The organism is Pseudomonas sp. 3296 (assembly GCF_031456615.1).
GTDB lineage: Bacteria > Pseudomonadota > Gammaproteobacteria > Pseudomonadales > Pseudomonadaceae > Aquipseudomonas > Aquipseudomonas mucoides.
In genome coordinates, this window is sequence record NZ_JAVDUY010000008.1 from 1 (window position 1) to 57,671 (window position 57,671).

Genomic DNA, 57,671 nt, shown 5'->3' on the forward strand with positions numbered 1-57,671 from the left:
AAAAATATCGCGAGCGAGTCGTCAAAGGCCTACACCGACGCGCGGCTGAGTTTGGTTTTACACTGCAACCAGTGGAGGGTGTTTCTTAGGAAGGCCGCCGCGTACTTTGCCAAGGAGTGCGGCTGAAGTACGCCTTTATCAAGCAGCGCGCGGGCGACTATTCCATTCGACGGCTTTGCCTGACGCTGAAAGTCCATCCCAGTGGTTATTACGCCTGGTTGTCTGAGCCGCAATCTGCACGCGCTAAAAGATGATCAGCGATTGCTGGGTTTGATTAAGCATTCATGGCTGGAGAGTGGCGGAGTGTATGGCTATCGCAAAATCCATGATGATCTTCGCGAGGTCGGTGAAGATTGTGGTCGGCATCGTGTGGCGAGGCTGATGCGTCTTGAGGGGCTGCGCTCTCAGACAGGGTATCGACGACGCCCCGGAAAGTACGGAGGTAAGCCAGCAGTCGCCTCACCCAATTTACTGAAGCGCCAGTTCGATGTCGTAGAACCCAACAAAGTGTGGGTCACCGACATCACCTACATTCGCACGTACGAAGGCTGGCTGTATTTGGCTGTGGTGCTGGATCTGTTTTCTCGTCAGGTCGTTGGCTGGTCAATGAAGTCGCAGATGACCAGTGATCTGGCCATTGATGCGTTATTGATGGCGGTTTGGAGGCGTAAGCCGAAACAGGAGGTGATGGTTCACTCCGACCAAGGCAGCCAGTACAGCAGCACCGATTGGCGCAGTTTTTTGAAGGCGAATAATTTGGTTGCCAGCATGAGTCGCCGAGGCAACTGTCATGACAACGCCGTAGCCGAGAGCTTTTTCCAGCTTCTAAAGCGGGAGCGTATCAAGCGGAGAATCTACACCACGCGGCAAGATGCTCGTAGCGATGTGTTCGACTACATCGAGATGTTCTACAACGCAAAACGCCGTCATGGTTTCAACAATCAGCTGTCACCGGTAGAGTTTGAAAAACGTTACGCAATGAGCTTGCAAGGTGTCTAGAGAATCCGGGGCGATTCATTTGACGATCCACTGCTGGCCATCGCTCATTGATCGAACCTCGGTCATTAGAGGTGCCCTTGAAATAGGGTGGGCTGCATGTCGGAAGGCTACCATCCAGCATATGCGCTCCCATTCAACGGTTGCGTTAAAACCGCTTATGCAAAAAAGCCACCTTGGCACTTGGGCTTAGGTGGCTTTTCGCACTTTTTTGCACTGACTTGGTGCTGTCTGTCCAGCTTTTTTGAAGTAAGTCCAAGTATGGCTGAAAAATAAGGGCTCGGAAATCAATCCCAGCTAAGCGCCCCACCAGTCTGATACTCAATAACCCGAGTCTCAAAGAAGTTCTTCTCTTTCTTCAAGTCCATAATCTCGCTCATCCAAGGGAACGGGTTAGTCGTCCCTGGATACTCTTCCTTCAACCCAATCTGCGACAGACGACGGTTAGCGATGAACTTCAGGTAGTCCTCCATCATCGCCGCATTCATACCCAACACGCCGCGAGGCATGGTGTCACGCGCGTATTCGATCTCCAGCTGAGTGCCCTGCAGAATCATCTGCGAAGCTTCTTCCTTCATTTCAGCATCCCACAGGTGTGGGTTTTCGATTTTGATCTGGTTGATCACGTCGATGCCGAAGTTCAGGTGCATGGATTCGTCGCGCAGGATGTATTGGAACTGCTCGGCGACGCCGGTCATTTTGTTGCGGCGGCCCATGGAGAGGATTTGGGTGAAGCCGCAGTAGAAGAAGATGCCTTCCAGAACGCAGTAGTAGGCGATCAGGTTGCGCAGCAGCTCTTTGTCGGTTTCGACGGTGCCGGTTTCGAACTTCGGATCGGAGATCGAGCGGGTGTATTTGAGGCCCCAGGTGGCTTTTTTCGCGACCGATGGGATCTCGTGGTACATGTTGAAGATCTCGCCTTCATCCATGGCCAACGATTCGATGCAGTACTGGTAGGCGTGGGTGTGGATCGCCTCTTCGAAGGCCTGGCGCAGGATGTACTGGCGGCATTCCGGGTTGGTGATCAGGCGGTACACGGCCAGGACCAGGTTGTTGGCAACCAGGGAGTCGGCGGTGGAGAAGAAGCCGAGGTTGCGCATGACGATGCGGCGTTCGTCGTCGGTCAGGCCTTCCGCGTCTTTCCAGAGGGCGATGTCGGCGGTCATGTTGACTTCTTGCGGCATCCAGTGGTTTGCGCAACCGTCCAGGTACTTCTGCCAGGCCCAGTCGTACTTGAAGGGTACGAGTTGGTTGAGGTCGGCGCGGCAGTTGATCATGCGCTTCTCGTCGACGGCGACACGGGCGGAGGCGCCTTCGAGTTCGGCGAGGCCTTCGGCGATGTCGAGGTTGTCCAGGGCAGCTTTTGCACGGGCGATGGCGGCAGAGTCGTTCGCGGTAACGGCGCGAGCTTCTTGAGCGGCGACACCACCAGCGGTGTCGAGTCGGTCCATGTTGGCTTCAGTCGCGTGGCCGGCGTTGGCGCCTTTTACCACGGTCTCGCCGCTGTCTTCTTTGTCGAATTCGTCCCAGCTCAGCATGACGTGTCGTCTCCTGCGTGAGGGCCAGATGCCCGTGTGAAAACTGATTGGTTGGTTTTTCACACGACCGGTATGGCCGCGTTGGATAGCGTTTTTTGCAGCGGTACACGCAGGCAAATAAACATAATTTTGTACGGAGTTCCGAGAGCCGCTGACGGCGCTGCAGTCGGTGAAGACGTCGGCCTGGGCTTCGGACTGGCTGTCATCCCTGTAAGGGAATATTGCAGGCCCGTTAAGCCGGCATTATAGGGAAATTTTTGCGGCCGTGGTGGGGCGAATCCGCGCATGGAGCGGTCGAGAAGGCGGGTTTTTCGGTCGGAGCGAGGGTTTACAGGGCTTTGGCTGGAGATCGCGGGTGCAGATTTTTTTTCTTAAATTTTGACGTGCTACTTTTTTGTTCAAAAAATAGGCAAAAATCCGGGTTTTTTACTACATGTTGTGTTTTGAGTCGGTTTTCGGTGGGTCAAGACACAACTAAGCCCGACCGAAGTCGGGCTGTAAAGTCACGCTCGATGATCAGCTCAGGCGTGCCGCACCGACGTGATAGGCGCCATCGGCAGCGAGTTTGGCCGCACCGGTGTGATCGAAGCCGTCAGCAGCGACTTTGGCGGCGCCGGTGTGATCAAAGCCATCCGCAGCCAGTTTGCCTGCACCGACGTGATCAGCACCATCGGCGGCAAAGGAAGCCGAACCGGTGTGGTCGTATCCATCAGAAGCGACAGCCGCTTGTGCGGTGTGGGCAGCCGAGCCAGTGCGGTCGAAACCGTCGGCAGCGAAAGTGTTGGCAGCCAGGACAGAAAGGGTCAGGGCGAGGATCAGTCTGGTTTTCATGGTAGTGCTCCAGGTTCGTTGGCGTTTTGTGCCTTGGGTATGGAATGAATGCTACGCCAACTAATTTGATTGAAAGGCGCAAATAAATGCTTAAAGCAATCGTATAAATAGATGTATTGGGTTCGGCGCTGCATCTGCCTTGAAAGGGCGGGGCGGATGGGTCGAACCATAAAGAGACGGGCGATTGATCAGCCGTTAGAGCAGCCGTTACCCATCATGGTGTAGCTAAGAATATGGAGTTGTCCCTTGGAGTCTTCGTATTCCATTTTCATCGGGACAACTTCACACACGTTCGGTACTTCGCTCATGGAAACAACTTTGGCGATGTCCAGGTGGGTGGAGTAAGTGTATTCCTCAACTACCGGTTGTTGCTGTGCGACATCAGTCGGGACCTCGTCTGCCATGGCGGTTGCGCACAGGCTGCTGAGGGCCAGAACTAATAAAGCTTTCATTTCAAATTTACCTTTTAGAGGTCGAGTAGGGTCACGCAACCTTTGTGGGGTTGCGTGTGGAGCTGGGTACCGGAGTGTTTGATTAACTGCCTTCGTGGGGGCTGCAACTTGGTTAATCAGATTGCCTTGTTGGCGTGGCAGATTTTAGGCTTGGGGGTTTCAATCATATAGCCGTGGATTTGATAAACACCTTTGACAGATTTCGTAACAATCCACTGAAGCCGGGGTTTCTACTCCATTTGCAGTAGGGCGGGGCATCCCTGAAATGACACCGTAAGCCTTGCTGGCTGAGCCTCGCAGGCTTTTCAGGACATTTTGTAGGGGCTTGTTACTACCATCGTCGAATGGTTCTATAGGCCCGGCCCGGCTACAACTGGGGCCATACAAAAACAACTATTCCACCGAGGTAAGAAAGATGAGTGCGGCTTCCCTGTATCCCGTTCGTCCCGAGGTCCTGGCTAACACGCTGACTGACGAGGCGACCTACAAGGCCATGTACCAGCAGTCGGTCGTCAACCCGGACGGCTTCTGGCGCGAGCAAGCCAAGCGCCTCGACTGGATCAAGCCTTTCACCACGGTGAAGCAGACGTCTTTCGACGATCACCATGTCGACATCAAATGGTTCGCCGACGGCACCCTGAACGTTTCCTACAACTGCCTCGACCGTCATCTGGCCGAGCGCGGCGATCAAATCGCGATCATCTGGGAAGGGGATGACCCGTCCGAGAGCCGCAACATCACCTACCGCGAGTTGCACGAACAAGTCTGCAAGTTCGCCAACGCCTTGCGCGGCCAGGATGTGCACCGCGGCGACGTGGTGACTATCTATATGCCGATGATCCCCGAAGCCGTGGTCGCCATGCTGGCCTGCACCCGGATCGGCGCGATTCACTCGGTGGTGTTCGGTGGTTTCTCGCCGGAAGCCCTGGCCGGTCGCATCATCGACTGCAAATCCAAAGTGGTGATCACCGCTGACGAAGGTATTCGTGCCGGCAAGAAGATCCCGCTCAAAACCAACGTCGACGACGCGCTGACCAACCCGGAAACCAGCAGCATCCAGAAAGTCATCGTGTGCAAGCGCACCGGTGGCGACATCAAGTGGAACCAGCATCGCGACATCTGGTTTGAAGACCTGATGAAAGTGGCGGGCAGCGTCTGCGCGCCGAAAGAGATGGGCGCCGAAGAAGCGCTGTTCATCCTTTACACCTCCGGTTCGACCGGCAAGCCTAAGGGCGTGCAGCACACCACCGGCGGTTATCTGCTGTATGCGGCGATGACCCACGAGCGCGTGTTCGACTACCGTCCGGGCGAAATCTACTGGTGCACCGCTGACGTTGGCTGGGTCACCGGTCACAGCTACATCGTCTACGGCCCGCTGGCCAATGGCGCGACCACGCTGCTGTTCGAAGGCGTGCCGAACTATCCTGACATCACTCGGGTGGCGAAGATCGTCGACAAGCACAAGGTCAACATCCTCTACACCGCACCGACGGCGATCCGCGCGATGATGGCGTCGGGCACTGCGGCGGTTGAGGGCGCTGACGGCAGCAGTCTGCGCCTGCTCGGTTCGGTCGGCGAGCCGATCAACCCGGAAGCCTGGGATTGGTACTACAAGAATGTCGGCAAGTCCCGTTGCCCGATCGTCGACACCTGGTGGCAGACCGAAACCGGCGGCAACATGATGAGCCCACTGCCGGGCGCTCACGCGCTGAAGCCGGGTTCGGCGGCACGTCCGTTCTTCGGCGTGGTGCCGGCGCTGGTGGACAACCTCGGTAACATCATCGAGGGCGTTGCCGAGGGCAACCTGGTGATTCTCGATTCGTGGCCGGGTCAGGCCCGTACGCTGTACGGCGACCATGACCGTTTCGTCGATACCTACTTCAAGACCTTCCGCGGCATGTATTTCACCGGTGACGGTGCGCGTCGTGATGCGGATGGCTACTACTGGATCACGGGTCGCGTGGATGACGTGCTCAACGTGTCTGGCCACCGCATGGGCACCGCCGAGATCGAAAGCGCGATGGTTGCGCACCCGAAAGTCGCCGAAGCGGCAGTGGTCGGTGTGCCGCACGACATCAAGGGGCAGGGCATTTATGTCTACGTCACCCTGAAAAATGGCGAAGAGCCGAGCGAGCAGCTGCGTCTGGAACTGAAAAACTGGGTGCGCAAGGAGATTGGTCCGATCGCCTCGCCGGATGTGATCCAGTGGGCGCCGGGGTTGCCGAAGACGCGTTCGGGCAAGATCATGCGCCGGATTCTGCGCAAGATCGCCACGGCTGAATACGACGGGTTGGGGGATATCTCGACCCTGGCGGATCCGGGTGTGGTGCAGCATTTGATTGATACGCACAAGACCATGAACGTTGCTTAAGTAGCGGGTCTTGAGACATGAAACCCTGCCGGGTGGTGAGCCTGGTGGGGTTTTTTATTGCCGTGGGTTTTGTGGGGGGGAAGTTCGGGCCCCTTCGCGAGCAGGCGTGTCAGGCACTCCATAATCAACAGCCAATAATTATCGGACTCAGTTGTAGGCCAATTCCCACTGTTACCCATCCCCCTTCAAGTAACTGAATGTGTAACCGCCCGTGCCAATCCGGGGCATTGGGAAACGCAAAACCCCATTCCCGAGTCTCCTAAGGCCTCAAGAAAAATAAGACATAACGCCAAGCTTGCCGGATTAGAAGGGTTTGCCAATAATAGGCCCGCAATTTGCAATGTAGATCGGTTCACTGTCTTTTGCTCTTGCATGATTTTGCAGGGCTGTCAACGCGCTCAAACGGGTTTCTCGGTGCATCTGTAATTTGTTGTCGCATTGAAGAAATATCGGCTTCGGGCCTGTCGTTAGAATGCCGATCACTCGCTCGTCGGTGGCCGTGTTGAAAACAACACGTGATTCCTACGACGCAGCAACCGCTTTGTCGTTCTACTCACTCGCATATTGGGCTGTCGCTCACTCTGCCGTTTTTGCCCTTTACCGATGGAGTCCCAAGATGAAGAAACTCGTGCTGCTTGGCGCCCTGGCACTGTCCGTGCTGTCGCTGCCAACCTTCGCCGATGAAAAGCCTCTGAAAATCGGCATCGAAGCGGCTTACCCTCCGTTCGCTTCCAAAGCGCCGGACGGCAGCATCGTTGGTTTCGACTACGACATCGGCAACGCTCTGTGCGAGCAGATGAAGGTCAAGTGCGTATGGGTCGAGCAAGAATTCGACGGTCTGATCCCGGCACTGAAAGTGCGCAAGATCGACGCGATCCTGTCGTCCATGTCGATCACTGAAGACCGCAAGAAGTCTGTCGACTTCACCAACAAGTACTACAACACCCCGGCTCGCCTGGTCATGAAGGCTGGCACTCAAGTCAGCGAAGGCCTAACTGAACTCAAGGGCAAGAACATCGGCGTGCAACGTGGTTCGATCCACGAGCGTTTCGCCCGCGAAGTCCTGGCCCCGCTGGGTGCCGAGATCAAGCCTTACGGTTCGCAGAACGAAATTTACCTCGACGTGGCCGCCGGCCGCCTCGACGGCACCGTGGCAGACGCTACGCTGCTGGATGACGGTTTCCTGAAAACCGACGCTGGCAAAGGCTTCGCCTTCGTTGGCCCGGCGTTCACCGACGTCAAATACTTCGGCGACGGCGTGGGTATCGCTGTTCGCAAGGGCGATGCGCTGAAAGACCAGATCAACACTGCGATCGCTGCCATTCGTGAGAACGGCAAGTACAAGCAAATCCAGGACAAGTACTTCGCCTTCGATATCTACGGCAAGTAATACGCTGCGGCGACAAGTCCGAAATGGCGCAAGCAACAGGATCTCTGAGGTTTGCGCCATTTTTTCATCCCAACTTTCGAGGACCTGAATCATGTTGAAAGGCTACGGGGCTGTCATCCTCGATGGCGCATGGCTGACGCTTCAGCTCGCCTTGTCGTCCATGGTCCTGGCCATTGTCCTGGGGCTGATCGGCGTTGCGCTGCGTCTGTCACCGATTCGCTGGCTGGCCTGGCTGGGCGATCTGTATTCCACGGTGATCCGCGGTATTCCCGATCTGGTGCTGATCCTGCTGATTTTCTACGGCGGCCAAGACTTGCTCAACCGCGTCGCACCGCTGCTGGGCTTTAACGACTACATCGACCTGAACCCGTTGGCCGCCGGTATCGGTACCCTCGGTTTCATCTTCGGTGCGTACCTGTCGGAAACCTTCCGCGGTGCCTTCATGGCGATCCCGAAGGGGCAGGCAGAAGCCGGCATGGCGTACGGCATGAGCAGTTTTCAGGTGTTCTTCCGGGTATTGGTGCCGCAGATGATTCGCCTGGCGATTCCGGGCTTCACCAATAACTGGCTGGTCTTGACCAAGGCTACTGCGCTGATTTCGGTGGTAGGTCTGCAAGACATGATGTTCAAGGCCAAGCAGGCGGCAGATGCCACCCGCGAGCCTTTCACCTTCTTCCTCGCAGTGGCGGCAATGTACCTGGTCATCACCAGTGTCTCGTTGCTGGCATTGCGTCACCTTGAGAAGCGCTACTCGGTAGGCGTAAGGGCGGCTGATCTATGATCTTCGACTACAACGTCATTTGGGAGGCCTTGCCGCTGTACCTCGGCGGCTTGGTGACTACCCTCAAATTGCTCGCGCTGTCGCTGTTTTTCGGCCTGCTCTGCGCCTTGCCGCTGGGCTTGATGCGCGTGTCGAAAAACACTGCCGTCAACATGAGCGCCTGGCTCTACACCTACGTGATCCGCGGCACGCCGATGCTGGTGCAGCTGTTTTTGATCTACTACGGGTTGGCGCAATTCGAAGCGGTACGTGAAAGCTTCCTCTGGCCGTGGCTGTCCAGCGCAACGTTCTGTGCGTGCCTGGCCTTCGCGATCAACACCAGTGCCTACACCGCCGAAATCATTGCCGGCAGTCTGCGGGCCACCCCCAATGGCGAGATCGAAGCCGCCAAGGCGATGGGCATGTCGCGCTACAAGATGTACAAGCGCATCCTGTTGCCATCGGCCCTGCGCCGGGCGCTGCCGCAGTACAGCAACGAAGTGATCATGATGCTGCAGACCACCAGTCTGGCGTCCATCGTGACCCTGATCGACATCACCGGTGCCGCGCGCACGGTCAACGCCCAGTTCTACCTGCCGTTCGAAGCCTACATCACCGCCGGCGTGTTCTACCTGTGCCTGACCTTCATCCTGGTGAAGCTGTTCAAACTGGCCGAGCGCCGCTGGCTGGGCTATCTGGCCCCGCGGAAGCACTGATATGGAACGCATCGATCACGTATTGCCGTGGAGCCACCTGGGCAGCGAACGCCAGATTTCGGTGTTCCGCTTCGGCAGTGGCGAGCGCAAGGCCTACATCCAGGCCAGCCTGCACGCCGACGAATTGCCGGGGATGCGCACGGCCTGGGAGCTGAAAAAGCGCCTGACCGAGCTTGAAGCCCAAGGCTTGCTCAACGGTGTGATCGAGTTGGTGCCGGTGGCCAACCCACTGGGTCTCGGTCAACTGTTGCAGGGCAATCATCAAGGGCGATTCGAGGCGGGCAGCGGCAAGAATTTCAACCGCGATTTCGTTGAGCTGAGCGCGCCGGTTGCGTCTGAGCTGGCAGGGCACCTGGGTGATGATCCGCACGCCAATATCCAGATGATTCGCCAGGCCATGAGCGATGCACTTGCCGCATTGCCACCGGCCGCGAGTCAGTTGCAAGGCATGCAGCGCGTCTTGCTCAGTCACGCCTGCACCGCCGATGTGGTGCTGGATTTGCACTGCGACGCCGAAGCGGCACTGCACATGTACGCCTTGCCGCAACACTGGCCGCAGTGGCGTTCGTTGGCCGCGCACTTGAACGTGAAGGTGGGTTTGCTCGCTGAAGATTCCGGCGGCAGTTCCTTCGACGAAGCCTGCTCGCTGCCGTGGTTGCGTCTGTCACGTCTGTTCCCGGATGCACAGATTCCGCTGGCGTGTCTGGCGACTACCATTGAATTAGGTGGTCAGGCTGATACCGGACGTCTTGAGTCGGTGGCTCACGCCGAAGGCATTCTGGCGTTCCTCGCCGAGCAAGGCCTGATCAACGGCGAATGGCCAAAACCTGCGCAAGAAGCGTGCGAAGGTTTGCCATTCGAAGGCACCGAATTGCTGTTTGCACCGCACCCCGGTGTGGTGAGTTTCCTGCGTAAACCCGGTGAGTGGATCGAAGCCGGTGACGAGATTTTTGAAGTGATCGATCCGTTGTCGGATCGGGTCAGCACGGTGTGTGCTGGTACGTCCGGGGTGCTGTTTGCCATTGAACGGCTGCGTTACGCCCAACCCGGTTTCTGGCTGGCCAAGGTGGCGGGGCGCGAAGCGCTGCGTCACGGGCGCTTGCTCAACGACTGACTGACTGTTTTTGTGAGAACCGACCGCATGTACAAACTTGAAGTCCAAGACCTGCATAAACGCTATGGCAGTCACGAAGTGCTCAAGGGCGTGTCCCTGAAAGCGGCGGCTGGCGATGTGATCAGCATCATCGGCTCCAGTGGCTCCGGCAAAAGTACCTTTCTGCGCTGCATCAACCTGCTGGAGCAGCCGCACGCAGGCAAGATTCTGCTCAACAACGAAGAGCTGAAACTGGTCGCCAACAAGGACGGCGCGCTGAAGGCGGCCGACCCTAAACAGCTGCAACGCATGCGTTCGCGCCTGTCGATGGTGTTCCAGCATTTCAACCTGTGGTCGCACATGACCGCGCTGGAAAACATCATGGAAGCGCCGGTCCACGTGCTGGGCATGTCCAAGGCTGAAGCCCGCGAAAAAGCCGAGCACTACCTGAACAAGGTCGGCGTGGGTCACCGTAAGGACGCCTACCCTGGCCACATGTCCGGCGGCGAGCAACAGCGTGTGGCGATTGCCCGTGCGCTGGCGATGGAACCTGAGGTGATGCTGTTCGACGAACCGACCTCGGCACTCGACCCGGAACTGGTCGGTGACGTGCTGAAAGTCATGCAGGCCCTGGCCCAGGAAGGCCGGACCATGGTGGTGGTGACGCACGAAATGGGCTTTGCCCGTGAAGTGTCGAACCAGTTGGTGTTCCTGCACAAAGGTGTCGTCGAAGAAAGTGGCAACCCGCGTGAGGTGCTGGTCAATCCCCAGTCCGAGCGTCTGCAACAATTCCTCTCGGGCAGCCTGAAGTAATCGCTCCCGTTACGCACCAAATTAGGTCATGCTGCGCACCGCGCGCCAGATGGTCTAATTTGGTTGCAGCCGCTTTCGGCTTCTAACACTGTTCTCGTTTCGGATTGCCCGCCATGACTGCCCATCGAATTGGTTTCCTGATTTGGCCCAGCACTAAAGCACTGACGCTTGCGCTGGCTGAGGAGGCCTTGCGTGTTGCCCAGCGTGTGCACCCGGACGTGGTTTACGAACTGTCGTTTTTGCAGGCCGAACCGCCGACCGAAGGCGCCTGGCAATTGCCGGGTGAACCGTGGGCCGGCAAACTCGAAAATTTCCAGAAGCTGTTTTTGCTCGCCGATGAGCCGCCGACCACGCTTGCGCCGGCGCTCAGCAGTGCGTTGAAACAACTGGTGCGATCTGGTTGCGTGATTGGTGGTTTGTCGGCGGGTGTGTACCCGCTGGCACAGTTGGGTTTGCTTGATGGGTATCGCGCTGCCGTGCACTGGCGCTGGCAGGACGATTTCACCGAGCGTTTCCCTAAAGTCATCGCCACCAGTCATTTGTTCGATTGGGATCGCGATCGGCTGACCGCGTGCGGCGGCCTGTCGGTACTTGATTTGTTGTTGGCAGTATTGGCCCGTGATCATGGCGCCGAACTCGCTGGTGCAGTCTCTGAAGAACTGGTGGTCGAGCGCATCCGCGAAGGCGGCGAGCGCCAACGCATTCCGCTGCAGAACCGCCTCGGTTCCAGCCATCCGAAGCTCACACAAGCTGTGTTGCTGATGGAAGCCAACATCGAAGAACCGCTGACCACCGACGAAATCGCCCAGCACGTGTGCGTGTCCCGTCGGCAATTGGAGCGGATCTTCAAGCAATACCTCAACCGTGTGCCGAGCCAGTACTACCTGGAGTTGCGCCTGAACAAGGCCCGGCAGATGTTGATGCAAACCAGCAAGTCGATCATCCAGATCGGCCTGTCGTGTGGCTTCTCCTCGGGGCCACATTTCTCCAGCGCCTATCGCAACTTCTTTGGTGCCACGCCGCGGGAAGATCGCAACCAGCGGCGCAGCAGCAGTCCATTCGAGTTGTCGTCGGTGCCGTCCGAACGCGGGTGATTCACTCGTCGATCTCGGAACCCTCTGAGGTGGAAACCTGCATTTCACCTCGGTTGATGACCTCCTCTACACCAAAATCCGCACGGGTCAGTTCGAAGTAACGGACCAGTCGTTCCAGGCTTTCTTCCGAAAACGGATTGCCTCTCAACGTGATGTTTTCGGCAACCTCTACCGGTAATTCCAGCAAGTCGCTGGGCACCTCGGTAATTGCATTCATGCTCAGGTCCGCCCAGTCCAGGTCTGTCAGCTGAAGCAGGCCATTGGGGATGTCAGTGATGCCGGTGTCATTGAGCAACACGGTCGACAGGCCGGGCATTTGGCTTAGATCCGGGGTGCGCCCCAACGGGTTGAAACCCAGATCGAGATAATCAAGCTGTTCCATTTCTGCCAATGCGCTTGCCGTCTCTGCTGACAGGCTGACCCGGCAATCGGGAAGCGACAGTGAGTGCAGGCGCCCCATCTTGAACACCGCGTCGGGAATGTTGCCAAGGTCGCACTCGCGTATTCGAAGGCTTTTGAGGTTGAGAAAGGACTTGAGGAAATTCCCGAGTCGCGTTGCGCCCTCGGTGCTGCGGACCTCCAGCGCGGAAACATGACTGAAGTCTGCACTCAAGGTCGGCAGTTCTCCATTGATGACCGTGCGGACCGTGAGTTCGAACGCCGGCTCAATTGAATCGTTGAAATCATCCGGTTCAGTTTCACGCTGCCAGCACTTCTCAAGCGTCTGCTTGAGTTCATCACGGTTGGCTTGCTCGGCAGCGACCTGGTCGGCGCTGAACGGTTCGCCCGTCACGGGGTGCCGGTCCGGAACATCGGCTGTCCATGCGGACAAATCATTTTTCAGTTGGGTGAGCTCTTCTTCAAGGCGCGTAAGATACGTGCGGCCATCCTCCAGGGTCCCCGGCAATTCGTAGACGAACTCGCTGGCCTGTTCGACTTCCATACTGGGGTACAACGCCTTGACGCGATCAACATCAGCCTCAGGGGCATAAACGCCCATGTCGTAGGCCGTCTCGAAGTGGTGTTGTTTGATCAGTTCTCGTGCCCTGTTCGACAACGGGTTGTGGGTGAGGTGCAGGCCGCGCCTGTCGTGCAGAGAGCTCTCGAATAGCCCGGCAGGCAACTCACTGATGCGGTTGTTCATCAGCAGGAGGGTTTCGAGCTTCGGGTGTTGCAGAGCGCCGGCCGGAATCTCCGTCATGCGGGTGTCGCTCAGGTCCAGGTGCGCCAGCTCGCTCATCGTGTCGATGTGCGGCAGGGTTTCAAACGGATTTCTGTAAAGGTCCAGCATGGCCAGTTTGTTCCGTGACGCCAGCTTCGACCAGGTGGCGGCGTCGACCCGGATGCCGCAATCGCTCAAGACCAAGGCGTGAAGGTCGGGCATTCGGCTGATGGCGTCGGGGAGGGTGGTCAGGGAAAATCGGCGCAACTCCAGGCGGCGCAGTCCGCTGAAGCCCCTTAGAAACGCGGGAATGGCCTGCGCGCTGCGCGTGCCTTCCAAAGACAACCACGACACATGACTGAAGTCGGCACTCAGTGACGGCAAGTCACCGAGTATCGGCTGTTCGAACCTGAGCACATATTGAGTCACCCCCTCCGGGGTGTCGAAATCCCGGTGGGACTGTCGCCGCCAGCTGCGCTGGATTTCCTGGGCCAGCAACCGGCGATTGTTTCGCTCGGCTTGTTGCTCCAGCTCGCTGAGCGGGCGTCCGGTTTCAGGATGAGCCGTGGGCGAGTCACTGACCCAGGCGCGCAGGTCCTGATGCAGTCGGGCCAACTCCCTCCTCACACGTGACAGTTCTACGCGAGCGCCATCGGGATGAAGTTGCAATGCCTGGACAATGGACTGCATTTCTTCCTGAGGAAGGTTGGGGTAAACCTCGCGCACCCGGTCGTTGAGCGTCGGTGTCTCGCGGTCGACTTGACTGTAGCCGTCGACACCACCGGGCAGGCGCATGGTGGTTGGGTCATAGAGCGGTTTGCGATGGGGATTTTTTGCGAACAGCCTGCGTAAGGCCGGTTGGTCCAGTGCGTGTTCGGCGATGCGTTGCTTGAGTGTCCGGGCGTCTGCGATCAAAGGGTTCAGCTTGTTGCGCTGCGCCTGCGGCAACGCCTGGAACAGGGCCTGATAAAAATCCCCCGGCGTCGAGCCAGTGTCCTCGTGAATCTGGTAAGTGCCGTCTTCAGCGCGAATCAGCATTTTTTGAATGGGCGCATCGGGCTGGCCAATGCTGTCGCGCAAGGTCCCCTCGGCCGAGTAGTCCCTCACTTCGATGCGTATTTCGGCCGGCAAATCGGTCAGCGAGTTCAGGCTGTGCAAGGCCAGTCGATGGGTGTCGCTGGTGTCCAGCGCTTCGGAATAAAAGCCTTCGCAGGCTCGGGTCGCGCGAACGGCTTCCATGGCTTTGAGCGCTGCATCCTTGAGTCGCTGAGGGAGGCGGCCGTTGTGCAGTTGTTTCAGCTCGGTGCCGGATGCATTGCTCACCAATTCCTCGGCGATATCGGTGGGTAGCCCCTGCACGTCATCCAGCAGTCGCTGGACTCGCAGGTCATCGGTTTTTTCCAGTGCTCGATAGCGCAGATCGAACAGCGATTTGCGGTAGCTCCGGGCAAGTTCGGCGGTCTGTTGTCTGAAGGTTGACGTTTGGTCTTGGGCTGCCGGGATCGGCGTGTCGACAGGCCAGCCGTCGTAGCCGCTCAACAGTTGATGCTGCAGGGCTAAATCGGCCTTTTGGTAGTGCTCGGCTTGATCACTGCCAATCTGCTCGATAAAGGTGTCAATGTCCCGGTTGATCCTGTAGCGCTTGACCGTGTCGGTCAGCAGCGAGGGCGGGCGGTAGTGTTCGGCATGCATCTCGCGCAGGGCATTGTCGTGAAAACCGCTGACCTGCAGGATCTGCTCGCGCTCGGCGTTGCTGAACGACTCGACATCGTGGCCGATGCGACGCATGACCGTTTCCCGATCCCAATGCAGCGGCTGCTCCAGTTCGGTGTGCCAGGCGCCGTGGTGGTTGTGCAGTAAAGAAGGCTGATAAGCATCGGCGCGGGTCGGATGCTCAATCTGATATGCGCCGTAGGTGCCCTCGGGTTTCACGGCGTAGAGTTTTCCTTCCAGGGGTAGCAGCGTCTTACCCCCGTGGCGATAGAGGCCAAGTTGATCGGGTTTTGCGCCGACGGGCAGGCTCTGGGTGTGTTCGTAAGGGAGTAGATCCTGCTTCCAATAGCGGATTTTTCCTTTTGGTGTTGCGACGGGTTTGAGCGGGTCGACCAGCGCGACCGTTTCGCGCGAAAGCAAACGGCTGAAGGCGCCGGCAGCGATCGCGCCACCCACTGCGAATGTGCCCACTTCAACCACTGTTTCAGCGAACGTTATCAGATGCCTTAGCGCCTCCATTTTCAACCCTTCGGCCAGGTCTACGATGCCTTCGAACGTTTCGTCGAGTAACTGGTAGGCCATGTAACCCAGCATTACTTCGCCGAGAAACGGAACGAATGGCAAGGCAACGAACGACGCGATTTCAAGCAGCGTCGACGCCACTTTGCTGAAGGCATCCCACAGTGCCCAGCGCCCGTTTCGGTCCGCGCAGGCGGTGGCGACGGCCTGCGTGCTGGCATCGTTGATGATCTTGTTCAGTTGGCGCTGATAGAGATGATTCCACAGGTCCGCGCTGAACGGCGTCATTGAAAACCGCAGGTTGGGCCTGTCGATGGGCGTTTCCCGCCAGCTCGGCAATGGGTCACCACGCGTGTGCTGATGCCAGGTGACGCGCTGAAGACGTTGATTGAGATCGGCGAAAAAGTGCCCCCTTTCCTTGTGCTCGACGAAACGGCTGAAGAATGTCTGGTAAGCCGGGGCGCGCAGCTTGCGGGTCAGCTCGTTCATGAACGCCAGGGTGTTCGGGTATTCCTTGAGTGGATGTTCGGGATCGTCGGGAATGTAGGCAATGATCCGCGTTCCTTTGCGTGCGCGCTCCAGGCTCGCTGCGAAAATGACAATGCCGGTCAGGGAGGAGGACATGATGCTCAGGTCATGGCCGTACAGCGGTTGACCATTGAGTCGCGCACCTGAACGCCCCTCCACAAGGCGCAGGATCGAAAGGCAGGCATCCTCCGGAATGTCCTTGCGCAGTTGAGCCATTTGCAACGCCGCTTTGAGTGCCGCTTTGTGCGAGCCGATCACTTTCGATTTCAACACCGCGCCGGCCACCGGGTTAGTCAGCCCCAGGTTGTCTTTGAGGTACGTGTTGTACCGGGCGCCGATGTCCAGATCCCGGCACAACCGCGCAAAGGCGGCGACGGTTATTTTTTGTTTGACCGCTGGCAGCGTTTCGAACTGCCCTTTGGGTGACGGCGCGGTAATGAACGTCGATGCCGATTCGTAAGCATCAGCCGCCATTTCCGACTCCTGGAAGTTATGCAGGGCGGCATCAAGCAGCGACACCGTCCAGGTGCGTGCGGCGCCCGTCCTGACTCCGAACCAGGGCACGGTTTGCGGGATGTACAGACGCAGGAACGTGGTATTGACGTCCAGTTCCAGATTAAACCGGGTTTTCAGCGCCGCGGTCAGAAGAGGTTCGGCGAAGGCGCGTGCGCTTTGTAGTTTGGACAGGGTTGAGTCCAGGCGATTTCGCCGGGTCCAGTGCTCCTGGCCGAGCTTTTTCAGCGACTGGTGTTGCACGGATGTCGCGGTGCCGTGCCACCGCAGCGTGGCAGGCGAGGCGTTTTTGAGGGCGTCGCGTGTGGCGGGCGAGGCTTCCAGTACCCAGGTCGGCAGATTGTTGAACAGGTGATGGTAGTGATCGTCCGGCTGCGTGGCGGATTCATTGGCGGCTGCGTTAGAAGGGCGATCTTGTTCGTGTCGACTCATGCGCTATTCCCTTAGCGTTTGGATGAGTCGCCAGCAAAACAGACGATGACGGGGCTGGTGCGGTACATATTTACCGCACCGCTCGACAAGCCTGCCTATAACCTGTGCCGGCGGTTTAAACTGCGCCTTTGCGACGCTATATGTCGCATTGCCGTAAACCCGGCTGAAACCGGGGTTTGCGCTATAAGAAGTTGTCGCTTGGCGGCAAGGCCGGGCTGAAAACTGTCCTTACAATCCCCCCATCGCTCGCCAGTTTCAGGCGAGTGTTCCTCTTCAGGAGACTCCGATGTCCGTTGAGCACGCTGCGGTACAACGCGCCGATTTCGACCAGGTAATGGTTCCTAACTACGCGCCTGCCGCTTTCATCCCTGTGCGTGGTGCCGGTTCCCGCGTCTGGGACCAGTCTGGCCGCGAGCTGATCGACTTCGCCGGCGGGATTGCCGTTAACGTATTGGGCCACGCACACCCTGCGCTGGTCGGTGCCTTGACCGAGCAGGCGAACAAGCTGTGGCACGTGTCCAACGTGTTCACCAATGAGCCGGCCCTGCGCCTGGCGCATAAGCTGATCGACGCTACGTTTGCCGAGCGCGTGTTCTTCTGCAACTCCGGCGCCGAAGCCAACGAGGCCGCTTTCAAGCTGGCCCGTCGCGTCGCCTTCGATCGTTTTGGTACCGAGAAGTACGAAATCATCGCCGCGCTGAACAGCTTCCACGGCCGCACCCTGTTCACCGTGAACGTCGGTGGCCAGTCGAAGTACTCCGACGGTTTCGGTCCGAAAATCACTGGCATCACCCATGTGCCGTACAACGATCTGGCCGCTCTGAAAGCAGCCATTTCCGACAAGACCTGCGCGGTGGTGCTGGAGCCGATCCAGGGCGAGGGCGGCGTGTTGCCGGCCGAACTGGCTTACCTGCAAGGCGCTCGTGATCTGTGCACCGAGCACAACGCGCTGTTGGTGTTCGACGAAGTGCAAACCGGTATGGGCCGCAGCGGCAAGCTGTTCGCCTACCAGCACTACGGCGTGACCCCGGACATTCTGACCAGCGCGAAGAGCCTGGGCGGCGGTTTCCCGATCGCGGCGATGCTGACCACCGAAGACCTGGCCAAACATCTGGTCGTCGGCACTCACGGCACCACTTACGGCGGCAACCCGCTGGCGTGCGCTGTCGCTGAAGCGGTGATCGACGTGATCAACACCCCTGAAGTGCTGGCCGGCGTCAATGCCAAGCACGACAAGTTCAAGGCGCGCCTTGAGCAGATCGGCGAGAAGTACGGCCTGTTCACTCAGGTTCGTGGCCTGGGTCTGCTGATCGGTTGCGTGCTGAGCGATGCCTGGAAAGGCAAGGCCAAGGACATCTTCAACGCCGCCGAACGTGAAGGCCTGATGATTCTGCAAGCCGGCCCGGACGTGATTCGCTTCGCGCCGAGCCTGGTGGTTGAAGACGCTGATATCGATGCCGGTCTGGACCGCTTCGAACGCGCTGCCGCCAAACTGACACAAGCCTGATAGGGCCTTCGACGCCTGACTTTTCAGGCGTCGAACCAAATTTTTATGCCGGGCCCGCTTTTCTGTAGGAGCGAGCCTGCTCGCGATGGTGTGTCAGTCGACATCAATGTTGCTGAACCACCATCGCGAGCAGGCTCGCTCCTACCCAAGTTTCAAAAGGCCGGGCCCGGTTATTTTCCTCAAAGAGTTTAGAGAAAGGAGTGACACCATGCTGGTGATGCGCCCCGCGCAAATGGCTGATCTGGGCGAGGTACAGCGTCTGGCTGCGGACAGCCCGATTGGTGTCACTTCCTTGCCGGATGACGTTGAACGCCTGAGCGACAAGATCGCTGCAAGCGAAGCCTCGTTTGCTGCCGAAGTCAGCTTCAACGGTGAAGAGAGCTATTTCTTCGTCCTCGAAGACACGACCACCGGCAAGCTGGCCGGTTGCTCGGCGATCGTGGCCTCGGCCGGTTATTCCGAGCCGTTCTACAGCTTCCGTAATGAAACCTTCGTGCACGCCTCCCGCGAGCTGAAGATTCATAACAAGATTCATGTGCTCTCCCAGTGCCACGACCTGACCGGCAACAGCCTGCTGACCAGTTTCTACGTGCAGCGCGAGCTGGTGGGTTCGCCTTGGGCCGAGCTCAATTCCCGTGGTCGCCTGCTGTTCGTCGCCAGCCATCCGGAGCGTTTTGCCGATTCCGTGGTGACCGAGATCGTCGGTTACAGCGATGAAAACGGCGACTCGCCATTCTGGGATGCCATCGGCCGCAACTTCTTCGACCTCAACTACGCTGAAGCCGAGCGTCTGTGCGGTCTGAAGAGCCGCACGTTCCTGGCCGAGCTGATGCCGCATTACCCGATCTATGTGCCGCTGCTGCCGGACTCCGCTCAAGAGGCGATGGGCCAGGTGCATCCACGGGCGCAGATCACCTTCGACATCCTGATGCGCGAAGGCTTCGAGACCGATCACTACATCGATATTTTCGACGGCGGCCCGACCTTGCACGCCCGTGTGACGGGGATTCGTTCGATCGCCCAGAGCCGCGTCGTACCGGTGAAAATCGGCGAGCCGGTCAAAGGTGTCGGACGTCAGTACCTGGTGGCCAATGCCCAGTTGCAGGATTACCGCGCCGTGTTGCTTGAGCTCGATTACGCACCAGGCAAACCCGTGACCCTGGATCTGGAAGCGGCCGAAGCCCTGGGCGTCGGTGAAGGTGCCAGCGTGCGCCTGGTGGCGGTTTAACGCCGGCATTGATTTCCAGCGAGAGATACCTGGAAAGCAGCGAAATTTCACGGGTGGCGCAAGCGGCCCGTTTGAGGAGATAGCATGATCGTTCGTCCCGTACGCAGCAGCGATTTACCCGCTCTGATCGACCTGGCCCGCAGCACCGGCACCGGCCTGACTACCTTGCCGGCCAACGAAGAACGTCTGGCCCATCGGGTCGGCTGGGCCGAGAAGACCTTTCGCGGCGAAGCCGGGCGCGCTGATGCGGACTACCTGTTCGTACTCGAAGATGACGCGGGCCGCGTGGTGGGCATTTCCGCCATCGCCGGTGCGGTCGGCCTGCGTGAGCCTTGGTACAACTTCCGGGTCGGTCTGACGGTCAGCGCTTCGCAAGAGCTGAGCATCTACCGCGAGATTCCGACGCTGTTCCTGGCCAATGACCTGACCGGCAACTCCGAGCTGTGCTCGTTGTTCCTGCACGCCGATTTCCGCACCGGCCTCAATGGCCGCATGCTGGCGAAGGCGCGGATGTTGTTCATTGCCGAGTTCCCGCAACTGTTCGGCAACAAGATCATCGCCGAGATGCGTGGTGTCTCCGATGAAGCCGGACGTTCGCCGTTCTGGGAGAGCCTGGGCCGTCACTTCTTCAAGATGGAATTCAGCCAGGCTGATTACCTGACCGGCGTGGGCAACAAGGCATTCATTGCCGAGCTGATGCCAAAGTTTCCGCTGTACACCTGCTTCCTGTCGCCCGACGCGCGCAACGTCATCGGCAAGGTCCATCCGGACACCGAACCGGCGCTGGCCATGCTCAAGAGCGAAGGTTTCAGCTACCAGGGCTACGTCGACATCTTCGACGCCGGCCCGGCCGTCGAGTGCGAAACCGGCAAGATCCGCGCGGTGCGTGACAGCGAGGCGCTGGTGCTGGCCATCGGCACACCGGGCGACGACGCTACCCCGTTCCTGATTCACAACCGCAAGCGCGAAGACTGCCGGATCACTGCCGCTCCAGCACGCTTCGCCGCCGGCACGCTGGTGGTTGATCCGCTGACCGCCAAACGCCTTCAACTCAACGCCGGCGATCAAGTGCGCGCCGTTCCGTTGTCTGCTGCTCGGGAGTCGAAATAATGAATTCGCTATACATCGCAGGTGAATGGCTGGCCGGTCAGGGTGAAGCCTTCCAGTCGTTGAACCCGGTGACCCAGCAAGTGCTGTGGTCCGGCGAAGGCGCCACGACGGCTCAGGTTGAATCCGCCGTGCAAGCCGCGCGTCAGGCATTCCCGGGCTGGGCCCGTCGGACCCTGGACGAGCGCATTGCCGTGCTTGAGGCCTTTGCCGCCGCACTGAAAAACAAGGCTGACGAACTGGCACGCTGCATCGGTGAAGAAACCGGCAAGCCGCTGTGGGAATCGGCGACTGAAGTGACCAGCATGGTCAACAAGATCGCGATTTCGGTGCAGAGCTACCGTGAACGTACCGGCGAGAAGAGCGGCCCGCTGGGCGACGCCACCGCTGTGTTGCGTCATAAACCGCACGGCGTGGTGGCGGTGTTCGGTCCTTACAATTTCCCTGGCCACTTGCCGAACGGTCACATCGTGCCCGCGCTGCTGGCCGGTAACAGCGTGTTGTTCAAACCCAGCGAGCTGACCCCGAAAGTTGCCGAACTGACGGTTAAATGCTGGATCGAAGCCGGTCTGCCGGCGGGTGTGTTGAACCTGCTGCAAGGCGCTCGTGAAACCGGTATTGCCCTGGCGGCAAACCCGGGCATCGACGGTCTGTTCTTCACCGGCTCCAGCCGCACCGGCAATCATCTGCATCAGCAGTTCGCTGGTCGTCCAGACAAGATCCTGGCGCTGGAAATGGGTGGTAACAACCCGCTGGTGGTCGACGAAGTGGCCGACCTCGATGCCGCTGTTTACACCATCATCCAGTCGGCCTTCATTTCTGCCGGTCAGCGTTGCACCTGTGCACGCCGCTTGCTGGTGCCGCAGGGCGCCTGGGGCGACACGCTGCTGGCGCGTCTGGTGGCGGTCAGCGCGACGATTGAAGTAGGTGCGTTTGATCAACAACCGGCACCGTTCATGGGGTCGGTTATTTCCCTTGGCGCCGCGAAAGCGTTGATGGATGCGCAAGAGCACTTGCTGGCCAATGGCGCAGTGGCATTGCTGGAAATGACTCAGCCGCAGGCACAAGCCGCGTTGCTGACCCCGGGCATTCTGGACGTGACGGCCGTGGCTGACCGTCCTGACGAAGAGCTGTTCGGCCCGTTGCTGCAAGTGATCCGCTACGCTGATTTTGAAGCGGCGATCGCCGAAGCCAATGACACCGACTATGGCCTGGCGGCGGGTTTGCTGTCGGATTCCGAAGCGCGTTACCAGCAGTTCTGGCTGGAAAGCCGCGCCGGTATCGTCAACTGGAACAAGCAGCTGACCGGTGCCGCGAGCAGCGCGCCATTCGGCGGTGTGGGGGCCTCCGGCAACCATCGCGCCAGCGCCTACTACGCAGCCGATTACTGCGCGTACCCGGTGGCATCGCTGGAAACCCCGAGCCTGGTGTTGCCTGCGACGCTCACGCCCGGCGTGAAAATGGCGTAATGCCCCATCGCCAGCAGGCTGGCGATGGCCGCGCCGCGGTCTTACTGAATAGTTACTGAAGCCATAACAACAGATTCTCGTGGAGCCTCGCTGATGAAATCCTATGAAGTCAATTTTGACGGTCTAGTGGGGCCGACCCATAACTACGGCGGTTTGTCCTACGGCAACGTCGCGTCCCAGAGCAACAGCCAGCAGTCTTCGAACCCGAAGGAAGCCGCGCTGCAAGGCCTGGCGAAAATGAAAGCGCTGATGGAAATGGGCTTTCAGCAAGGTGTGCTGGCGCCACAAGAACGCCCGGACGTGGCCGCATTGCGCCGGTTGGGTTTCAGCGGCACCGACGCGCAAGTGATCGAGCAAGCCGCTAAAGACGCGATGCCGTTGCTGGTTGCCAGTTGCTCGGCGTCGAGCATGTGGGTCGCCAATGCCGCCACGGTCAGCCCGAGTGCCGACACCGCTGACGGCCGCGTGCATTTCACCGCCGCCAACCTCAACTGCAAGTACCACCGCAGCATCGAACACCCGACCACCAGCCGCGTGCTGGGTGCGATGTTCGCCGATCAGAAGCACTTTGCGCACCACGCCGCGTTACCGGCCGTGGCGCAGTTCGGTGACGAAGGCGCGGCCAACCACACCCGTTTCTGCCGTGAATACGGTGAAGCCGGCGTTGAGTTCTTCGTGTTCGGTCGCAGCGCGTTCGATACCCGCTACCCGGCACCGCAGAAATACCCGGCACGCCAGACGCTGGAAGCGTCACAGGCCGTTGCCCGCCTGCACGGCCTGAGCGAAGACGGCGTCGTCTATGCGCAGCAGAATCCGTCGGTGATCGATCAGGGCGTGTTCCACAACGACGTGATCGCGGTGGGTAACGGCGAAGTGTTGTTCTATCACGAGGACGCATTCCTCGACACCGAGCAGATGCTGGCCGAGCTGCAAAGCAAACTGGCTAAAGTCGGCGGCAAATTCCAGTCGGTCTGCGTGCCGCGTTCCGCCGTCACCGTGGAAGACGCCGTTCGTTCCTACCTGTTCAACAGCCAACTGCTGTCGCGTCCTGACGGTTCGATGCTGTTGATCGTGCCCGAAGAATGCCGTGGCAACGAGCGTGTCTGGCAGTACCTGCAAGGTCTGACCAGCTCCGGCGGCCTGATCCGCGAGGTGAAAGTCTTCGATCTCAAGCAAAGCATGCAGAACGGTGGCGGCCCGGCTTGCCTGCGGCTGCGCGTCGCACTGAATGAAACCGAACTGGCGGCGGTCAACCCAGGGGTTATCATGACGGCACCGTTGTACGGCACGTTGACCGAATGGGTCGACAAGCACTACCGCGACCGCATGACCGAAAATGATCTCGCGGACCCGCAATTGCTGCTTGAATGCCGGACGGCACTGGATGAACTGACGCAAATCCTTAAACTGGGCGCGGTTTATCCATTCCAGATCAATTGAAAGTCTCAAACGAGAGCGTAAAAAACATGAGCGATACCCTGCAGCTGATCCTTGAAGACACCGACGGCACGCAACTGGAAACCTCCTGCACCCGCGTCGCGGTCCTGTGGCAAGGCAAAGAGCTGTGGATCCAGCACGATGGCCGTGGCCAACTGCTGATCGGCGTGGACGTCGAAGAAGGTGACGCTGAATACGCCAACCTGCTGCTGCGTCCATTGGCGACTAATCTGGTAAGTCTGCAACTGGAAATGGAACCGGCTGAAGTCGGCGATGAAGACCACGTGCACGGCCCGGATTGCGCACACGACCACTAAGGAAACCGCTCTATGCTCGCCCTCGGCAAACTGCTTGAACTGACCCTCGCCGGCCGTGAACCGGCGGAGAAGACTCAACTGACTGTCGAAGGCGTGCGGATGCGCTGGTTGAGCGAAGGTGCGCTGGAAGTCCGGCCACCTGAAGCGCGCGACAATGGCCTTGACCTGCTGCTGTCAGCCGGTATTCACGGCAACGAAACAGCGCCGATCGAGTTGCTCGACCGCCTGTTGCATGACATCGCTCGCGGTGATTTGAAGCCGCGCGCACGTATTCTGTTCCTGTTCGGTAACCCGGAAGCGATTCGCAAAGGCGAGCGCTTTGTCGAGCAGGACGTCAATCGGCTGTTCAATGGCCGCCACGAGCAAAGCAGCGGCTCCGAAGCCTTGCGCGCTTGTGAGCTGGAACGGCTGGCGGCGAGTTTCTTCAGCCTGCCAGATCGTCAGCGCCTGCACTACGACCTGCACACCGCGATTCGCGGCTCGAAGATCGAGCAGTTCGCCTTGTACCCCTGGAAGGAAGGTCGCCAGCATTCGCGTCAGGAACTGGCGCGCCTGCGTGCTGCCGGCATGGAAGCGGTGCTGTTACAGAACAAGCCATCCATCGTTTTCAGTTCCTACACCTATGACAAGCTGGGCGCCGAGTCCTTCACCCTGGAACTGGGCAAGGCAAGGCCGTTCGGGCAGAACGCCGGGGTCAACGTTTCGCTGCTGGAAACCCGCCTGAAACAGATCATCGAAGGCGTCGAACCGGAACCGACCGAAGCGGCACTGGACGGTTTGCAGCTGTACAGCGTGGCGCGGGAAATCATCAAGCACAGCGACAGCTTCCGCTTGAACCTTCCGGCGGACATCGAGAACTTTTCCGAACTGGACGTGGGTTACCTGCTGGCGGAAGACATCGCCAATACCCGCTGGATCATCGAAGAAGAGGGCGCCCGGATTATCTTCCCGAACCCCAAGGTGAAGAATGGCTTGCGCGCCGGCATCCTGATCGTACCGACCACCGACGAAAACCTCGCCTGAGCACAACACTAACAAATGTGGGAGCGAGCCTGCTCGCGAAGACGGCATAACAAACAACATCACCGTTGAATGTTAATCCGCTTTCGCGAGCAGGCTCGCTCCCACAATTGGTTTGAGTGAAGTCTGGGACCTCACTCAAGTCATGTGTTTTAGACTGCTACCGCACGCGGCTCACTGCGACGCAACGCACGCATCTTGTGCAGCGTATCCGCACAGGTCTTCGCGGCTTCCTGGCCTTTATGCAGGAAATGCTCGAAGAAGAACTTCTGGTGCTCTTCACCGGCATGGAAGTGGTGCGGGGTCAGGGATACCGAGAACACGGGCACTTCAGTTTCCAGTTGCACCTGCATCAGGCCACTGACCACCGACTGGGCGACGAACTCGTGACGGTAGATCCCGCCATCAACCACCAGGGCTGCCGCGACGATGCCCGAATAACGGCCGGTCTTGGCCAGCAACTTGGCGTGCAGGGGCATTTCAAAGGCGCCGCCGACTTCGAAGAAATCGATGTCCGATTCCTGATAACCCTGGGCAATCATTTCGGTGACAAAGCCTTTACGGCTCTGATCGACGATTTCCTTGTGCCAGCAGGCCTGGATGAACGCAACGCGCTCGCCCTGATGGTTTTTGCTTTTGCTATCGATTGCGGTGGGTTGCATGTTCTGACTCCTGTTTATGGTTAAAACAGGGCATATGAATCGAATGGGATTTCAGGGTACGCACGCTCGCACGAATGCAGCGGACGGCCCTTTGGCGTCAATCCCGTTCTCTCTTCATCCGGACTATGACCGTCGGCCCCGGGATCACACCGGGTCTGCTGACCTTGTCGTCATGCACGGTCATTGCCGTACCTGTCGCCAAGCGCTCGCGGGCTATGCGCGTTGCGCGCAATTACCGCCGGTGGGGAGTTGCACCCCGCCCTGAGAACGTTTTGCCGTCAGATTGTCTGGCGGCGCAGCGTTTTTATCACATATTTGCGAGCCGTGCATCGCTGCGATTTGATGATTGTTATCGGCTTTTTCGCTTACTTGGGGTGTCTTTTCCGGCTCAAGGGTTGATTATTCGTCGTCATGACCGCAGTAATTTCTACTTGAAAGGGATTTCCCCTGCTTACCGAGGCCAGATTCATGAGCGTTATCGATCTTCGCAGCGACACCGTCACCCAACCTTCCGCCGGGATGCTCGACGCAATGGCCTGCGCGGCCACCGGTGACGACGTTTATGGCGAGGATCCGACGGTCAACCGTCTTGAAGCCGAGCTGGCAAAACGTCTGGGTTTCGCCGCAGCGCTGTTTGTGCCGACAGGCACGATGAGTAACCTGCTGGGTTTGATGGCGCATTGCGAGCGCGGCGAGGAATACATCGTTGGTCAACAGGCCCACACCTATAAGTATGAAGGTGGCGGCGCGGCGGTGCTCGGTTCGATTCAGCCGCAGCCGTTGGAACAGCAGGCCAATGGCTCGCTGGACCTGGCCCAGGTGGCCGCCGCAATCAAACCGGACGATTTCCATTTTGCCCGCACGCGTTTGCTGGCGCTGGAAAACACCATGCAAGGCAAGGTGCTGCCGCTGGAGTATCTGGCGCGGGCCCGCAGCTTTACCCGTGAACATGGCTTGCAGCTGCACCTGGACGGCGCGCGGCTCTACAACGCGGCCGTCAAACTGGGGGTTGATGCCCGGGAAATCACTCAGCATTTCGATTCCGTGTCGGTGTGTCTGTCCAAAGGCCTGGGCGCGCCGGTCGGTTCGGTGTTGTGCGGCTCGGTCGAGTTGATCGCCAAGGCGCGCCGATTGCGCAAGATGGTCGGAGGCGGCATGCGTCAGGCCGGGATTCTGGCGGCAGCAGGCTTGTATGCGCTGGATAACAACGTCCAGCGTCTGGCTGACGACCACGCCAATGCGCAATTGTTGGCCGAAGGCCTGCGCGCGGCGGGTTACGACGTCGAGCCAGTGCAGACCAACATGGTGTACGTGCAGATGGGCGACAAGGCCGAAGCCATCAAGACGTTCGCCGCCGAACGCGGGATCAAGTTAAGCGCGGCAGGGCGTCTGCGTATGGTCACGCACATGGACGTCAGTCGTGAGCAAATCGGGCAGGTCGTCGCGGCATTCGTCGACTTTTCGCGCAAGTGATAGCGTTAGCGCCCCAATTGACTGTTTCTATCGTATAAACACGCTGTACCCCGCGCGCAGGGCCGATATAATGCGGCCCTTTGCCGTCGCTTCGTCTGTTGACGTTTCGAACAGGCCTTTGGCCGCAGCCTCCGTGGAAGAACCTAATGAAAAGCGCAGAAATCCGTGAAGCCTTCCTTCGCTTCTTCGAAGAGCAAGGCCACACCCGTGTAGCCTCCAGCTCTTTGATTCCGGGCAACGACCCAACCCTGCTGTTCACTAACGCGGGGATGAACCAGTTCAAGGACTGCTTCCTGGGCCAGGAAAAACGTGCGTACACCCGCGCGGTCAGCAGCCAGAAATGCGTGCGCGCTGGCGGCAAGCACAACGACCTGGAAAACGTCGGTTATACCGCCCGTCACCACACATTCTTCGAAATGCTGGGCAACTTCAGCTTTGGTGATTATTTCAAGCGTGACGCGATCACCTATGCCTGGAACTTCCTGACCTCCGACCAGTGGCTGAATCTGCCGAAGGAAAAACTCTGGGTGACCGTCTACGCCAGCGATGACGAGGCGTATGACATCTGGACCAAGGAAATCGGCGTTCCGGCCGAGCGCATGGTTCGCATCGGCGATAACAAAGGCGCGCCGTACGCGTCCGACAACTTCTGGACCATGGGCGATACCGGTCCGTGCGGTCCTTGCACCGAGATTTTCTACGATCACGGCGCCGACATCTGGGGTGGCCCACCGGGCTCGCCGGAAGAAGACGGCGACCGTTACATCGAGATCTGGAACAACGTGTTCATGCAGTTCAACCGTACCGCCGATGGCGTGTTGCACCCGCTGCCAGCACCGTCGGTCGACACCGGCATGGGCCTGGAGCGGATCAGTGCCGTGCTGCAGCACGTTCACTCGAACTATGAAATCGACTTGTTCCAGAGCCTGTTGAGCGCTTCGGCCAAGGCCATTGGATGCACCAACGACGCTCAGGCTTCCTTGAAAGTCGTGGCTGACCATATTCGTTCTTGCGGCTTCCTGATCGCTGACGGTGTGCTGCCGTCCAACGAAGGTCGCGGCTATGTACTGCGCCGGATCATTCGTCGCGCTTGCCGTCACGGCAACAAGCTGGGCGCCAAGGGCAGTTTCTTCTATCAGATCGTTGCGGCCCTGGTTGCCGAGATGGGCGAAGCCTTCCCTGAGCTGAAATCCCAGCAGGCGCACATCGAACGTGTTCTGAAAGCTGAAGAAGAGCAGTTCGCCAAGACCCTGGAGCAAGGCCTGAAAATCCTCGAGCAGGATCTGGCCGACCTCAAAGGCGACGTGGTACCGGGCGACGTCGTGTTCAAACTCTACGACACCTACGGTTTCCCGATGGACCTGACCGGCGACATCGCTCGCGAGCGCAGCCTGACCATCGACGAAGAAGGCTTTGAGCGCGAAATGGAAGCCCAACGCGTCCGTGCCCGTTCCGCCAGCTCCTTCGGCATGGACTACAACAGCCTGGTCAAGGTTGATGTGGCTACCGAATTTACTGGTTACAAAGCGACCAGCGGTTCGGCGAAAGTCGTGGCTCTCTATAAAGAAGGGCAATCGGTTGACGTGTTGAGCGAAGGCGAAGAAGGCGTGGTCGTTCTAAACCAGACCCCGTTCTACGCGGAGTCCGGTGGCCAGATTGGTGACTGTGGTTATCTGCAAGCCGGCAACAGCCGCTTCGACGTGCGCGATACCACCAAGACCGGCGGCGCCTTCCTGCACCACGGTGTATTGGCATCGGGCAGCCTGATCATCGGCGCGCCGGTTGAAGCTCACGTCGAAGCCGAGGTGCGTCACGCCACTTCGCTGAACCACTCGGCCACTCACTTGCTGCACGCCGCATTGCGTCAGGTGCTGGGCGATCACGTTCAGCAGAAAGGTTCGTTGGTCGACAGTCAGCGCCTGCGCTTTGACTTCAGCCACTTCGAAGCCATCAAGCCTGAGCAATTGAAAGCTCTGGAAGACATCGTCAACGCCGAGATCCGCAAGAACTCCGCGGTTGAAACCGAAGAAACCGACATCGAGACCGCCAAGAAGAAGGGCGCCATGGCGCTGTTCGGCGAGAAGTACGGCGACAATGTGCGCGTGCTGAGCATGGGTGGCGATTTCTCGGTTGAGCTGTGTGGCGGTATCCACGCCAACCGTACCGGCGACATCGGCCTGCTGAAAATCATCAGCGAAGGCGGTGTGGCATCGGGTGTGCGTCGTATCGAGGCCGTCACCGGCGCTGCGGCACTGGCCTACTTGAATGCGGCCGAAGAACAACTCAAGGAAGCGGCCAACCTGGTCAAGGGGAGCCGCGATAACCTGATCGACAAGCTGTCGGCTGTGCTGGAGCGCAACCGTCTGCTGGAAAAGCAACTCGAGCAGTTGCAAGCCAAGGCTGCCAGTGCAGCGGGCGACGATCTGTCGGCCGCAGCCCTGGACGTCAAAGGCGTGAAGGTGCTGGCCGTGCGTCTGGACGGTCAGGATGGCAAGGCGCTGCTGGCGCTGGTCGATCAACTGAAAAACAAACTCGGCCGCGCAGTGATCCTGCTCGGCAGTGTCCATGAGGAAAAGGTCGTTCTGGTTGCAGGCGTAACCAAAGACCTGACTGGCCAACTCAAAGCCGGTGATTTGATGAAGCAAGCCGCTGCGGCAGTGGGCGGGAAGGGTGGTGGTCGTCCAGACATGGCGCAAGGCGGCGGTACAGACGCTGGCGCTCTGGATGCAGCATTGGCCCTGACCGTTCCATTTGTAGAGCAGGGTTTATAAGGCAGTGTGTCTGGCTCGCGGTCTAGTAGCGGGCCAGAACGCTGTTTGAGTGATTATTTGGGCGCCCTTCATGGGCAGAGGCGGCTTTGAAATGGCTTTGATCGTACAGAAATTTGGAGGCACCTCGGTCGGCACTGTCGAGAGAATCGAGCAGGTCGCCGACAAGGTTAAGAAATTCCGCGATGCCGGCGATGACCTGGTGGTTGTGCTGTCTGCAATGAGCGGCGAAACCAACCGTCTGATCGATCTGGCCAAGCAAATCAGTGGCGACGGCCAACCGGTTCCCCGCGAGCTGGATGTGATCGTTTCCACCGGTGAGCAGGTGACGATTGCACTGTTGGCCATGGCGCTGATCAAGCGCGGCGTGCCAGCGGTGTCCTACACCGGTAATCAGGTACGGATTCTGACCGATAGCGCGCACAATAAAGCGCGTATCTTGCAGATTGATGACCAGAAGATTCGTGGTGATTTGAAAGCCGGTCGCGTAGTGGTTGTCGCCGGTTTCCAGGGCGTCGACGAGCACGGCAACATTACCACCCTCGGTCGCGGCGGTTCCGACACCACTGGCGTGGCGCTGGCCGCAGCCCTGAAGGCTGATGAATGCCAGATCTACACCGACGTCGATGGTGTCTACACCACCGACCCGCGTGTGGTGTCCGTGGCTCAACGCCTGGAAAAGATTACCTTCGAAGAGATGCTGGAAATGGCCAGCCTTGGTTCCAAGGTACTGCAGATCCGTGCGGTCGAGTTTGCCGGCAAGTACAACGTTCCGCTGCGCGTACTGCACAGCTTCAAGGAGGGTCCGGGCACCCTCATTACTATTGATGAAGAGGAAACCATGGAACAGCCGATCATTTCCGGTATCGCATTCAACCGCGATGAAGCCAAGCTGACCATCCGTGGCGTGCCAGACATCCCGGGCGTTGCATTCAAGATTCTCGGCCCGATCAGTGCCGCGAACATCGAAGTCGACATGATCGTGCAGAACGTCGCGCACGATAACACCACCGACTTCACCTTCACTGTACACCGCAACGACTACCAGGCGGCGCAAGCCGTGCTGGAAAAAACCGCTGGCGAGCTGGGTGCCCGTGAAGTCGTGGGCGACACCAAAATTGCCAAGGTATCGATCGTCGGCGTCGGCATGCGCTCCCACGCAGGCGTGGCCAGCCGCATGTTCGAATCCCTGGCGAAAGAAAGCATCAACATCCAGATGATCTCGACTTCGGAAATCAAAGTCTCCGTTGTGATCGAAGAGAAGTACCTGGAATTGGCTGTGCGCGCTCTGCACACAGCTTTCGAACTGGACGCACCGGCCCGTCAGGGCGAGTGATGCGTTTACCAAAGGGCGCGGTCTGACCGCGCCCTTTGTCTTTTTTTGAATGGCGCGGCCTAAAACTGTTCTTTTGCTCGCGCTGGTCAATACTCAGGCATGTAGGGCTGCGATCATTCTGGTTGTGGGTCGAGTGCCTTTTTTTTGCAGACTGTTGTCCCTGAAATGAAATGCGTTAGGAGAAAGGTATGCTGATTCTGACCCGTCGGTGCGCAGAAAGCCTGATTATTGGTGATGGCGAAATCACCGTGACCGTGCTCGGCGTCAAAGGAAATCAAGTGCGTATCGGTGTGAACGCCCCGAAAGAGGTTGCTGTGCACCGTGAGGAAATTTACCTGCGTATAAAGAAAGAGAAGGACGAAGAACCAAGCCATTAATTTTTATCGTTTTTTATGTTTGCAAACGGGGAAAAGGTTGGTTAAGATACGCCCCGTGTTGCGGAGAGCTGGCCGAGTGGCCGAAGGCGCTCCCCTGCTAAGGGAGTACACCTCAAAAGGGTGTCGGGGGTTCGAATCCCCCGTTCTCCGCCATTATTTGCGTAGTACGTTGTAATCTGGCTTCTTCGGTAAGTTGTTGAAATTACTAGAAAAAGTGTTTGACATAGAGATTAGACGGCCTATAATGCGCGGCAACAAATGCACTCGTAGCTCAGCTGGATAGAGTACTCGGCTACGAACCGAGCGGTCACAGGTTCGAATCCTGTCGAGTGCACCATTTAAGAGTTGTTTGCAGTGATGTGAGCGACTTTGCTTCAGCCAGTTGTGGTCTGGTTTAAAAACACAAAATGCACTCGTAGCTCAGCTGGATAGAGTACTCGGCTACGAACCGAGCGGTCACAGGTTCGAATCCTGTCGAGTGCACCAAACACCAAAAAGCCCGCGTTTAACGCGGGCTTTTTGCCGTCTGGGATTTGGCTTTTCCTTTCGTGCATCCTTTCTCGTCAAACTCGACCTGTGCGCTACGACCTCGCTTGGCGTCATAGCGGTAGCTCGTTGATGAATTCCTGATACTGATCTTGTCTGGCTTGCCAAGCGCGCTCTCGACGTCCTGCTGACTCATGCCTGCGACGACGCGTTGATTGATGATCGCTTCGCGTCGTTCCCTGGCGCTGATCAGGTTCCCGCATTTGTCTTCTGCCCGACCCACGATGGTCGGCTCTCTCCTTGCGTTTGTCTTACCTGATGTTTCACCGATGTCGGCGCTTGGCATGAACGGCATCGTGCTGCCGGGGGTGAAAGTGCGCACATCCTGTACGAGCAGGCTCTCTGCGGACGAACAGCTCAAGGTGGTGAAGGTCACATGTCCGTTGGCAGCTTCGCAACGGTTTACAGTCTGCGCGTGCAGCAGTAGCGGCAGGCAGGGCAGGGCGGTCAGCAAAAAGCAGTACGCAATCGGTGGCATATGTCGTCCTCCATGACGGTCGATATCAAGGGTAGCTGCTACATTTTTGCAGGGCAGTGTGTTTTCTTTTCAGAATGAGTCGTCGCAATTGGATAGATAGGGTGGCGCTCAGGTTTGGCTTGCAAGCGCTTGTTTCAGCCACGATTTTTAACGTTTAAAACCGTTGGGCGGTGTATCATTGCGCCCGTCAGCCCCGCCGGGGCTTGTGGAATACCTCCATGGACTTACCCAGTAGTTACTCAGTACCCCGTTTCACCAATCATGAATTGACTGATTGATCCTTCCGGCGTGCCCCGCTGCTGGGAGTGGAGTTCGCCTATGTCCGAAGTTGAAGTAAAGAAAACGCAAGAAAGCCTGCAGGACCGCCTCGCTCAAGTTGTTGAGCTGTTGCAGCGTCAGCGGGTCGTCGAAGACCTGACTCATCGCCAGGAAGGTCCGCATCACGACCGGGTCGAGAACCTGGTTCACCGGCAAAACCTCGTCGAGCTGCAACGCAAGCTCGATGATCTGCACTCCGCCGACGTTGCCTACATCCTTGAAGCGCTGCCGCTGGACGATCGTCTGACGCTTTGGCAATTGGTCAAGGCCGATCGCGACGGCGACATCCTGCTCGAAGTATCCGACTCGGTCCGTGAAACCCTGATCGCCGACATGGACGATCACGAACTCCTGGCCGCGGCCAAGGACATGGACGCCGACGAACTCGCTGACCTGGCGTCCGAGCTGCCGCGAGACGTCGTCCACGAGCTGATGGAAACCCTCGATGGTCAACAGCGTGAGCGCGTTCGCTCCGCGTTGTCCTACGACGAGGAGCAAGTCGGTGCATTGATGGACTTCGAGATGGTGACCATCCGTGAGGATGTCAGTCTCGAAGTGGTTCTGCGTTACCTGCGTCGCCTCAAAGAGCTGCCCGGCCACACCGACAAGCTGTTCGTTGTCGACTACGACGGCGTGCTGAAAGGTGTACTGCCGATCAAGCGTCTGCTGGTCAACGATCCGGAAAAACAGGTTTCGGAAGTCATGGCCAGCGACCCGGTGAGTTTTCACCCGGACGAGGATGCCTATGACGCCGCTCAGGCGTTCGAACGTTATGACTTGATCTCGGCCCCCGTGGTCGACAAGAACGGCAAGCTGATCGGCCGTCTGACCATCGATGAAATGGTCGACCTGATTCGTGAAGAGAGCGAAAACGAAGTTCTCAACATGGCGGGTCTGCGCGAAGAAGAAGATATTTTCGCGTCAGTCTGGAAATCCCTGCGCAACCGTTGGGCATGGCTGGCGGTAAACCTGATTACCGCGTTTATTGCATCGCGGGTGATCGGCCTGTTTGAAGGTTCCATCGAAAAACTGGTCGCACTGGCGGCATTGATGCCGATCGTAGCCGGTATCGGTGGCAACTCCGGTAACCAGACCATCACCATGATCGTTCGTGCGATGGCGCTGGATCAGGTCAGTACCGGCAATACCTCGCGGCTGATGCGCAAGGAGTTGGCGGTCGGTCTGATCAATGGCCTGGTGTGGGGCGGGGTGATTGGCGTTGTGGCTTATCTGCTTTACGGCAGTTGGTCCCTTGGCGTGGTCATGACGGCCGCCATGACGCTCAATCTGTTGCTGGCGGCGTTGATGGGGGTTCTGATTCCGATGACCTTGGCGCGGCTTGGGCGCGACCCTGCGATGGGCGCGAGCGTGATGATCACCGCCATGACCGATAGTGGCGGGTTCTTCATCTTCCTTGGGCTGGCGACGATCTTCCTGCTCTGACTTGACCCGCTTTAAGAAACCCGCCAATTGGCGGGTTTTTTATGGCCAAATTTCAGGCAAAAAAAAGCCAGCGATAATGCTGGCTTGAGCTTTCGGGGTGAATCAGGACGCGTCTGCGGCCATTTCAGCGTCGTGGGCGATCAGCGAAACAAGGGCGTTTTGCTGGCGGTGGGACAGTTGACGGAAACGTTGCAGTAATTCGCGTTCGTGCAATGACAGCTCCGGGCTGTCCAGGCGCATGCTCAACTCTTCGCCCAGTGCACCTTCCTGAATAAGACTCTGTTCAAGGCGTGCAATGATTTCGGAGTTCATGCTGCGATGATGATTGCGAGCCACCTCGGCAATGCGTTCACGCATTCCGTCTGGCAGACGTACGACGAACTTGTCAGCCGTACGGCTGGAATAAATTGCCTGTTTCAATGGGCGCATATATTTAACCGGTTAGTTCAGGGGAGCGGTTCTCGGGATTGGCCGCAGGATGTCTGGTAGGACAAGCTTACTGGCCAAATGTTCAACCTGAATTGAAAGAGGCCCGCATCATGCCTCAAAGAAGCCATATCATTGGCGTCAATTCTGTGACAAATATTGAGCCGGGTAAAGGCTTAATGCCAGCACCCCTTGTCAGAAATGTGGACTGGTTGGAAAAGTTGCCCAGAGCCGCATTGCCGACCGCGTCCTTTGCTCCCGCAGATGATGTCTGAAGACGTCTGAAGGTGCATGCTATGCGGATTCGATCCTTGATCCTTGTCTGATACAGGATAGTGGCAATTGGCCGATTTACTAGGGGCTATCTCGCTGTGGGGGATGATTCAGGATGGATGGCAGGCTGATTTATGTGATGGGGCCTTCCGGATCCGGCAAAGACAGCCTCATTGACGCGGCTCGAAAACCTTTGCAGTTGATGAACTGCGAAGTGGTGCGCCGGGTCATAACGCGCTCGGCCGAGTCGGTGGGCGAGGATGCTGTCGGCGTCTCGCGCGAGGAATTCCGGCACCTGAAAGACGCGGGTGACTTCGCGCTGTCGTGGCAGGCCAATGGCCTGGATTATGGGATTCCGATTCAGATCGATCAGTGGCTCAAGGAGGGCCGGCATGTATTGGTCAACGGTTCTCGCGCTCATCTTACCGAGGCGCTACAACGTTACCCCGATCTGATCCCGGTACTGTTGACCGTCAAGGGTGAAGTGTTGCGCGAACGCTTGGTGCGGCGTGGTCGTGAGAGCCTTGCGGACATTGAAGACAGGCTACACCGCAACACACAGTTCGCGGCTGACAACGCGCCAGTCCATCGACTCGATAACTCTGGCGAGCTCGCCGTGACCGTTGCCCATCTCCTCGATCTGCTGAAATTTAACGCAGCACCGGATCGAACTTGATTTTTCGCCCGGCAATTAGCGCCAACACAAACAACCCGGCGAAAATGCCGCAGGCAATCAGCGGCAGGGTGACGACCGCCTCCTGAACCAAAGCCCAATGAAGAATGCCGCTCAGTAAGGCAAGGATCAAAAATCCTGCGGCTGATTTGGACATGCTGTGCTCCTGATTAGGGGGATTCAAAATACAAGGCGTTCGGAGACCTGCGTTACCGATGGGCCTTCCTGGCTCACATCCTGGCGAATAAACCCGCCCTGATCGCTCATGACCGCCAATTGCGGGGCTTTTTGCAGCTGCAGGTAATGCGGCATACGTTGAGCGACCTGCACCGCGCTGTTCTCGGGGGCAAAATGAAAACCCGCCAGGACTGCCAGGGCGATCGCATTCGAGAGTAAAAGGGCGCGGTTCATGAGGCTCACCTCGGTTGTTCTTGAGAACAGTTGAAGCAGCCCGCGTGCCAACAGTTTAACGGCTATTAAATCCTTTAAAAACAAGGAATTAACTTGTCGTTGAGAAGGGGTGGCATTGCAAATTGCAATGATGGCATTTTGAGGGAGTGCAATTTGCACGGTAAACAAAGCCACAGCCCGGTAGGGCGTCTGCCTACACTTAAAAAGCCCTACGGACGACATGACAAATCCGGGCCTGCCCGTTAACATGCACGCCGTCCATCGCACCGCATTTCGTGTGGGCGACGTGTGTCTCAGTAGCTCAATTGGATAGAGCATCCCCCTCCTAAGGGGAAGGTTGGCAGTTCGAACCTGCCCTGGGACACCATCTATTTCATGGCGCCTTGCGCAAGGCGCCGTTTCCGTTAGTGCCCGCATCGCACATTCCCTGCTTGTTCGTTTCCAGAGGCTTTGGCGCTAATGGTTGAAGAAAAGCTGTCCAGGCCGGGCGCAATCAGTCTTCGTGAGGCGTTCTGGTTCTGGTTGAAGCTTGGCTTCATCAGTTTCGGCGGGCCTGCGGGGCAGATCTCGATCATGCACCAAGAGCTGGTCGAACGGCGGCGCTGGATATCCGAGCGCCGATTCCTGCATGCCCTCAACTACTGCATGTTGCTCCCCGGGCCAGAGGCGCAGCAGTTGGCGACCTATATCGGCTGGCTGATGCATCGAACCTGGGGCGGGGTGATTGCCGGCGCACTGTTTGTGCTGCCGTCGTTGTTCATCCTGATCGGGTTGTCGTGGATGTACATCGCCTTCGGTGACGTGCCGGTGGTGGCCGGGCTTTTCTATGGCATCAAGCCTGCCGTGACCGCCATTGTCGTGCAGGCGGCCCATCGGATCGGCTCTCGGGCATTGAAGAACAATTGGCTATGGGCGATAGCGGCCGCTTCATTCACCGCCATCTTCGCGTTCAATGTGCCGTTCCCGCTGATCGTTCTGGGTGCCGCAGTGCTTGGCTATGTCGGCGGACGCCTGGCGCCCGATAAGTTCAGGACCGGTGGTCATGGAGCGGCCAAAAAGTCCTTTGGCCCGGCCGTGATCGATGATGACACCCCGTCCCCGGAGCATGCCCGGTTCAGTTGGTTGAGATTGGCAACGCTGGCCGTGATCGGCGCCGCTTTATGGGCCCTGCCAATGGGGATATTGACCGTGCTCTTTGGCTGGGAAGGCACCCTGACCCAGATGGGCTGGTTCTTTACCAAGGCGGCCCTGCTGACGTTTGGTGGTGCGTATGCCGTGCTTCCCTATGTTTATCAGGGGGCGGTTGGATATTATGGCTGGCTGACACCGACGCAGATGATCGATGGCCTGGCGTTAGGCGAAACCACACCAGGACCGTTGATCATGGTCGTGGCCTTCGTCAGTTTTGTCGGCGCGTATGTTGCTCAAGTATTCGGCAGCGACCACGTTTTTCTCGCGGGAGCCGTCGCCGCCTGCCTGGTGACCTGGTTTACCTTCCTGCCCTCGTTCCTGTTCATCCTCGCGGGCGGGCCATTGGTCGAGTCGACCCACAACGAGCTCAAGTTCACTGCGCCACTGACTGCGATTACGGCTGCCGTCGTGGGTGTGATTCTCAATCTGGCGTGCTTCTTCGGCTATCACGTGCTGTGGCCAAAGGGTTTCAGCGGCCAACTCGATTGGCCCTCGGCACTGATCGCGATCGCCGCGGCCATTGCCTTGTTCCGCTTCAAGCGGGGCGTCATTCAGGTGCTGATGGCCTGTGCACTTGTTGGCTTGGCGGTGCATCTGTTGCGTTAGAAACAATAAAAGCCCTGTCGGATACCTCCATCCGAGAGGGCTTTTTTATGTCCGGCCAACCGACGACCTACATGGCAAACCTGTCATCGCTGTGCCTTACTCCTGAAATGATTTCGGGAGGTGAAACGATGCGACGCAGAGGCGCCCAATTCTGGTTATGGACCAACAGTCGGTTACCGCTGCACACCCATGAAGAAGTGCTCGGCAATGGTTTGCAGGTCGAAGTGCAGGCGCGGATCAGTGTCGAAGGCGTCACCCAGGTGTTTGTGGGTATTTACGATGACAATGGCTGGGCAATCTGCGAGGAGTTTCACGACCGGCGCGCCGGTGAGCACTATTGCACGGCGTTGAAGTGGGGCGCGCAGCGAGCGAGGGAGTGGCTGGCGGACACTCAGGCATTTGTTGCGCCCCATCGGCCGCAATTGACGCTCAGTCCTGTCATCACCGATGAGCCGACACTGGCGCTGCGGCGCATGGAGATGACCGACCGCGAGCGTTTGAAGATCCGTTCCGAGGATGCCTGGTCGGAATACCTGGCGGCCAAAACGGCCATGCTCGAGCTCATGCGCACCAGCAAAGTCGACCCGAGGGTTTGGTCGGACCACAAGGAGCGCCTGCGGCAGGCGATTGACCGGCGCGTCTGCGTGCAACGCGCCTATTTGAACTAGTGGGATGGCCGGTTACAGGACCGAAGAGCGCCGCAGAGCCTCGATGGTTTCGATCAGGTCATCGTAGGACACCGGTTTGCCAAGGTGCTGGTCAAAACCCGATTGCCGGGCCTTTTGAATGTCGCTGCGGGTGCCATAACCCGTCAGTGCAATCGCCGGCACGTCCTTGGCCTGAGGCAGTTTGCGTAATGCGCTCATCAGTTCGTGACCGTTCATGACCGGCATGCCCAGGTCCGAAATGATCAAATCGAAGCGCGTGTGTTTTGCCGCGTCCAGAGCGGCTAACGGCCGGTCGAAAGCGATGACTTCGGCGTCTTCCATTTCCAGCAGCATCTTCAAGGTTTCCAGCACCTCGGCCGAGTCATCGACCAACAGGATCGTCAGCCCGCTTAACCTGCCTGCGGTCTCGTTGACCTTAGCGGGGGATGTCTCTGCGTCAGCGGTGTGGGCCATCGGCAAATAGACGCTGAACGTACAGCCCGCGCCCAACCCCTGGGAGTTCACTTCGACCGAGCCCCGTTGTGCTTCGGTCAACTGGCGGACCAGTGACAACCCGATCCCCAGTCCTTCGCGAGAATGCGTGGCATGTTGCTTTTCAGCCTGGCCAAACAGATCGAACACATGTTCGAGGTTTTCGGCAGCGATACCGGTGCCGTTGTCTTTGACATCCAGCCGGATCTTGTTTCCGGCCTGGCCGGCAATCAGCTGAACCAGCCCGTTGGCCGGGGTAAATTTCAAGGCGTTGTTCACCAGGTTCCAGATGATCTGCTCCAGGCGCGTCGGGTCTGCGTGGACCATCAGCGGCTCTGAAGGTACATGCAGCTCGACCGTGGTTTCGTGTTGCTCGTTCAGGATCACGGTATGGATATCGCGCAGCACACTGACCAGGTCGACGGCGACCGGTTGCAGCTTGAGCTTGCCGGTGCGCACTCGGGCGACGTCCAGCAGATCATCGATGATTCGTGCCTGGCTGGTGACGGCATCGCAAATCGTGTTCACGGCTTTGGCGGCCGGGGGCAGGGACTTGGTCACGGGCAGGCGGCGCAGCAATTCGGCGTTGAGCTGGATCAGGTTCAGCGGGTGCTTGAGTTCGTGGGACATGACCGCAAAGAATTCATCTTTGAGGTAATTGGTATTGCGCGTCTCGGCCAGTTCCTGGCTCTGTTCTTCGTGCTGACGTTTGTGGCCGGTCAGGTCCCGGGCGATTTTCACGTAACCGCGCAGGTTGTCGCCGCTGAGCAAGGTCACTTCGCCGCTGCAAAAGAAGCGGCTGCCATCCTTGCGCAGGTGCCAGCGTTCATCTTCGCTGCGGCCCTGGGTACGGACTGCCAGCAGTTCGTTTTCGGGAACCCCGGCGGCACGGTCTTCGGCGGAGAAAATGAAGTCGTAGAAAGCGCCTTCCGCCTCGGCCTTGCTGTAGCCGAAGATCAGCTCGGCGCCTTTGTTCCAGCTGGTGATGATGCCCTGCTCATCGAGGGTGATGATCGCGTAATCGCGGGTGCTTTCGGCCACCAGCCGCATGCGTTCTTCACCCAGGCGCAGATCTTCTTCCGCCGCGCGGCGTTTGGTGATGTCGATGAACGTCAGCACCGTGCCGTCGATGTGGTCTTCGCTGGAGCGGTACGGCAGCAGGCGGGCGATGTACCAGCGTTTGTCGGTGCTGCTGACTTCCCGTTCGATCATGTTCAACGATTCGAACACCTGCGCCGCGTCACTGGCCAGGCCGTCGTAGTGCAGGCGATGGGTGATGTCGAGCAGCGAGCGGCCGGTATCGACCGGCAGCATGCTGAAAATGTCGGTGGCGCGCGGGGTGAACCATTTGATCCGCATGTTGCGGTCGACGAACACCGTGGCAATGTCGGTGGAAGCGATCAGGTTGGTCAGGTAGTCATTGATCTTGTCGGTTTCTTCAACTTTGGTTTTCAGCTCGTAGTTGACCGTCAGCAACTCTTCGTTGATCGATTGCAGCTCTTCCTTGCTGGTTTCCAGCTCTTCGGTGGCCGAGCGCAACTCTTCGTTGATTGCCTGCATTTCTTCGTTGGAGGCCTTCAGCTCTTCACTGGAGACTTCCGATTGTTCAATGGTGTCCTGCAAGTGCAACTTGGTTCGTTGCAGTTCGCGCTCAAGATTGGACAGCACCTGGCTTTCGGTCTGCAGCAGGGTCGTGACGGTCTGTTCGGACGGGGCGACTTCGACTTCTTCGAAGATCACCAGCACATACTCGCCATCCGATTCTTCGTCCTTATAAGGCTGAGCCACGAGGTCGATCATGTAGCTCTGGTTGCCGCGCTTGAGCGGTACGGCCCTGGACTTGACCACCAGGCCGCTCTGCTGCACCTGAAACAGCGTGGTGCGGATTTCCAGGCGCAACTCCGGCAGGATCAGCGTCAGCAGGTTGCGCGTCAGTTCGCCACCCACATGCCGCAGAAAGCGCCCGGCGCCGTCACTCATGTGCAGGATTTCGGCGTTGGCATCGACAATCATGCTGGGCGGCGCGGCGAGCTCAAGCGCACGCTGGTGAATGTCGGCAAAGGACAGCTTGCGCGGCACCGTGCGGGGCGGCGCCTCGCGGGACGTACTCGCCCGCACGTAACCGCCGCGGGGCATGGTCGGCGTGCGACGGCTGTTGGCGGTACCGGTCTTGGCGCGGAAGATGCGATTGCGTTTATCCACCGGGGCGAACAATTCGTGGCAAGCGTCCGCGCTCTCTGAAGAGCCGAGGAACAGGAAGCCGCCAGGCCGCAGCGCAAAGTGGAACATTTGCAGGATTTCACGCTGCACTTCGCGATCCAGATAGATCAGCAAGTTGCGGCAGACGATCAGGTCGATCTGCGAGAACGGCGGATCCGACAGCAGGCTGTGCTTGGCAAACAGCACCCGTTCGCGAATTTCCTTGCGGATCCGGTAGTGATCGTCCTCCTTGACGAAGTAATGCCGCAGCCGCGTCGGCGGCACATCGGTGATGATCGCTTGCGGATACAACCCGGCGCGGCCAACGCTGATGGCGCGTTCATCAATGTCGGTGGCGAATAACTGCATCGTTGCCTTACTGGCGTCCAGTTGCAGCTGGTCGTTGAGCAAGATCGCCAGGCTGTAGGCTTCTTCGCCGGTGGAACAGCCGGTGGACCAGACGCGAATTTCTTCTTTTTCCGGTTGCGCCGACACGGCGGCGCTGACCAGTTGCGGCAAGACATCCCGTTCCAGCGCTTCGAACGCCTCTCGGTCCCTGAAGAAGTTCGTCACCCCGATCAGCATATCGCCGAGCAGCGCCTTGGTTTCTTCGGGATTGTTTTGCAGGTAGCGGAAGTAGGCGCCCAGGTCGGGCTGGGCGGTGACCTGCATCCGCCGTTCGATCCGCCGCAACACGGTGGCGCGTTTGTAATGCTTGAAGTCGTGGCCGGTGCCGGTGCGCAACTGGATCAGAATGTCGTGGAGCATTTGTTCATTGATGACGGCCTGGCGTTCCGACACTGAGGGGAGGGTTTTCAGTTCGGCGTCACCGGCAATGGGCAAAGTGATGTTCTTGGCGTTTTGCCACAGTTCGAGCAATTTTTGCGGCATTTCCGTGACGGGTAATATCAGGTCGACCATGCCGGTATCGATGGCTGCGCGAGGCATGCCTTCGAATTCAGCGTCTTCCGGCACCTGGGCCATGGTCACGCCGCCGTGTTCCTTGATGCGTGACAAACCGACCGCGCCATCGGAGCCGCTGCCTGACAGGATCAGGCAAAACGCACGCTCGCGATGGACCTCGGCGAGGTCGCGGAAGAACAGGTCGATAGAGGCATGCCGCGTCTCGCGCGCGGCGTTGCTGCTGACCTTTAGAAAACCGTCATCCATGGCCAGGCGCTGGGCCGGCGAGATGACATACACGTGGTTTTTCTCGATGGGCACGGTCTCGGTGACCTGCAGGACCGGCATTTTCGTCGATTCCTGGATGATCTTGTCGGCAATGCTCTGATGGTCGGGCGACAGGTGAAGAATGATGACAAACGCCATGCCGTTGTCTTGAGGCATGTTCTGGAAAAACAGCTTGATGGCTTGGAGTCCCCCCGCAGACGCGCCGATGCCGACCACCGGGAAGTCCAGGTCGCTCGGGCGTGGGGCCTTGCGCTCGGAAGCGCCGGCCGGTTGTTTGGGGTTGCTGGTCATCTGTTCTGCCTTCTACCGGCGACATGGGGGTGTTGATGCAAAACGGGGGGTAACACTCGTGTCGATAAAGCAGAATAATCCCGTTTTTAAATAACACCTTCAAATATTTAGCCATCGCTTGAGCGTCACGTCGTCTCAAGGTATCGGCACTGTTGGCCGATAACCCGAACGGTCATGCTCTTCTTCTTAAAATTGCCTGGAAATCTTCGATGCTGTCGTATCACCAAAAGAGTTTTCTGATCGTCGATGATTTCTCGGATTTCCGCAGTTCCGTCAGGTCCATGCTGCGGGAACTGGGCGTCAAGGACGTGGATACCGCGGATTCTGGCGAGCAGGCGCTGCGCATGTGTTCGCAGAAGGCCTACGATTTCATCCTGCAGGATTTCCACCTCGGCGACGGCAAGAAGAACGGTCAGCAGGTCCTCGAAGACTTGATGATCGAAAAGCTGATCAGCCATGAAAGCGTGTTCGTCATGGTGACCGCCGAAACCAGTCAGGCCATGGTCCTCAGCGCGCTGGAACACGAACCGGATGCCTACCTGACCAAGCCGTTCAACCGCTCTGGCCTGGCCCAGCGCCTGGAGCGTCTGGAGCAGCGCAAGAACCTGCTCAAGCCGATCCTGCAGGCCCTCGACCGTGGCAAGCCGCTGGAAGTGCTCAATGCCTGCATCGAGCTGTGCAAGAAGGACATCCGTTATTCGCCGCTGTGTCTGCGCTACCGCGCGGATGCCTTGCGCGACTTGAATCAGAACGAAGCGCTGGAACGTCTCTACGACAGCATCATTGCCGATAGGCCGTTGCCGTGGGCGTTTGCCGGGTTGGGCCAGTTGCTGTTCAAGCGCGGCCAGGTCAGCCAGGCCAAGGGCATCTATGAAAAAGCCCTGAAAGTGTTTCCGATGATGCCGGCGCTGTATGACGGCATGGCCGACGTGCTGGTAGTCGAAGGCGACACCAAGGGCGCGCAGAAAGTATTGGAAGAAGCCATTCGCCTGTCGCCGCTGGCCGTGCGCCGGCAAGCGTTGCTGGGCAAACTGGCGATGGCCAACGAAGATTTCGACACCGCCTCCAGGGCGTATCGCCAGGCGGTGTCCCAGGGCGCGCAGTCGCGTTTCAAAGACGCGGAAAGCAACCTCGGCCTGGCCCACGCCTTGATCAGCAAAGGCAGCGAGAAAGGCCTGGATACCCGCACCCGTCTGGAAATCAACACGACCCTCAGCCTGGTGGCCAAGGAGAACCCGAGCGACCCTGGCCTGCAGATTCGTGCGCGCCTGATGAAAGCTACCAGTTTGTTGCTCAACGACGCCGAAACCGCCGAGAAACTCACCGAGCAAGCGATGATGCGCCTCGACGGCATGGAGCAATTCATGAGTGCCGAAGCGGCGCTGCTGGTGGCCAAGCAGTTGCAAATGCTCGGTCAGGCAAGCGCCGGTGCGTCGATGTTGAAAAACTGTGCGGAGATCTACGGTGACGATCCGGTAGTAATGCAAGGCATCGCCAAACTGACCGACGACCCGACGATCCTCAGTTCCAGCAACGCCGCTGCCGAGCTCAACCGTCAGGGCGTGCGGGTTTACAAAACCGGCAATCTGGTGGAAGCCCGGGCAGTGTTCCGCAAGGCGCTGGCGATGCAGCCGAAAAACATCAGTATCGCCCTGAACATGGCGCAGTCGCTGCTGCACGGCACTGACACGAGTGTGCCATCGGCGGAAATCGAAGAATGTCGGGTCTGCCTGAAAATGGTCGGCTTGATGCCCGACACCGACGCGCGTTATCCGCGCTATCAGAAACTGAAAATCAAGGCGTTCGGCGGATGAGCCAAGACAACCCTGCATTGGATTTCTCGACGGTGATTGCCTCCACCGTACACGACATGAAGAACTCGCTGGCCATGCTGATGCAGGCGCACAGCCAGTGGCTGGCGCGCTTGCCCGACCCGGAGCAGCACAGCCCGGAGCAGGGCGTCATCGAGTATGAGTTCGCCCACCTCAACGGCATGCTCGTGCAGTTGTTGGGCCTGTACAAACTGGGGGTCAATCAGTTGCCGTTGCAACCGGCCTACCATGACCTGGATGACTTTCTCGAAGCGCAACTGGCCAGCCATCAAGACGTGTTCGCCAGTCGTGGCATTATCGCGACCTATGAAGTCGACCCGTTGAGCCCGCTGGGTTTCTTCGACCGCGAGCTGGTCGCTTCGGTACTGGGCAACATCATCAACAACGCCATTCGCTACGCGCGCGAGTCGCTGCTGATCAGCGTCAGCGACGAGGGCGGTCAACTGGTGCTGAGCATCAATGATGATGGCGCCGGCTATCCGGCAGAGATGATCGAGTTTCAGGCGGATTATGTGCAAGGCATCAACTACAGCAGCAGTAGCACCGGCCTGGGCCTGTACTTTGCCGGGCGCATCGCCGCGATGCATCAGCGCAATGGCGTCGTCGGCAGCACCCGGCTCAGCAATGGCGGCCCGTTGGGCGGCGGTGTATTCAGCCTTTACCTGCCCTGAGCGTTCTTTATTGTGTGGCGCTGCTTGAAATTCTGAACAGGCGAAGCCTATTTTGTACGGGTCGCCGTTCGCGGCTCGCACAACAAAGGATTGAGTCATGACTACCGATGGCCATCGTTCACTCGCACAGCGATTGGCGGGCATTGATGAGATTGAATGTGTCACCCCGGACTTGAATGGAGTTCCCCGGGGCAAAGTCATGACGGCCGAGGGCTTCCTCGAAGGACGTCGGTTGCAGTTGGCGCGGGGTGTGCTGCTGCAATGCATCATGGGCGGGTATCCACCCGCGCGTTTTTACGGCAGCGATGACGGCGACCTTGCGTTGGTGCCGGACCCTGCGCATATCTATCGCTTGCCCTGGAGCCAACAGCCCCGGGCGCTGGCCATTTGCGATGCGGACGAATTGACCGGTGAACCGTCGAGTCTGTCGACCCGCGGTCAACTCAAATCGGTGATCGCGCGTTACGCGGCTCGCGGCCTGGCGCCGGTGGTGGCGACCGAGCTGGAGTTCTTCGTGTTCGCGCCCAACCCCGATCCGACTCAACCGTTCCAGCCGCCGCTGGGCCTGGACGGCCGTCGCGAGGACGGTCAGTCGGCGTTCAGTGTCAGTTCCAACAGCGGCTTGCGGCCGTTCTTCACCGAAGTCTATGAATGCATGGCGGCGCTGGGCCTGCCACGCGATACCTTCATGCACGAAATGGGTGTCAGCCAGTTCGAGATCAACCTGCTGCACGGTGACCCGCTGTTGCTGGCCGACCAGACATTGCTGTTCAAACATCTGCTCAAGGAAGTCGCGCTCAAGCATGGCCTGACCGTGGTCTGCATGGCCAAGCCACTGGCGCACACGCCGGGCAGTTCGATGCATATTCACCAAAGCATCGTCGACATCAACACCGCCCGGAACGTGTTCAGCGACGAGGCGGGTCAGCCGACCGCGACCTTCCGTCACTTCATTGGTGGCCAGCAGGCCGGCATGGCCGATTTCACGGCGTTGTTTGCACCGAACGTGAACTCGTATCAGCGCTTGTGCCATCCGTACGCGTCGCCGAATAATGCCTGCTGGTCCCACGACAACCGCGCCGCCGGGTTGCGCATTCCGGCCAGTTCACCGGTCGCTCGTCGGGTCGAAAACCGTTTGCCGGGAGCGGACGCCAATCCGTACCTGGCGATCGCCGCCAGCCTTGCCGCCGGGTTGCATGGCATTGAAAACGAGCTGGAGCCGACCGAGGCGATCCAGGGCGAATTCGACGTGCCGGATAATCTTTCGTTGCCGTGTACCTTGCATGCGGCTCTTGAGCGTCTGAAACGTAGCCAATTGGCGAAGGAACTGTTTGGCACTGAGTTCATCGAAGGCTACGTCGCTTCGAAGTCCATGGAACTGACCAGCTTCTTTGATGAAATTACTCCCTGGGAACGGCGTGTTTTAGCTGCTCAGGCCTGACGCTTCGTCGTCTTCGGGCTATCGTTTCGGTAGCCTGATCTTCACTGCAAGGAGCCGCTCGGAACGCCGATGCGCCAAATCTGGAAATCCTTTCGAGCGCTGTATTTCGCCTCGCTGATGATGTTGATCGGCTCGGGCCTGTTGAGCACTTACCTGGCCTTGCGCCTGGCGGCCGATCACGTCGACAGCTTGTGGGTCGGTGCGTTGATGGCGGCCAACTATTTTGGCCTGGTGCTGGGCGGCAAGATCGGTCACCGACTGATTGCCCGGGTCGGGCATATTCGTGCGTATGCCGCGTGTGCCGGGATCGTCGGTGCGGCGGTACTCGGTCACGGGTTGATCGACTGGCTGCCGGCCTGGCTGTTCCTGCGGGTGATCGTCGGTCTGGGCATGATGTGCCAGTACATGGTCATCGAGAGCTGGCTCAATGAGCAGGCCGATGCCAAGCAACGCGGCATGGTCTTCAGCGGCTACATGATCGCTTCCTACCTGGGGTTGGTGCTGGGTCAGCTGATTCTGGTCATGCACCCCGGCCTGGGCCTGGAACTGCTGATGCTGGTCGCGTTGTGCTTCGCCCTGTGCCTGGTGCCGGTCGCGCTCACTCGACGGATTCACCCGGCGCCCTTGCACCCTGCGCCGATGGAACCGCGATTCTTCATTAAACGCGTGCCGCAGTCGTTGAGCACGGTGTTGGGTGCCGGGTTGATTGTGGGTTCGTTCTACGGTCTGGCGCCGCTGTACGCCTCCCAGCAGGGGTTGTCCACCGAGCAGGTCGGTCTGTTCATGGGTAGCTGCATTTTTGCCGGCCTGCTGGTGCAGTGGCCGCTGGGTTGGCTGTCGGACCGTTATGACCGGGCACTGCTGATTCGCTGTTTTGCCTTCAGCCTGGCGCTGGCCGCGTTGCCGTTGGCGATCCTGCAGAAGGTACCGCTGGAGGTGTTGTTCATCTCCGGGTTCCTCTGTTCGCTGGTGCAGTTCTGCCTGTATCCGTTGGCGGTGGCGTTCTCCAATGACCACGTCGAAGGTGATCGCCGAGTCTCGCTGACAGCGATGCTGCTGGTGACCTACGGCGTCGGCGCCAGTATCGGGCCGCTGGTCGCCGGGGTACTGATGAAGCTGTTCGGCAGCCACATGCTCTACGCGTTCTTCAGTTTCTTCGCGCTGGTGCTGGTGTGGCGGATCCGCCCGAAAGCGGTCACCAACCTGCATCAGGTCGACGATGCGCCGCTGCATCACGTGGCCATGCCGGACAGCATGTCGAGTTCGCCGCTGGTGGTGTGCCTTGATCCGCGTGTGGATGAACAGATCGTTCAAGAGCAGATGCACAGCCCGCCGCATCCGGAAGCGGAGCCGGAACCAGAGGTGGAACTGGAAGATGACCCGACGCCACCGGAAGACCCGGACGCTGGTCGCGAACAAAGTTTCACTGAAGCCAGACCTTGATTTTTTGATACATAAAAAACGGGCAGTCACCGCAAAGGGCTGCCCGTTTTTTGTTGAAGCGGTGTATCAGAGATCGTCTTTGTCGAAGCGCCGTGCTTCACGCTGCAGCTGATACACGAAGCGTTCGACCTGACGCTGCACCAGCCCGCTCATGTTGTGAAAGCGGATGCCGGCGAAGGTGGTGGAGATCCTTTCTTCGAAGTGCAGGTAACGCAGTTCCACCGGTGTGGTCATGCTGCCGAAGGGCAGGTCAGCGACGAATCGGTCATAGACCTGGCCCAATTGCAGTCGGCTGGTGATGTCACCCTCAAAGCGCAGCTTGCAGCCGGTGGCGGAAATATCCAGCAACTTGCCCTTGACGGGCGACTTGAGCTTTTCACCGCCCAATTCGACATTGACCAATTGCGCCAGTTTCAATGCAGCCCGGAAGGCATTGCGGCGCTGATGGTAGACGACTTCGTCAGGTAGTTTGCCACGATAGCAGCGTGCGTCGCTGAGTTCGTCAATGCTCAGCGGGCCGTTGCTTTCCCAGGCGATGCGCACGCCGTCGTGGAAGCCTTCGACCCGAAACGATTCGCCTGCCAGCAGATAGCGCTCACCATCGCGGGGCACCATTTCATCCAGGGCAATCATGTTGTTGTCACGGTCAACCTCAACCAGATAGCTCTGGAAGCGCTGGTTACGTTCGTGGAACGTAATGATCAGCGGGTCATGGCTTTCTTGCAGTTGCCGCAGGTTACCCGCGATCTCCATGGGCGTGGAGAGCACCTTGGGTGGCTGCGGAGCATCTTCCGCGGTTAAGGCATTGGGCACGGTTCATCGTTCTCCGGACAAAATGTGACTGCGCATGGCCAGCATACTGCCATCATGTGGCGCGTCTTGAAAGTGCGAACTCATCAACAGGTTCACGCCTGACTGAGCGGGCGCGGCTTCGCTAGCTTGGCGGTTGATCCGCGGGCATCGTAAAGCGCGGGTGGTTCGCCGCCGGTGAGGATCTTCAGCTGATTGGCCGTGGCGGCCTGTTGGACCAGGATCGACTGACCATTATTGACGTTGATGGCCTGGCACTGAGCCAGAAGGTCGGTCAGGGCATCGCTTTGCGCAAGTAACTGATCACCGACGCTGGATTCGCTGGCGAGTTGCTCCAGGCCCTTGCGATTGGTGGGCAGATTGAGGCTGGCGAGGACTTCGCTGCGCTTGCGGCCATGCTGTTCGAGCAGAATGATCATTGCCTGTTTGCGCGCCAGAATGTCTTCGAGCAGTGGCATGTCGCGACCATGCAAGGCGAGGGACTCGTTTTGCAGCAACTCCAGCAAGTGTTGCGCTGGAGCAAAGTCGTCGATGATCAGTTGCAGTAAATTAGTGTCGTGCATGGCTGGCCTTGGGGTTTAAGCGTCCAAAAGCCTGGCGCAGACCGAGGGCCTAGCGCTGGGCTTCGAAGTTGAGCAGTTTGCTGGCTACACGGTTGCTGTCGACTTTATAGCTGCCATCGGCAATCGCTGCTTTCAACTCGGCCACGCGGGCATTGTCGACGGCAGGCTGATCGCGCAGCTTGTCAGTGACCTTCTGCAACTGTTGAGCCTCATTGCTGAGGTGTACCGATTCCCCGCTTTTGGCGGTACTGGCCTGTTCGGCCGGGGTATTCAGCGGCGCGGATTTGCCGGCTTCGGCAGTGTCCTTGTTGGCGCTGGTACGCGTACTGCCGGTCAGTGACGAGGAACTGTTCAAACGGCTGAAATCGATGACCATGATAAAAAACCTCTGGGAATTTGGACGCTTGCCATGTTTTCGGCTCTTCCTGCAAAAACTTTAGGCCCATTTATCAACGAGCCTGCATGCGCCAGCGCATTTCCTGCGTGAGGCACAGCTTAGGGAACAGCCACGGCCAGCGCCATGTTTTCGCAAGCGCAGAGTTTCTTACATGGCCACTTCCACCTGGCCCGGCGCTATGACCTGCGCCTTGATGACCCGTTGGGAGTTGAGGTTTTTTACCCGGATCTGTTCACGCAAGCCGCCATTGGACAGGGCCTCGCCCGGCATGCGCACGCTGAGCGTGCCGCTGCGGGCGGTAATCACCACTTGGTCACCTTTGGAAATGACTTCGGCCTGCTCGAGATGGACCAGCGTCAGCACCTGATCGGCGACCGTTGGTCGGGTAAGTTTTTGTCCAATCGTCTGATCGATGGAGGTGAAGTATCCCTGGCCGATCAGGCTGATGTCGCGTTCGCGCAGCATGACGTCGCCCGGCTCGATGTAGCCGGCGCGTTTGAGGGGCCGCGTGGTGGTGACGACGTCGCGAAACAGGCGGACTTGAGCGGGCACGAACACTGTCCAGGGCGAGGTACTGTCGCAACGCACCTTGACCGTGACCCGGCCAATCGGGATCGCCGGGCTCTCCAGAGTGGCTGTCAATTCCTTGTCGCACATGGGCATGCGCAGGCGCGGATCGAGCTGCTTGACCTCGATCTCATAACGGCCTTCGGTTTGACTGCTCGCCAAATAGTCTTCTACGGTGAACTCAAGAAAGCCCTGAGTGACGCCGATAAGCATGTCAGGCAAGGTAACTGCGTCAGCAAGGGCAGGGCTGCCAGCGTTGAACAGGCAGACGGCCGACATCGCGCAAAGCACGTGGCGAGCGTTTGATGTCAGGCGTCGGAAAAATGTCGGTTCTGTGTTCATAAGAGTTAAAAAGCAAGCGCCGTGCCGTTTAGCAATGAACGTGCGTCGCAACACACTTAAGCGTTGGTGTAGGAGTCTGTGCATGGCTGGTGTAATGGATGCGGTAAACCAGCGCACGCAACTGGTAGGGCAGAATCGCCTGGAGCTGCTGTTGTTCCGTCTCGACGGCCAGCAGCTCTATGGGATCAACGTGTTCAAGGTTCGGGAAGTGCTGCAATGCCCCAAACTCACGCTGATGCCAAAATCCAGTCCTGTCGTGTGCGGTGTGGCAAATATCCGGGGGGCGACCATTCCGATTCTTGATCTGGCCATGGCGACCGGCTCCGGCGCGCTGAAAGATCAAAGCAATCCGTTCGTGATCATCACGGAGTACAACACCAAGACCCAGGGTTTCCTGGTGCGCTCGGTGGAACGCATCGTCAACATGAACTGGGAAGAGATTCATCCGCCACCCAAGGGCACGGGACGCGATCACTACCTGACGGCTGTGACTCGGGTCGACAATCAGTTAGTCGAAATCATCGACGTCGAGAAAATCCTCGCGGAAGTGGCGCCGACTCCGGAAGCGATTTCGGTCGGTGTGGTCGATGTCGAAACCCAGCACAAGGCCTTGTCCTTGAAGGTCTTGACCGTCGATGACTCGTCGGTGGCGCGCAAGCAGGTGACTCGTTGTCTGCAAACCGTCGGTGTCGAAGTGGTGGCGTTGAATGACGGCAAGCAAGCGCTGGATTACCTGCGCAAGCTGGTCGACGAAGGGAAAAAGCCGGAAGAAGAGTTCCTGATGATGATTTCCGACATCGAGATGCCGGAAATGGACGGGTACACCCTCACGGCCGAGATCCGCAACGATCCACGCATGCAAAAGCTTCATATCATCCTGCATACTTCGTTGTCCGGGGTATTCAATCAGGCGATGGTCAAGAAAGTCGGTGCCGATGACTTCCTTGCCAAGTTCCGTCCTGATGACCTGGCATCCCGGGTAGTCGACCGGATCAAAGCAGCAGATATCAGCTAGGGGCCTTCTGCCCCTGGTGGTTAACACGATTTAAGAGGCGGCATCTTTGTCTACGGGTAATTTGGATTTCGAACAGTTCCGGGTCTTCCTGGAAAAAGCCTGTGGCATTTTGCTCGGTGAAAACAAGCAGTACCTGGTCTCGAGCCGTCTCAACAAACTGATGGAACAGCAAGGCATCAAATCCCTGGGTGAGCTGGTCCAGCGCATCCAGACCCAGCCGCGCAGCGGTTTGCGCGAGATGGTGGTGGACGCGATGACGACCAACGAAACCCTGTGGTTTCGTGACACCTATCCGTTTGAAGTGTTGAAGAACAAGGTATTGCCTGAAGCGATCAAGGCTGCACCCGGCCAGCGTTTGCGGATCTGGTCCGCGGCATGTTCGTCGGGTCAGGAACCGTACTCGCTGTCGATGTCCATCGATGAGTTCGAACGCGTCAACATGGGCCAGCTGAAGATGGGGGTGCAAATTGTCGCCACCGACCTGTCCGGCACCATGCTGACCAACTGCAAGACCGGCGAGTACGACAGCCTGGCGATCGGCCGTGGCCTGTCGCCCGAGCGTCTTCAGCGTTACTTCGACCCGAAAGGGCCGGGGCGCTGGGCGATCAAGGCGCCGATCAAGAGCCGCGTGGAGTTTCGTTCGTTCAACCTGCTGGACAGTTATGCAGCGCTGGGCAAGTTCGACATCGTGTTCTGCCGCAACGTGCTGATCTACTTCTCCGCCGAGGTGAAGAAAGACATCCTGTTGCGCATTCACAGCACGCTCAAGCCAGGCGGCTATCTGTTCCTCGGTGCGTCCGAAGCGCTGAACGGTTTACCGGATCATTACCAGATGGTTCAGTGCAGCCCGGGGATCATTTACCAGGCGAAGTGATTCGTTGGCGGCACAAAAAAACGGGAGTCCTCAGGGACTCCCGTTTTTTTATGCCTGATGGTTTTTCGCCAACACCACAATCCCCTGTGGGAGCCGGGCTTGTCCGGCTCCCACAGGGTAAGAGTTGTTCTTTCGAAGGCGATAAGCGGCAGAAAAGCGGCAGCCTGCGGAAACCGTTTGCCGCTTTTCTGGCATTGCCGCCCTTGCCACTGCCCGCAAAGCCCCGGTTTCCGGGGTTTTCTGATTTGGCACGCCGCTTGCTATGTCTCTGTTACGAAAAATCAGGTCACCCGAAGGTTTCCCGACATGAGCATCAGCTTCGATAAAGCGCTCGGTATCCACGAACAAGCCCTGGGCTTCCGCGCTCAGCGTGCCGAAGTCCTGGCCAACAACATCTCCAACGCCGACACCCCGAACTACAAGGCTCGGGATCTGGACTTCTCCAAAGTGCTTGCCGCACAGAACGAGAAAACCAAGGGCGGTACTTTTGCCTTGAACATGACCAACAGCCGTCATATCGAAGCTGAAGGCCTGGGCAATGGCGACGAGTCGTTGCTGTATCGCACGCCGATGCAACCGTCGATCGACCAGAACACCGTGGACGCCCAGCTTGAACAATCAGCGTACGCGGAAAACGCCGTCGGCTTCCAGGCCAGCTTCACCCTGCTCAACAGCAAATTCAAAGGGCTGGTGTCAGCCCTTCGCGGAGAGTAAGTCATGTCCCTATCCAGTGTTTTCAACATTGCCGGTAGCGGCATGAGTGCGCAAACCACGCGCTTGAACACCGTCGCCTCGAACATCGCCAACGCCGAAACCGTCTCGTCGAGCATCGACCAGACCTATCGCGCCCGTCACCCGGTGTTCGCCACCATGTTCCAGGGCGGCCAGAACGGCGGCAGCGATTCGCTGTTCCAGAGCCAGGACGCTGCTGGTCAAGGCGTGCAAGTGCTGGGCGTGGTCGAAGACCAGAGCAACCTTGAAGCGCGCTACGAGCCGAACCATCCGGCTGCCGACGCCAAGGGCTACGTCTACTACCCGAACGTCAACGTCGTCGAAGAAATGGCCGACATGATTTCCGCGAGCCGTTCGTTCCAGACCAACGCCGAAATGATGAACACCGCCAAAACCATGATGCAGAAGGTCCTGACCCTCGGTCAGTGATAAGGGGCGACTCAGATGAGTGTTACCGATACCACCAGCGGCTTGAGCCTCAAGGATGTTCTGGCCAACTCTTCGGTCAAGACCAGCAACACCAGCAGCGACGGCTTGGCCGCCGCTACCAGCAGCGCCACCGGCAAGAACGCATTGGGCAAAGACGCGTTCCTGCAGTTGTTGGTAACTCAACTGAAAAACCAGAACCCGCTGGAACCGCAGGACAACGGCGCGTTTGTCGCGCAGTTGGCGCAGTTCAGTAGCCTGGAAGGCATCACCACGCTCAACGATACGGTCAGCGGCATTGCCGGCAACTACAACTCGTCGCAAGCGTTGCAAGCTTCTTCGCTGGTAGGCCGTTCGGTTGTTGCCCAGACCGACACAGCGGTGGTCGACACCTCCAAGAGTTTCAACGGTACGGCTGTCGTACCAGCCTCGACGAACCCGGTCACAATCAAGATCACCGATACCGATGGCAAAGTGGTTCGCACCATCGATCTTGGCAGTCAGCAGGCCGGCAACGCCGGTTTCATCTGGGACGGCAAGAACGATGCGGGCGAGGTGGCCAAGGCCGGCACTTACAAGTTTGCTGCTACCGCGACTTACGACAGCAAGGCGACCTCGCTGGTGACCTACCTGCCGGCAACCGTCAACAGCGTGACCATCAGCCAGACTGGCGGTGAGTTGATGCTGAACCTGGCAGGCCTGGGCAGTGTTGCCCTGTCCAAAGTACAGACCATTGGTATATAGAGCCGACTAACACGGCACAAAGGAGTGGAATATGTCTTTCAATATCGGCCTTAGCGGTCTCTATGCAGCCAACAAACAACTGGACGTGACCGGCAACAACATCGCCAACGTTGCGACCACCGGTTTCAAATCCTCCCGTGCAGAATTCGAAGACGTGTACTCGGCCACGCGCCTGGGTACCGGCAGCAAGACCGTCGGCAACGGCGTGCGTCTGGCCAACGTTTCCCAGCAGTTCGGCCAGGGCGACGTGAACAACACCGGCAACGTGTTGGACATGGGTATCCAGGGCAACGGTTTCTTCGTCATGAGCGACAACGGCTCGCTGAGTTACACCCGTGCCGGTGCGTTCAAGACTGACGCCCAGAACTACGTGGTCGACAACAACGGCCGTCGCTTGCAGGGTTTTGGCGTAGACGCCAACGGCAAGATCATCAACGGCGTGCTGACCGACCTGAAAATCGACACTTCGAGCCTGGCGCCGCATGCGACCACCCGTGTCGACCAGACGATGAACCTGAACTCCTCGGACCCACTGCCAACAGTGACCCCGTTCAACGTCAAAGACACCAACAGCTACAACAAGACCATTTCCACCCCTGTGTACGACACGCAGGGCAACCAGCACACGATGGACCAGTACTACGTTAAAAATGCGGCGTCCAACTCCTGGACTGTCTACACCTACATGGACGGCCGTAGCCCAACCAACCCATTGGCAGAGCCGCCAGTGCCGATCACTGCTGACCTCACCTTCAACCCTGATGGCAGCATCAAGACCCTGGTGGGCGGTGCGGGCTGGACGCAAACCGGTACCACCCTGACCATGACGGGCTGGAAGCCGGGTGTGATGGTTAACGCCAACACCAACCCGCCAACCTGGGCCCTGAATGGTTCGGACGCCGCCGCAGCCGGTATCGCGTTCGACATGACCAAAACCACCTCGTACGCTTCGCCAACCGCACGTACTGCGCAGTACCAGGACGGTTACGCGACAGGCCAGATTTCCAGCCTGACCATCGACGAAAGCGGTGTCATGACCGCCAACTTCACCAACCAGCAAACCAAGGCCATCGGCCAGGTAGCCATTGCCAGCTTCGCCAACGAACAAGGCTTGCAGCCAATCGGTGGTTCTGGCTGGAAAGAAACCTTCGCCTCGGGCGTGCCTGGAATCGATGCACCGAAAACCGGCACCTTGGGTTCGGTTGTGTCCAACTCGCTGGAAGAGTCCAACGTCAACCTGACCAACGAACTGGTTGATTTGATCAAGGCGCAGAGCAACTATCAGGCGAACGCCAAGACCATCTCCACCCAGAGCACCATCATGCAGACCATCATTCAGATGACCTGATGCTGGATAACGCTGCATAAAGAACCCCTCGCAAGAGGGGTTTTTTATGGCCGGTGTTTGTCTCAGGCACTGGCTTCAGGTTGTCTGTGCTGGCCTCATCGCGAGTAGCTCGGCCACCACTTTCTTCCAGGCAAAAGAAAACCCCCGACAATCCAGAGGATTGATCGGGGGTTCCAGGTAAGCGCCTTTCAGCGCCTACCAGCTCAGCTTATTGGCAAGCTTCGCAATCCGGCTCGTCGATGGCGCAGGCCTTTGGCACTGGCGCAGGGCCGGCTGGTGCTGCCAGGACCGAGTCGTCACCGTGGTTGCCGCCGCTGGAAACAGCGTTCAGCTTGCCGGTGTTGATGGTCGACTTCTCGGTGCTGGTCGCGGCCAGGGCACGGAGGTAGTAAGTGGTTTTCAGACCACGGTACCAGGCCATGCGGTAGGTCACGTCCAGCTTCTTGCCCGATGCGCCGGCGATGTACAGGTTCAGCGATTGAGCCTGGTCGATCCACTTCTGACGACGGCTTGCCGCGTCAACGATCCACTTGGTGTCCACTTCGAAAGCAGTCGCGTAGAGCTCTTTGAGTTCTTGCGGGATGCGCTCGATCTGCTGCACCGAACCGTCGTAGTACTTCAGGTCGTTGATCATGACCGAGTCCCACAGACCGCGTGCCTTGAGGTCGCGAACCAGGTACGGGTTGATCACGGTGAATTCGCCCGACAGGTTCGATTTCACATAGAGGTTCTGGTAGGTCGGTTCGATCGACTGCGAGACGCCCGTGATGTTGGCGATGGTCGCGGTCGGTGCGATGGCCATGATGTTGGAGTTACGAATGCCTTTCTGCACACGGGCGCGAACCGGTGCCCAGTCCAGGGATTCGTTCAGGTCAACGTCGATGTACTTCTGGCCACGCTGCTCGATCAGGATCTGTTGCGAATCCAGCGGCAGGATGCCTTTGGACCACAGCGAACCCTGGAACGTCTCGTAGGCACCGCGCTCGTCGGCCAGGTCGCAGGAAGCCTGGATCGCGTAGTAGCTGACCGCTTCCATCGACTTGTCGGCGAACTCGACCGCAGCATCCGAACCGTAAGGAATGTGCTGCAGGTACAGCGCGTCCTGGAAGCCCATGATGCCCAGGCCGACCGGACGGTGCTTGAAGTTGGAGTTCTTCGCTTGCGGCACCGAGTAGTAGTTGATGTCGATCACGTTATCGAGCATGCGAACGGCGGTGTTGACGGTGCGTTGCAGCTTGGCGGTGTCCAGCTTGCCGTTGACGATGTGGTTCGGCAGGTTGATCGAGCCCAGGTTGCAAACAGCGATCTCGTCCTTGTTGGTGTTCAAGGTGATCTCGGTGCACAGGTTCGAGCTGTGGACCACGCCGACGTGCTGCTGCGGGCTGCGCAGGTTGCACGGGTCTTTGAAGGTCAGCCATGGGTGGCCGGTTTCAAACAGCATGGACAGCATTTTGCGCCACAGGTCTTTGGCCTGGATGGTCTTGAACAGTTTGACCTTGCCTGGGTATTCGGTCAGGGCTTCGTAGTACTCGTAACGCTCTTCGAAAGCCTTGCCGGTCAGGTCGTGCAGGTCCGGCACTTCGGATGGCGAGAACAGGGTCCACTTGCCGTCATCGAAGACGCGCTTCATGAACAGGTCAGGGATCCAGTTGGCGGTGT

47 protein-coding genes, 4 tRNA genes, 1 pseudogene and 1 riboswitch (1 of these 53 running past the window's edge) are annotated in these 57,671 nt (G+C 58.6%); of the genes and pseudogenes, 37 read left to right on the top strand and 15 right to left on the bottom strand.

Features of this window, described 5'->3' with window-relative positions; translation table 11 throughout:
* Positions 1 to 89 precede the first annotated feature (89 nt).
* Positions 90 to 999 (top strand): annotated as a pseudogene (locus J2X66_RS21855) (IS3 family transposase); the annotation flags it as partial.
* 284 nt (positions 1,000 to 1,283) lie between these two features.
* Here J2X66_RS21855 and J2X66_RS21860 read toward each other — a convergent pair.
* The 3 genes from J2X66_RS21860 to J2X66_RS21870 form a co-directional block, all read right to left on the bottom strand.
* A complete protein-coding gene (locus J2X66_RS21860; protein ID WP_310268405.1) occupies positions 1,284 to 2,534 on the bottom strand; it encodes a ribonucleotide-diphosphate reductase subunit beta in 1,251 nt (416 codons plus the stop codon).
* Between the two features lie 516 nt (positions 2,535 to 3,050).
* On the bottom strand, positions 3,051 to 3,365 hold the full coding sequence (locus J2X66_RS21865) for a hypothetical protein (protein WP_310268408.1): 315 nt from the start codon (positions 3,363 to 3,365) through the stop codon (positions 3,051 to 3,053).
* A 188-nt stretch (positions 3,366 to 3,553) separates the two neighbouring features.
* Positions 3,554 to 3,817: a DUF2790 domain-containing protein gene (locus J2X66_RS21870; protein WP_310268411.1), complete on the bottom strand. Its 264-nt coding sequence runs from the start codon at positions 3,815 to 3,817 to the stop codon at positions 3,554 to 3,556.
* 415 nt (positions 3,818 to 4,232) lie between these two features.
* On the opposite strand from J2X66_RS21870, the gene acs reads away from it, so the two are divergent.
* The 7 genes from acs (at position 4,233) to argR (ending at position 12,054) form a co-directional block, all read left to right on the top strand.
* The gene (gene acs / locus J2X66_RS21875) at positions 4,233 to 6,188 is read left to right on the top strand and encodes an acetate--CoA ligase (RefSeq protein ID WP_027923920.1); all 1,956 of its coding nucleotides are present in this window, start codon (positions 4,233 to 4,235) and stop codon (positions 6,186 to 6,188) included.
* 616 nt (positions 6,189 to 6,804) lie between these two features.
* Positions 6,805 to 7,578, top strand: coding sequence for an ABC transporter substrate-binding protein (locus J2X66_RS21880; protein ID WP_310268414.1), 774 nt, complete (start codon positions 6,805 to 6,807; stop codon positions 7,576 to 7,578).
* Positions 7,579 to 7,669: 91 nt separating this feature from the next.
* The gene (locus tag J2X66_RS21885) at positions 7,670 to 8,359 is read left to right on the top strand and encodes an ABC transporter permease (RefSeq protein WP_027923922.1); all 690 of its coding nucleotides are present in this window, start codon (positions 7,670 to 7,672) and stop codon (positions 8,357 to 8,359) included.
* Positions 8,356 to 9,054 carry an ABC transporter permease gene (locus J2X66_RS21890; RefSeq protein ID WP_046031524.1) on the top strand — a complete coding sequence of 233 codons (699 nt, stop codon included), beginning with the start codon at positions 8,356 to 8,358 and terminating at the stop codon, positions 9,052 to 9,054. Before J2X66_RS21885 ends, J2X66_RS21890 begins: the two co-directional genes overlap by 4 nt.
* Position 9,055: 1 nt before the next feature.
* A complete protein-coding gene (locus tag J2X66_RS21895) occupies positions 9,056 to 10,168 on the top strand; it encodes a M14 family metallopeptidase (protein ID WP_310268422.1) in 1,113 nt (370 codons plus the stop codon).
* 27 nt (positions 10,169 to 10,195) lie between these two features.
* Positions 10,196 to 10,960, top strand: a complete 765-nt coding sequence (locus J2X66_RS21900) for an ABC transporter ATP-binding protein (protein WP_007943885.1) — start codon at positions 10,196 to 10,198, stop codon at positions 10,958 to 10,960.
* A 113-nt stretch (positions 10,961 to 11,073) separates the two neighbouring features.
* The gene (argR, locus tag J2X66_RS21905) at positions 11,074 to 12,054 is read left to right on the top strand and encodes a transcriptional regulator ArgR (protein ID WP_027923925.1); all 981 of its coding nucleotides are present in this window, start codon (positions 11,074 to 11,076) and stop codon (positions 12,052 to 12,054) included.
* Position 12,055: 1 nt separating this feature from the next.
* Here the strand turns inward: argR and J2X66_RS21910 are convergent, their stop codons facing one another.
* On the bottom strand, positions 12,056 to 16,921 hold the full coding sequence (locus J2X66_RS21910) for a dermonecrotic toxin domain-containing protein (protein WP_310268426.1): 4,866 nt from the start codon (positions 16,919 to 16,921) through the stop codon (positions 12,056 to 12,058).
* 286 nt (positions 16,922 to 17,207) lie between these two features.
* On the opposite strand from J2X66_RS21910, the gene J2X66_RS21915 reads away from it, so the two are divergent.
* The 7 genes from J2X66_RS21915 to astE all read left to right on the top strand — a co-directional run bounded on the left by J2X66_RS21915 (position 17,208) and on the right by astE (position 25,009).
* Positions 17,208 to 18,428: an aspartate aminotransferase family protein gene (locus J2X66_RS21915; protein WP_059182301.1), complete on the top strand. Its 1,221-nt coding sequence runs from the start codon at positions 17,208 to 17,210 to the stop codon at positions 18,426 to 18,428.
* Positions 18,429 to 18,636: 208 nt separating this feature from the next.
* Positions 18,637 to 19,656, top strand: coding sequence for an arginine/ornithine succinyltransferase subunit alpha (gene aruF, locus J2X66_RS21920; protein ID WP_027923928.1), 1,020 nt, complete (start codon positions 18,637 to 18,639; stop codon positions 19,654 to 19,656).
* An 84-nt stretch (positions 19,657 to 19,740) separates the two neighbouring features.
* Positions 19,741 to 20,766: an arginine N-succinyltransferase gene (astA, locus tag J2X66_RS21925; protein ID WP_310268433.1), complete on the top strand. Its 1,026-nt coding sequence runs from the start codon at positions 19,741 to 19,743 to the stop codon at positions 20,764 to 20,766.
* Complete coding sequence (gene astD / locus J2X66_RS21930) at positions 20,763 to 22,232, top strand: succinylglutamate-semialdehyde dehydrogenase (protein ID WP_310269267.1); 1,470 nt, start codon at positions 20,763 to 20,765, stop codon at positions 22,230 to 22,232. Before astA ends, astD begins: the two co-directional genes overlap by 4 nt.
* 93 nt (positions 22,233 to 22,325) lie before the next feature.
* Positions 22,326 to 23,672: an N-succinylarginine dihydrolase gene (gene astB / locus J2X66_RS21935; protein WP_123432856.1), complete on the top strand. Its 1,347-nt coding sequence runs from the start codon at positions 22,326 to 22,328 to the stop codon at positions 23,670 to 23,672.
* A gap of 26 nt (positions 23,673 to 23,698) precedes the next feature.
* On the top strand, positions 23,699 to 23,986 hold the full coding sequence (locus J2X66_RS21940; RefSeq protein WP_027923932.1) for a hypothetical protein: 288 nt from the start codon (positions 23,699 to 23,701) through the stop codon (positions 23,984 to 23,986).
* 12 nt (positions 23,987 to 23,998) lie between these two features.
* Complete coding sequence (astE, locus tag J2X66_RS21945; protein ID WP_310268438.1) at positions 23,999 to 25,009, top strand: succinylglutamate desuccinylase; 1,011 nt, start codon at positions 23,999 to 24,001, stop codon at positions 25,007 to 25,009.
* Between the two features lie 149 nt (positions 25,010 to 25,158).
* Here the strand turns inward: astE and J2X66_RS21950 are convergent, their stop codons facing one another.
* The gene (locus J2X66_RS21950) at positions 25,159 to 25,668 is read right to left on the bottom strand and encodes a 6,7-dimethyl-8-ribityllumazine synthase (protein WP_310268441.1); all 510 of its coding nucleotides are present in this window, start codon (positions 25,666 to 25,668) and stop codon (positions 25,159 to 25,161) included.
* Positions 25,669 to 25,769: 101 nt separating this feature from the next.
* Positions 25,770 to 25,941, bottom strand: a riboswitch (FMN riboswitch).
* Positions 25,942 to 26,136: 195 nt separating this feature from the next.
* Here J2X66_RS21950 and ltaE point away from each other — a divergent pair.
* The 7 genes from ltaE (at position 26,137) to J2X66_RS21985 (ending at position 32,108) form a co-directional block, all read left to right on the top strand.
* Positions 26,137 to 27,141, top strand: coding sequence for a low-specificity L-threonine aldolase (gene ltaE, locus J2X66_RS21955; protein ID WP_310268443.1), 1,005 nt, complete (start codon positions 26,137 to 26,139; stop codon positions 27,139 to 27,141).
* Between the two features lie 146 nt (positions 27,142 to 27,287).
* Entirely contained in the window at positions 27,288 to 29,912 is a 2,625-nt protein-coding gene (alaS, locus tag J2X66_RS21960; protein ID WP_310268446.1) for an alanine--tRNA ligase, read from the top strand.
* Positions 29,913 to 30,003: 91 nt separating this feature from the next.
* Entirely contained in the window at positions 30,004 to 31,245 is a 1,242-nt protein-coding gene (locus tag J2X66_RS21965) for an aspartate kinase (protein WP_027923937.1), read from the top strand.
* A 188-nt stretch (positions 31,246 to 31,433) separates the two neighbouring features.
* Entirely contained in the window at positions 31,434 to 31,622 is a 189-nt protein-coding gene (gene csrA / locus J2X66_RS21970; protein WP_002554426.1) for a carbon storage regulator CsrA, read from the top strand.
* Positions 31,623 to 31,684: 62 nt separating this feature from the next.
* Positions 31,685 to 31,775 (top strand) — tRNA-Ser (locus J2X66_RS21975).
* 107 nt (positions 31,776 to 31,882) lie between these two features.
* Positions 31,883 to 31,959 (top strand) — tRNA-Arg (locus J2X66_RS21980).
* A 72-nt stretch (positions 31,960 to 32,031) separates the two neighbouring features.
* A tRNA-Arg gene (locus J2X66_RS21985) sits at positions 32,032 to 32,108 on the top strand.
* Between the two features lie 19 nt (positions 32,109 to 32,127).
* On the opposite strand, the gene J2X66_RS21990 is transcribed toward J2X66_RS21985, so the two are convergent.
* The gene (locus J2X66_RS21990) at positions 32,128 to 32,646 is read right to left on the bottom strand and encodes a cell envelope protein SmpA (protein WP_310268449.1); all 519 of its coding nucleotides are present in this window, start codon (positions 32,644 to 32,646) and stop codon (positions 32,128 to 32,130) included.
* Positions 32,647 to 32,964: 318 nt separating this feature from the next.
* Between J2X66_RS21990 and mgtE the strand changes: the two genes are divergently transcribed.
* Positions 32,965 to 34,407, top strand: coding sequence for a magnesium transporter (mgtE, locus tag J2X66_RS21995; protein WP_010457218.1), 1,443 nt, complete (start codon positions 32,965 to 32,967; stop codon positions 34,405 to 34,407).
* Positions 34,408 to 34,509: 102 nt separating this feature from the next.
* Here mgtE and J2X66_RS22000 read toward each other — a convergent pair whose 3' ends face one another.
* On the bottom strand, positions 34,510 to 34,836 hold the full coding sequence (locus J2X66_RS22000; RefSeq protein WP_003178899.1) for an Arc family DNA-binding protein: 327 nt from the start codon (positions 34,834 to 34,836) through the stop codon (positions 34,510 to 34,512).
* Positions 34,837 to 35,221: 385 nt separating this feature from the next.
* Between J2X66_RS22000 and phnN the strand changes: the two genes are divergently transcribed.
* Positions 35,222 to 35,782 carry a phosphonate metabolism protein/1,5-bisphosphokinase (PRPP-forming) PhnN gene (gene phnN, locus J2X66_RS22005; RefSeq protein ID WP_310268452.1) on the top strand — a complete coding sequence of 187 codons (561 nt, stop codon included), beginning with the start codon at positions 35,222 to 35,224 and terminating at the stop codon, positions 35,780 to 35,782.
* Here the strand turns inward: phnN and J2X66_RS22010 are convergent.
* Positions 35,757 to 35,936, bottom strand: coding sequence for a PA3371 family protein (locus tag J2X66_RS22010; RefSeq protein WP_310268455.1), 180 nt, complete (start codon positions 35,934 to 35,936; stop codon positions 35,757 to 35,759). The two genes, phnN and J2X66_RS22010, sit on opposite strands and share 26 nt — an antisense overlap.
* Before the next feature lie 23 nt (positions 35,937 to 35,959).
* A complete protein-coding gene (locus J2X66_RS22015) occupies positions 35,960 to 36,190 on the bottom strand; it encodes a hypothetical protein (RefSeq protein WP_310269270.1) in 231 nt (76 codons plus the stop codon).
* A gap of 290 nt (positions 36,191 to 36,480) precedes the next feature.
* Between J2X66_RS22015 and J2X66_RS22020 the strand changes: the two genes are divergently transcribed.
* The 3 genes from J2X66_RS22020 (at position 36,481) to J2X66_RS22030 (ending at position 38,655) form a co-directional block, all read left to right on the top strand.
* Positions 36,481 to 36,557, top strand: a tRNA-Arg gene (locus tag J2X66_RS22020).
* 92 nt (positions 36,558 to 36,649) lie between these two features.
* Entirely contained in the window at positions 36,650 to 37,987 is a 1,338-nt protein-coding gene (gene chrA, locus J2X66_RS22025) for a chromate efflux transporter (protein WP_310268459.1), read from the top strand.
* A gap of 128 nt (positions 37,988 to 38,115) precedes the next feature.
* Positions 38,116 to 38,655 carry a hypothetical protein gene (locus tag J2X66_RS22030; RefSeq protein WP_310268462.1) on the top strand — a complete coding sequence of 180 codons (540 nt, stop codon included), beginning with the start codon at positions 38,116 to 38,118 and terminating at the stop codon, positions 38,653 to 38,655.
* A gap of 12 nt (positions 38,656 to 38,667) precedes the next feature.
* Here J2X66_RS22030 and J2X66_RS22035 read toward each other — a convergent pair whose 3' ends face one another.
* A complete protein-coding gene (locus J2X66_RS22035; protein ID WP_310268465.1) occupies positions 38,668 to 42,807 on the bottom strand; it encodes a CheR family methyltransferase in 4,140 nt (1,379 codons plus the stop codon).
* 209 nt (positions 42,808 to 43,016) lie between these two features.
* Here J2X66_RS22035 and J2X66_RS22040 point away from each other — a divergent pair, with 209 nt between their 5' ends.
* The 4 genes from J2X66_RS22040 to J2X66_RS22055 all read left to right on the top strand — a co-directional run bounded on the left by J2X66_RS22040 (position 43,017) and on the right by J2X66_RS22055 (position 48,194).
* Positions 43,017 to 44,621: a response regulator gene (locus tag J2X66_RS22040; protein ID WP_310268470.1), complete on the top strand. Its 1,605-nt coding sequence runs from the start codon at positions 43,017 to 43,019 to the stop codon at positions 44,619 to 44,621.
* Positions 44,618 to 45,310, top strand: coding sequence for a sensor histidine kinase KdpD (locus J2X66_RS22045; RefSeq protein ID WP_059182309.1), 693 nt, complete (start codon positions 44,618 to 44,620; stop codon positions 45,308 to 45,310). The genes J2X66_RS22040 and J2X66_RS22045 overlap by 4 nt, the downstream gene beginning before the upstream one ends.
* 199 nt (positions 45,311 to 45,509) lie before the next feature.
* Complete coding sequence (locus tag J2X66_RS22050; RefSeq protein WP_310269273.1) at positions 45,510 to 46,751, top strand: glutamine synthetase family protein; 1,242 nt, start codon at positions 45,510 to 45,512, stop codon at positions 46,749 to 46,751.
* A 69-nt stretch (positions 46,752 to 46,820) separates the two neighbouring features.
* Positions 46,821 to 48,194, top strand: coding sequence for an MFS transporter (locus J2X66_RS22055; RefSeq protein WP_310268476.1), 1,374 nt, complete (start codon positions 46,821 to 46,823; stop codon positions 48,192 to 48,194).
* A gap of 66 nt (positions 48,195 to 48,260) precedes the next feature.
* Here J2X66_RS22055 and J2X66_RS22060 read toward each other — a convergent pair whose 3' ends face one another.
* The 4 genes from J2X66_RS22060 to flgA all read right to left on the bottom strand — a co-directional run bounded on the left by J2X66_RS22060 (position 48,261) and on the right by flgA (position 50,873).
* Positions 48,261 to 49,007 (bottom strand): flagellar regulator YcgR PilZN domain-containing protein, encoded by a 747-nt coding sequence (locus J2X66_RS22060; protein WP_310268479.1) that lies wholly within the window; start codon positions 49,005 to 49,007, stop codon positions 48,261 to 48,263.
* A 92-nt stretch (positions 49,008 to 49,099) separates the two neighbouring features.
* Positions 49,100 to 49,567, bottom strand: a complete 468-nt coding sequence (locus J2X66_RS22065) for a flagellar protein FlgN (RefSeq protein WP_310268482.1) — start codon at positions 49,565 to 49,567, stop codon at positions 49,100 to 49,102.
* Positions 49,568 to 49,616: 49 nt separating this feature from the next.
* Positions 49,617 to 49,943, bottom strand: coding sequence for a flagellar biosynthesis anti-sigma factor FlgM (flgM, locus tag J2X66_RS22070; protein ID WP_027923951.1), 327 nt, complete (start codon positions 49,941 to 49,943; stop codon positions 49,617 to 49,619).
* A gap of 168 nt (positions 49,944 to 50,111) precedes the next feature.
* Positions 50,112 to 50,873 carry a flagellar basal body P-ring formation chaperone FlgA gene (flgA, locus tag J2X66_RS22075; protein WP_310269277.1) on the bottom strand — a complete coding sequence of 254 codons (762 nt, stop codon included), beginning with the start codon at positions 50,871 to 50,873 and terminating at the stop codon, positions 50,112 to 50,114.
* Positions 50,874 to 50,955: 82 nt separating this feature from the next.
* Here flgA and J2X66_RS22080 point away from each other — a divergent pair, with 82 nt between their 5' ends.
* From J2X66_RS22080 to flgE, 6 genes are all read left to right on the top strand, one after another.
* Positions 50,956 to 51,888 carry a chemotaxis protein CheV gene (locus tag J2X66_RS22080; RefSeq protein ID WP_059182310.1) on the top strand — a complete coding sequence of 311 codons (933 nt, stop codon included), beginning with the start codon at positions 50,956 to 50,958 and terminating at the stop codon, positions 51,886 to 51,888.
* A gap of 46 nt (positions 51,889 to 51,934) precedes the next feature.
* Positions 51,935 to 52,762, top strand: coding sequence for a protein-glutamate O-methyltransferase CheR (gene cheR / locus J2X66_RS22085; RefSeq protein ID WP_007899126.1), 828 nt, complete (start codon positions 51,935 to 51,937; stop codon positions 52,760 to 52,762).
* Between the two features lie 306 nt (positions 52,763 to 53,068).
* Entirely contained in the window at positions 53,069 to 53,476 is a 408-nt protein-coding gene (gene flgB / locus J2X66_RS22090) for a flagellar basal body rod protein FlgB (RefSeq protein WP_310268488.1), read from the top strand.
* Between the two features lie 3 nt (positions 53,477 to 53,479).
* The gene (gene flgC / locus J2X66_RS22095; protein ID WP_123432836.1) at positions 53,480 to 53,923 is read left to right on the top strand and encodes a flagellar basal body rod protein FlgC; all 444 of its coding nucleotides are present in this window, start codon (positions 53,480 to 53,482) and stop codon (positions 53,921 to 53,923) included.
* A gap of 15 nt (positions 53,924 to 53,938) precedes the next feature.
* Positions 53,939 to 54,664: a flagellar hook assembly protein FlgD gene (gene flgD / locus J2X66_RS22100; RefSeq protein ID WP_310268493.1), complete on the top strand. Its 726-nt coding sequence runs from the start codon at positions 53,939 to 53,941 to the stop codon at positions 54,662 to 54,664.
* 31 nt (positions 54,665 to 54,695) lie between these two features.
* Complete coding sequence (gene flgE, locus J2X66_RS22105; RefSeq protein WP_310268496.1) at positions 54,696 to 56,012, top strand: flagellar hook protein FlgE; 1,317 nt, start codon at positions 54,696 to 54,698, stop codon at positions 56,010 to 56,012.
* A gap of 208 nt (positions 56,013 to 56,220) precedes the next feature.
* Here the strand turns inward: flgE and J2X66_RS22110 are convergent, their stop codons facing one another.
* On the bottom strand, positions 56,221 to 57,671 hold the 3' portion of the coding sequence (locus J2X66_RS22110) for a ribonucleoside-diphosphate reductase subunit alpha (RefSeq protein ID WP_310268499.1). Its footprint extends 1,444 nt past the window's final position; the window shows 1,451 of its 2,895 coding nt (coding positions 1,445-2,895); its start codon lies off the right edge, out of view; its stop codon occupies positions 56,221 to 56,223.

Coding starts and splice junctions, on each gene's coding strand:
- ltaE (WP_310268443.1), top strand. CDS start 26,137: ATGAGCGTTATCGATCTTCGCAGCGACACCGTCACCCAACCTTCCGCC.
- J2X66_RS22000 (WP_003178899.1), bottom strand. CDS start 34,836: ATGCGCCCATTGAAACAGGCAATTTATTCCAGCCGTACGGCTGACAAG.
- flgA (WP_310269277.1), bottom strand. CDS start 50,873: ATGAACACAGAACCGACATTTTTCCGACGCCTGACATCAAACGCTCGC.
- J2X66_RS22040 (WP_310268470.1), top strand. CDS start 43,017: ATGCTGTCGTATCACCAAAAGAGTTTTCTGATCGTCGATGATTTCTCG.
- J2X66_RS22055 (WP_310268476.1), top strand. CDS start 46,821: ATGCGCCAAATCTGGAAATCCTTTCGAGCGCTGTATTTCGCCTCGCTG.
- mgtE (WP_010457218.1), top strand. CDS start 32,965: ATGTCCGAAGTTGAAGTAAAGAAAACGCAAGAAAGCCTGCAGGACCGC.
- flgE (WP_310268496.1), top strand. CDS start 54,696: ATGTCTTTCAATATCGGCCTTAGCGGTCTCTATGCAGCCAACAAACAA.
- csrA (WP_002554426.1), top strand. CDS start 31,434: ATGCTGATTCTGACCCGTCGGTGCGCAGAAAGCCTGATTATTGGTGAT.
- J2X66_RS21915 (WP_059182301.1), top strand. CDS start 17,208: ATGTCCGTTGAGCACGCTGCGGTACAACGCGCCGATTTCGACCAGGTA.
- astE (WP_310268438.1), top strand. CDS start 23,999: ATGCTCGCCCTCGGCAAACTGCTTGAACTGACCCTCGCCGGCCGTGAA.
- acs (WP_027923920.1), top strand. CDS start 4,233: ATGAGTGCGGCTTCCCTGTATCCCGTTCGTCCCGAGGTCCTGGCTAAC.
- J2X66_RS22015 (WP_310269270.1), bottom strand. CDS start 36,190: ATGAACCGCGCCCTTTTACTCTCGAATGCGATCGCCCTGGCAGTCCTG.
- J2X66_RS21890 (WP_046031524.1), top strand. CDS start 8,356: ATGATCTTCGACTACAACGTCATTTGGGAGGCCTTGCCGCTGTACCTC.
- flgB (WP_310268488.1), top strand. CDS start 53,069: ATGAGCATCAGCTTCGATAAAGCGCTCGGTATCCACGAACAAGCCCTG.
- flgD (WP_310268493.1), top strand. CDS start 53,939: ATGAGTGTTACCGATACCACCAGCGGCTTGAGCCTCAAGGATGTTCTG.
- flgM (WP_027923951.1), bottom strand. CDS start 49,943: ATGGTCATCGATTTCAGCCGTTTGAACAGTTCCTCGTCACTGACCGGC.
- J2X66_RS22065 (WP_310268482.1), bottom strand. CDS start 49,567: ATGCACGACACTAATTTACTGCAACTGATCATCGACGACTTTGCTCCA.
- phnN (WP_310268452.1), top strand. CDS start 35,222: ATGGATGGCAGGCTGATTTATGTGATGGGGCCTTCCGGATCCGGCAAA.
- J2X66_RS22080 (WP_059182310.1), top strand. CDS start 50,956: ATGGCTGGTGTAATGGATGCGGTAAACCAGCGCACGCAACTGGTAGGG.
- J2X66_RS21910 (WP_310268426.1), bottom strand. CDS start 16,921: ATGAGTCGACACGAACAAGATCGCCCTTCTAACGCAGCCGCCAATGAA.
- J2X66_RS21870 (WP_310268411.1), bottom strand. CDS start 3,817: ATGAAAGCTTTATTAGTTCTGGCCCTCAGCAGCCTGTGCGCAACCGCC.
- J2X66_RS21990 (WP_310268449.1), bottom strand. CDS start 32,646: ATGCCACCGATTGCGTACTGCTTTTTGCTGACCGCCCTGCCCTGCCTG.
- J2X66_RS22050 (WP_310269273.1), top strand. CDS start 45,510: ATGACGGCCGAGGGCTTCCTCGAAGGACGTCGGTTGCAGTTGGCGCGG.
- J2X66_RS22035 (WP_310268465.1), bottom strand. CDS start 42,807: ATGACCAGCAACCCCAAACAACCGGCCGGCGCTTCCGAGCGCAAGGCC.
- argR (WP_027923925.1), top strand. CDS start 11,074: ATGACTGCCCATCGAATTGGTTTCCTGATTTGGCCCAGCACTAAAGCA.
- J2X66_RS21885 (WP_027923922.1), top strand. CDS start 7,670: ATGTTGAAAGGCTACGGGGCTGTCATCCTCGATGGCGCATGGCTGACG.
- flgC (WP_123432836.1), top strand. CDS start 53,480: ATGTCCCTATCCAGTGTTTTCAACATTGCCGGTAGCGGCATGAGTGCG.
- J2X66_RS22030 (WP_310268462.1), top strand. CDS start 38,116: ATGCGACGCAGAGGCGCCCAATTCTGGTTATGGACCAACAGTCGGTTA.
- J2X66_RS21900 (WP_007943885.1), top strand. CDS start 10,196: ATGTACAAACTTGAAGTCCAAGACCTGCATAAACGCTATGGCAGTCAC.
- aruF (WP_027923928.1), top strand. CDS start 18,637: ATGCTGGTGATGCGCCCCGCGCAAATGGCTGATCTGGGCGAGGTACAG.
- J2X66_RS22045 (WP_059182309.1), top strand. CDS start 44,618: ATGAGCCAAGACAACCCTGCATTGGATTTCTCGACGGTGATTGCCTCC.
- J2X66_RS21965 (WP_027923937.1), top strand. CDS start 30,004: ATGGCTTTGATCGTACAGAAATTTGGAGGCACCTCGGTCGGCACTGTC.
- alaS (WP_310268446.1), top strand. CDS start 27,288: ATGAAAAGCGCAGAAATCCGTGAAGCCTTCCTTCGCTTCTTCGAAGAG.
- J2X66_RS21895 (WP_310268422.1), top strand. CDS start 9,056: ATGGAACGCATCGATCACGTATTGCCGTGGAGCCACCTGGGCAGCGAA.
- J2X66_RS21865 (WP_310268408.1), bottom strand. CDS start 3,365: ATGAAAACCAGACTGATCCTCGCCCTGACCCTTTCTGTCCTGGCTGCC.
- astA (WP_310268433.1), top strand. CDS start 19,741: ATGATCGTTCGTCCCGTACGCAGCAGCGATTTACCCGCTCTGATCGAC.
- astB (WP_123432856.1), top strand. CDS start 22,326: ATGAAATCCTATGAAGTCAATTTTGACGGTCTAGTGGGGCCGACCCAT.
- J2X66_RS22010 (WP_310268455.1), bottom strand. CDS start 35,936: ATGTCCAAATCAGCCGCAGGATTTTTGATCCTTGCCTTACTGAGCGGC.
- J2X66_RS21860 (WP_310268405.1), bottom strand. CDS start 2,534: ATGCTGAGCTGGGACGAATTCGACAAAGAAGACAGCGGCGAGACCGTG.
- J2X66_RS21950 (WP_310268441.1), bottom strand. CDS start 25,668: ATGCAACCCACCGCAATCGATAGCAAAAGCAAAAACCATCAGGGCGAG.
- J2X66_RS21880 (WP_310268414.1), top strand. CDS start 6,805: ATGAAGAAACTCGTGCTGCTTGGCGCCCTGGCACTGTCCGTGCTGTCG.
- chrA (WP_310268459.1), top strand. CDS start 36,650: ATGGTTGAAGAAAAGCTGTCCAGGCCGGGCGCAATCAGTCTTCGTGAG.
- J2X66_RS21940 (WP_027923932.1), top strand. CDS start 23,699: ATGAGCGATACCCTGCAGCTGATCCTTGAAGACACCGACGGCACGCAA.